45 protein-coding genes (2 of these 45 only partly in view) are annotated in these 57,671 nt (G+C 68.3%); 11 read left to right on the forward strand and 34 right to left on the reverse strand.

Features of this window, described 5'->3' with window-relative positions:
- The 5 genes from A3AG_RS0130270 to A3AG_RS0130290 all read right to left on the reverse strand — a co-directional run.
- Positions 1-318, reverse strand: partial view of an acyl-CoA dehydrogenase family protein gene (locus A3AG_RS0130270; protein ID WP_026164578.1) — the 5' end (the start) only. Its footprint begins 870 nt before the window's first position; only the first 318 of its 1,188 coding nucleotides appear in the window; it begins with the start codon at positions 316-318; the stop codon falls past the left edge of the window.
- Between the two features lie 139 nt (positions 319-457).
- Positions 458-1,237, reverse strand: coding sequence for an enoyl-CoA hydratase/isomerase family protein (locus tag A3AG_RS0130275; protein ID WP_018009017.1), 780 nt, complete (start codon positions 1,235-1,237; stop codon positions 458-460).
- Positions 1,238-1,259: 22 nt separating this feature from the next.
- Positions 1,260-2,243, reverse strand: coding sequence for a Bug family tripartite tricarboxylate transporter substrate binding protein (locus A3AG_RS0130280; protein ID WP_018009018.1), 984 nt, complete (start codon positions 2,241-2,243; stop codon positions 1,260-1,262).
- Positions 2,244-2,293: 50 nt separating this feature from the next.
- On the reverse strand, positions 2,294-4,012 hold the full coding sequence (locus A3AG_RS0130285; RefSeq protein ID WP_018009019.1) for a long-chain fatty acid--CoA ligase: 1,719 nt from the start codon (positions 4,010-4,012) through the stop codon (positions 2,294-2,296).
- 62 nt (positions 4,013-4,074) lie between these two features.
- The gene (locus A3AG_RS0130290; RefSeq protein WP_026164579.1) at positions 4,075-5,103 is read right to left on the reverse strand and encodes a Bug family tripartite tricarboxylate transporter substrate binding protein; all 1,029 of its coding nucleotides are present in this window, start codon (positions 5,101-5,103) and stop codon (positions 4,075-4,077) included.
- 314 nt (positions 5,104-5,417) lie between these two features.
- On the opposite strand from A3AG_RS0130290, the gene A3AG_RS0130295 reads away from it, so the two are divergent.
- Complete coding sequence (locus tag A3AG_RS0130295; protein ID WP_018009021.1) at positions 5,418-6,590, forward strand: AraC family transcriptional regulator; 1,173 nt, start codon at positions 5,418-5,420, stop codon at positions 6,588-6,590.
- A 22-nt stretch (positions 6,591-6,612) separates the two neighbouring features.
- On the opposite strand, the gene A3AG_RS0130300 is transcribed toward A3AG_RS0130295, so the two are convergent.
- From A3AG_RS0130300 to A3AG_RS0130310, 3 genes are all read right to left on the reverse strand, one after another.
- On the reverse strand, positions 6,613-6,819 hold the full coding sequence (locus A3AG_RS0130300) for a DUF6494 family protein (protein ID WP_018009022.1): 207 nt from the start codon (positions 6,817-6,819) through the stop codon (positions 6,613-6,615).
- 114 nt (positions 6,820-6,933) lie between these two features.
- Positions 6,934-8,178, reverse strand: a complete 1,245-nt coding sequence (locus tag A3AG_RS0130305; protein ID WP_018009023.1) for a CaiB/BaiF CoA transferase family protein — start codon at positions 8,176-8,178, stop codon at positions 6,934-6,936.
- Complete coding sequence (locus A3AG_RS0130310; protein WP_018009024.1) at positions 8,178-9,092, reverse strand: SDR family NAD(P)-dependent oxidoreductase; 915 nt, start codon at positions 9,090-9,092, stop codon at positions 8,178-8,180. Before A3AG_RS0130310 ends, A3AG_RS0130305 begins: the two co-directional genes overlap by 1 nt.
- A gap of 202 nt (positions 9,093-9,294) precedes the next feature.
- Here A3AG_RS0130310 and A3AG_RS0130315 point away from each other — a divergent pair, with 202 nt between their 5' ends.
- Positions 9,295-10,197, forward strand: coding sequence for a LysR substrate-binding domain-containing protein (locus A3AG_RS0130315; RefSeq protein WP_012355383.1), 903 nt, complete (start codon positions 9,295-9,297; stop codon positions 10,195-10,197).
- A 14-nt stretch (positions 10,198-10,211) separates the two neighbouring features.
- Here A3AG_RS0130315 and A3AG_RS0130320 read toward each other — a convergent pair whose 3' ends face one another.
- Positions 10,212-10,718 carry a DUF2628 domain-containing protein gene (locus A3AG_RS0130320; RefSeq protein ID WP_018009025.1) on the reverse strand — a complete coding sequence of 169 codons (507 nt, stop codon included), beginning with the start codon at positions 10,716-10,718 and terminating at the stop codon, positions 10,212-10,214.
- A gap of 195 nt (positions 10,719-10,913) precedes the next feature.
- Positions 10,914-11,381, reverse strand: a complete 468-nt coding sequence (locus tag A3AG_RS0130325) for an MgtC/SapB family protein (RefSeq protein WP_018009026.1) — start codon at positions 11,379-11,381, stop codon at positions 10,914-10,916.
- Between the two features lie 530 nt (positions 11,382-11,911).
- Here A3AG_RS0130325 and A3AG_RS0130330 point away from each other — a divergent pair.
- From A3AG_RS0130330 to A3AG_RS0130350, 5 genes are all read left to right on the forward strand, one after another.
- The gene (locus tag A3AG_RS0130330) at positions 11,912-13,081 is read left to right on the forward strand and encodes an acyl-CoA dehydrogenase family protein (protein ID WP_018009027.1); all 1,170 of its coding nucleotides are present in this window, start codon (positions 11,912-11,914) and stop codon (positions 13,079-13,081) included.
- Between the two features lie 9 nt (positions 13,082-13,090).
- The gene (locus A3AG_RS0130335; RefSeq protein ID WP_018009028.1) at positions 13,091-14,287 is read left to right on the forward strand and encodes a CaiB/BaiF CoA transferase family protein; all 1,197 of its coding nucleotides are present in this window, start codon (positions 13,091-13,093) and stop codon (positions 14,285-14,287) included.
- Positions 14,288-14,358: 71 nt separating this feature from the next.
- Entirely contained in the window at positions 14,359-15,741 is a 1,383-nt protein-coding gene (locus A3AG_RS0130340; RefSeq protein WP_018009029.1) for an MmgE/PrpD family protein, read from the forward strand.
- Between the two features lie 8 nt (positions 15,742-15,749).
- Positions 15,750-16,574 (forward strand): HpcH/HpaI aldolase/citrate lyase family protein, encoded by an 825-nt coding sequence (locus tag A3AG_RS0130345; RefSeq protein ID WP_018009030.1) that lies wholly within the window; start codon positions 15,750-15,752, stop codon positions 16,572-16,574.
- A gap of 42 nt (positions 16,575-16,616) precedes the next feature.
- A complete protein-coding gene (locus A3AG_RS0130350; RefSeq protein ID WP_018009031.1) occupies positions 16,617-17,483 on the forward strand; it encodes an HTD2 family dehydratase in 867 nt (288 codons plus the stop codon).
- Between the two features lie 31 nt (positions 17,484-17,514).
- Here A3AG_RS0130350 and A3AG_RS0130355 read toward each other — a convergent pair whose 3' ends face one another.
- The 7 genes from A3AG_RS0130355 to A3AG_RS0130380 form a co-directional block, all read right to left on the reverse strand.
- Positions 17,515-19,218 (reverse strand): ShlB/FhaC/HecB family hemolysin secretion/activation protein, encoded by a 1,704-nt coding sequence (locus tag A3AG_RS0130355; RefSeq protein WP_081610787.1) that lies wholly within the window; start codon positions 19,216-19,218, stop codon positions 17,515-17,517.
- Positions 19,219-19,329: 111 nt separating this feature from the next.
- The gene (locus A3AG_RS33670; protein WP_081610788.1) at positions 19,330-19,653 is read right to left on the reverse strand and encodes a colicin immunity protein; all 324 of its coding nucleotides are present in this window, start codon (positions 19,651-19,653) and stop codon (positions 19,330-19,332) included.
- 6 nt (positions 19,654-19,659) lie between these two features.
- Complete coding sequence (locus A3AG_RS34645; RefSeq protein WP_240619997.1) at positions 19,660-22,590, reverse strand: hemagglutinin repeat-containing protein; 2,931 nt, start codon at positions 22,588-22,590, stop codon at positions 19,660-19,662.
- Positions 22,517-28,678, reverse strand: coding sequence for a two-partner secretion domain-containing protein (locus A3AG_RS34905; protein WP_026164581.1), 6,162 nt, complete (start codon positions 28,676-28,678; stop codon positions 22,517-22,519). Before A3AG_RS34905 ends, A3AG_RS34645 begins: the two co-directional genes overlap by 74 nt.
- A gap of 85 nt (positions 28,679-28,763) precedes the next feature.
- Positions 28,764-29,354 (reverse strand): hypothetical protein, encoded by a 591-nt coding sequence (locus A3AG_RS0130370; protein WP_018009034.1) that lies wholly within the window; start codon positions 29,352-29,354, stop codon positions 28,764-28,766.
- Positions 29,355-29,753: 399 nt separating this feature from the next.
- Complete coding sequence (locus A3AG_RS0130375; RefSeq protein WP_018009035.1) at positions 29,754-30,725, reverse strand: Bug family tripartite tricarboxylate transporter substrate binding protein; 972 nt, start codon at positions 30,723-30,725, stop codon at positions 29,754-29,756.
- A gap of 52 nt (positions 30,726-30,777) precedes the next feature.
- The gene (locus A3AG_RS0130380) at positions 30,778-32,298 is read right to left on the reverse strand and encodes a class I adenylate-forming enzyme family protein (RefSeq protein ID WP_018009036.1); all 1,521 of its coding nucleotides are present in this window, start codon (positions 32,296-32,298) and stop codon (positions 30,778-30,780) included.
- A gap of 357 nt (positions 32,299-32,655) precedes the next feature.
- Here A3AG_RS0130380 and A3AG_RS0130385 point away from each other — a divergent pair, with 357 nt between their 5' ends.
- From A3AG_RS0130385 to A3AG_RS0130400, 4 genes are all read left to right on the forward strand, one after another.
- Positions 32,656-33,849, forward strand: coding sequence for an acyl-CoA dehydrogenase family protein (locus A3AG_RS0130385; protein ID WP_018009037.1), 1,194 nt, complete (start codon positions 32,656-32,658; stop codon positions 33,847-33,849).
- Positions 33,850-33,862: 13 nt separating this feature from the next.
- Positions 33,863-34,990, forward strand: a complete 1,128-nt coding sequence (locus A3AG_RS0130390; RefSeq protein ID WP_018009038.1) for an acyl-CoA dehydrogenase family protein — start codon at positions 33,863-33,865, stop codon at positions 34,988-34,990.
- A 182-nt stretch (positions 34,991-35,172) separates the two neighbouring features.
- A complete protein-coding gene (locus tag A3AG_RS0130395; RefSeq protein WP_018009039.1) occupies positions 35,173-36,552 on the forward strand; it encodes a DUF1329 domain-containing protein in 1,380 nt (459 codons plus the stop codon).
- A gap of 130 nt (positions 36,553-36,682) precedes the next feature.
- On the forward strand, positions 36,683-37,063 hold the full coding sequence (locus A3AG_RS0130400) for a radical SAM protein (protein WP_240619993.1): 381 nt from the start codon (positions 36,683-36,685) through the stop codon (positions 37,061-37,063).
- A gap of 38 nt (positions 37,064-37,101) precedes the next feature.
- On the opposite strand, the gene A3AG_RS0130405 is transcribed toward A3AG_RS0130400, so the two are convergent.
- From A3AG_RS0130405 to A3AG_RS0130485, 17 genes are all read right to left on the reverse strand, one after another.
- A complete protein-coding gene (locus A3AG_RS0130405) occupies positions 37,102-39,390 on the reverse strand; it encodes an arylsulfatase (RefSeq protein WP_018009041.1) in 2,289 nt (762 codons plus the stop codon).
- 127 nt (positions 39,391-39,517) lie between these two features.
- A complete protein-coding gene (locus A3AG_RS0130410) occupies positions 39,518-40,309 on the reverse strand; it encodes an SDR family oxidoreductase (RefSeq protein ID WP_026164582.1) in 792 nt (263 codons plus the stop codon).
- A 2-nt stretch (positions 40,310-40,311) separates the two neighbouring features.
- Positions 40,312-41,388 (reverse strand): 3-ketosteroid-9-alpha-monooxygenase, oxygenase component, encoded by a 1,077-nt coding sequence (locus A3AG_RS0130415; RefSeq protein ID WP_018009043.1) that lies wholly within the window; start codon positions 41,386-41,388, stop codon positions 40,312-40,314.
- Positions 41,389-41,463: 75 nt separating this feature from the next.
- Positions 41,464-42,705, reverse strand: a complete 1,242-nt coding sequence (locus tag A3AG_RS0130420) for an NADH:flavin oxidoreductase (protein WP_018009044.1) — start codon at positions 42,703-42,705, stop codon at positions 41,464-41,466.
- 22 nt (positions 42,706-42,727) lie between these two features.
- The gene (locus tag A3AG_RS0130425) at positions 42,728-45,181 is read right to left on the reverse strand and encodes an efflux RND transporter permease subunit (RefSeq protein ID WP_018009045.1); all 2,454 of its coding nucleotides are present in this window, start codon (positions 45,179-45,181) and stop codon (positions 42,728-42,730) included.
- A 28-nt stretch (positions 45,182-45,209) separates the two neighbouring features.
- Positions 45,210-46,172 carry a WD40/YVTN/BNR-like repeat-containing protein gene (locus tag A3AG_RS0130430; protein WP_018009046.1) on the reverse strand — a complete coding sequence of 321 codons (963 nt, stop codon included), beginning with the start codon at positions 46,170-46,172 and terminating at the stop codon, positions 45,210-45,212.
- Positions 46,173-46,354: 182 nt separating this feature from the next.
- The gene (locus A3AG_RS0130435; RefSeq protein ID WP_018009047.1) at positions 46,355-47,560 is read right to left on the reverse strand and encodes an acetyl-CoA C-acyltransferase; all 1,206 of its coding nucleotides are present in this window, start codon (positions 47,558-47,560) and stop codon (positions 46,355-46,357) included.
- 15 nt (positions 47,561-47,575) lie between these two features.
- Complete coding sequence (locus A3AG_RS0130440) at positions 47,576-48,031, reverse strand: MaoC family dehydratase (protein ID WP_018009048.1); 456 nt, start codon at positions 48,029-48,031, stop codon at positions 47,576-47,578.
- Positions 48,032-48,287: 256 nt separating this feature from the next.
- Positions 48,288-49,091 carry an SDR family oxidoreductase gene (locus A3AG_RS0130445; protein WP_018009049.1) on the reverse strand — a complete coding sequence of 268 codons (804 nt, stop codon included), beginning with the start codon at positions 49,089-49,091 and terminating at the stop codon, positions 48,288-48,290.
- Positions 49,088-50,299, reverse strand: a complete 1,212-nt coding sequence (locus A3AG_RS0130450) for an acyl-CoA dehydrogenase family protein (protein ID WP_018009050.1) — start codon at positions 50,297-50,299, stop codon at positions 49,088-49,090. Before A3AG_RS0130450 ends, A3AG_RS0130445 begins: the two co-directional genes overlap by 4 nt.
- Entirely contained in the window at positions 50,296-51,456 is a 1,161-nt protein-coding gene (locus tag A3AG_RS0130455) for an acyl-CoA dehydrogenase family protein (RefSeq protein ID WP_018009051.1), read from the reverse strand. The genes A3AG_RS0130450 and A3AG_RS0130455 overlap by 4 nt, the downstream gene beginning before the upstream one ends.
- Positions 51,457-51,467: 11 nt before the next feature.
- Complete coding sequence (locus A3AG_RS0130460; RefSeq protein ID WP_018009052.1) at positions 51,468-52,343, reverse strand: SDR family oxidoreductase; 876 nt, start codon at positions 52,341-52,343, stop codon at positions 51,468-51,470.
- A 10-nt stretch (positions 52,344-52,353) separates the two neighbouring features.
- Positions 52,354-53,505 (reverse strand): acetyl-CoA C-acetyltransferase, encoded by a 1,152-nt coding sequence (locus tag A3AG_RS0130465; RefSeq protein ID WP_026164583.1) that lies wholly within the window; start codon positions 53,503-53,505, stop codon positions 52,354-52,356.
- Positions 53,506-53,534: 29 nt separating this feature from the next.
- The gene (locus A3AG_RS0130470; RefSeq protein ID WP_018009054.1) at positions 53,535-54,608 is read right to left on the reverse strand and encodes an acyl-CoA dehydrogenase family protein; all 1,074 of its coding nucleotides are present in this window, start codon (positions 54,606-54,608) and stop codon (positions 53,535-53,537) included.
- A gap of 19 nt (positions 54,609-54,627) precedes the next feature.
- The gene (locus tag A3AG_RS0130475; protein ID WP_018009055.1) at positions 54,628-55,794 is read right to left on the reverse strand and encodes an acyl-CoA dehydrogenase family protein; all 1,167 of its coding nucleotides are present in this window, start codon (positions 55,792-55,794) and stop codon (positions 54,628-54,630) included.
- Positions 55,784-56,578, reverse strand: a complete 795-nt coding sequence (locus A3AG_RS0130480; protein ID WP_018009056.1) for an enoyl-CoA hydratase family protein — start codon at positions 56,576-56,578, stop codon at positions 55,784-55,786. The genes A3AG_RS0130475 and A3AG_RS0130480 overlap by 11 nt, the downstream gene beginning before the upstream one ends.
- Positions 56,579-56,787: 209 nt before the next feature.
- Positions 56,788-57,671: the 3' portion of an NAD(P)H-dependent flavin oxidoreductase gene (locus tag A3AG_RS0130485; RefSeq protein ID WP_081610791.1), read on the reverse strand. 196 nt of this gene lie beyond the right edge of the window; 884 of the gene's 1,080 nt are visible here — the last part of the coding sequence; its start codon lies beyond the right edge, outside the window; the stop codon is at positions 56,788-56,790.

Below are 57,671 nucleotides of genomic sequence, written 5' to 3' on the forward strand. Positions count from 1 at the left end.
CACGATGCCGCTGTGGACGTTGTTGCCCAGGCTGGTGCAGACCGCGCGCGACATCTCCTGGGTGATGATGGCCTCGTGGGCGAAGGTGCCGCCGCCGCCGCCGTATTCCTCGGGGATGCTGGCGCACAGCAGCCCGATCTGGCCGGCGCGGCGCCACATGTCGCGGTCGATGTAGCCCTGCTCGGCCCAGCGCGGCTCGTTGGGGGCGAGTTCGCGCTCGACGAAGCGGCGCACGGTGTCCTGGAACATTTCCAGCTCTTCGTTCATCCAGGGGGTCTGGCGTGCGGCGGGCGCCGCGTTCTGGTCTTGGGATCCCATAAGTCGTACCGGTATCAGGGTAAACGTGAACAATGAAGCGGCAGGCCCCGGTCGACGCCGGATTTCCTGCCTATATAAATAGGGGCGCAAGCCAGGGGGGTAACCGGCGCGGCGGGACATCAAGCCCGGCCTGCCCCCTTCAGTCCGGCCAGCGGTAGCGCAGCGGCTGCTTGGCCATGAAGCGGTCGGCGGCCTCGCGGCGGTAGCCGGTGGAGAAGGCGATGCCCTGCGCGTCCGCCTCCATCGCCAGCATGGTGTTCAGGTCCTGGCCCAGCGACGCATTGAGCGCCTGCTTGGTCAGGCTGACCGCCACCGGCGAGGCCTCGGTGAACGCCTGCGCGAGCTCACGGGCGCGCGCCTGCAGGCCGTCGGCCGGCACGATTTCCATGACGATGCCAAGGTCTTGCGCCGCCTGCGCATCGAGCTCGCGCATCGAGAACATCAGCGCCTTGGCGCGTTGCAGCCCGATCATGCGCGGCAGCGTGTAGAACGCGCCACAGTCCGGCACCAGCCCCATGCGCAGGAATGGCAGCCCGAAGCGCGCGCGCGGCGTCGCCAGGATGATGTCGGCCGTCAGCGCCAGGCTGAAGCCCGCGCCATAGGCGGCGCCGTCGACCGCGGCGATGACCGGCACGTCGAGCCGGATCAGGTCTTCCAGCCAGCCGTGCAGCTTGCGCAGGCGCCGGCGGCCCTGCTCGGCGCTGATCTCGACCTGCATCGAGCTGATGTCGCCGCCCGACGAGAAATCGGTGCCGGCCGCGGTCAGGATCAGCGCGCGCACGCTGTCGTCGTCCCGTATCCGGCGAATCACTTCGCCGATTTCCTCGCGCATCGGCAGCGACAGCGCGTTCTTGCGCGCCGGGGCGTCCAGCGTCAGCGTCGCAATGCCGTCCTCAAGGGTAAAACGGATGGTTTCCATGGCCTGGGCTCCCGCGGCGGTGTCAGTCGAGCTGGATGTTGGCGTCGCGCACGATCCTGGCCCACTTGGGCGTATCGCCGGCGACCACGGCAGCCAGTTCCTGCGGCGTCGAGCCGACCGGCTGCAAGCCCATGCCGGCCAGCTTTGCCGTCACTTCGGGCAACCGCACGATGCGCGCGGTTTCCGCGGCCAGCCTTGCCGTCACGTCCCTGGGCGCGTTGCCGGGCAGGAACAGCCCGAACCAGCCATTGGGCTCGAACCCGGCCAGGCCCAGCTCGGAGAAGGTCGGCACATTGGGCAGCGCCTTGTAGCGCTGGGTCCCGGTGATGCCCAGGATCCTGAACTTGTTGCTGGTGAGGTAGGGGTTGGCCGAGGTCACGTCGACGAAGGCGCTGTCCACCTGGCCGCCGAGCAGGTCGCTCATCAGCGGCGCCGCGCCCTTGTACGGGATATGCGCGATCTCGATGCCGGCCTGCTGGCGCAGCAGTTCGCCGTGCAGGTGCGACGAGGTGCCGTTGCCGTACGAGCCGTAACTGAGCTTGCCGGCCTTGGCCAGCGCCAGGAATTCGCGCATGGTGCTGGCCGGCACCCGGTTGGGCACCACGAACAGGTCGGACGACTTGGCGATCAGCGACACCGGGGTGAAGTCCCTGGCGACGTCGTACGGGGTGCGCTTGTACAGCGCGGGCGACTGGATCAGCGCGGTGATCGCCAGCAGCAGGGTGTAGCCGTCGGCCGGCGCCTTGGCGACCGTGTCGTTGCCCAGCATGCCGCTGGCGCCGGGCTTGTTTTCCACCACCACCGGCTGTCCCAGGCTGTCCGCCAGGCGCTGGCCGATCAGCCGCCCCACGGTATCGGCGCCGCCGCCGGCCGGGTATGGCACGATCAGGCGGATCGGCCTGGCGGGGTACGGCTGCTGGGCGAAAGCCCGGCCCGCGCCGCCAAGGATAGCCGCGCCGGCCAGGGTGCCGGCCTGCGCCAGCCAGTTGCGTCTGCTCTGCTGCATGGTGTCTCTCTCTTTGCTGCTTTGGTTGCTGCGCCGGGTAGGCATCACCGCTACCCTCGGGCGCCCGGTTGGTCCGCCTGCATCTCGCGCTCCTGCAACGCGCGCCACAGGATCTTGCCGGTGGCCGACTTGGGCAGCGCCTCGACCACATCGACGATGCGCGGCACCTTGTACGCCGCCATGTGCTCGCGGCACCAGGCCATGATGCGTTCGGGTTCGGCCTCGGCGGTGCCGCGCGCGTCGGGGCGCAGCGCCACCACCGCCTTGACGGTTTCGCCGCGGCGCTCGTCGCGCGCCGCGATCACGCAGGCCTCGTGGATGGCCGGGTGGCCGTACAGCATGTTCTCCACCTCGGCCGGCCAGACCTTGTAGCCGGACGCATTGATCATGCGCTTGAGGCGGTCGCGCATGAAGAAGTAGCCCTCCTCGTCCATGAAGCCCAGGTCGCCGGTGCGCAGGAAGCGCTTGCCGTCGAGTTCGATGAAGGTGGCGGCGTTGGCGTCTTCGTTGTGCCAGTAGCCCTGCATCACCTGGCCACCGTGGACCACGATCTCGCCGGTCTCGCCGTGCGGCAGTTCGCGCAGCGTCTCGGGGTCGACCACGCGCGCGTCGACGCCGAAGGTGGCGATGCCCAGGCATTCGCGTTTGGGCTGGTTGCGCGGATTCGACAGGATGAAAGCTGCGGTCTCGGTCATGCCGTAGGCCTCGACATAGGGCAGGCCGAAGCGCTGCTGCAGCATGTTGGCCACCGCTTCCGGCATGGCCGCACCGCCGCCGCCGACGTACGCCAGGCTGGACAGATCGCGCGCATCGATGCCGGGCTGGGAGAAGAAGTCCACCATCATCGCCGGCGGCGCGCCCCACACCGAGACGCGGTAGCGCTCGATCAGGTCCGCGGCCAGCGCCCGGTCCCAGCGCGGCATCAGCACCACCGTCGCGCCCAGGTAGAGCGGCGAGTTCATGCAGTTCTGCATGCCCAGCAGGTGGAACATCGGCGCCACCGCCAGCACCACCGATTCGGGCGAGCCCCCGCGCCAGATCACCGAGCCGGCGGCCGCCGTCATCAGCGTGCCGTGGGTATGCATGCACCCCTTGGGATTGCCGGTGGTGCCCGAGGTATAGGCCAGCATGCACAGCGTGTCGTGGCCGGCGCGGTGCGGCAGCGGCCGGTGTCCGGCGCGGCTGGCGCGGTCCCATGCCACCGGCATCGCGCCCGAGGGCGCAGGCAGCGACGCGGGCGGCGCTTCGCGCAGCCAGGCCGGCACCGGCAGGCCACCGTGGTCGCGCAGCATGCCCGCGTAGTCGTGCAGGATCACGTGACGCAGCGCCGGACCATGCAGCGGCGCCATGCGCGGGTACAGCTCGCTGCCGGCGAAGGCGGCGACCGCGCCACTGTCCTGCACCACGTGGGCCAGCTCGGCTTCGAGCCACATCGGGTTGGCGGGCACCACCACGCCCTCGGCGCGCAGGATGGCGTAGTAGGCGATGATGAACTGCGGGCAGTTCTGGCTGAACAGCACCACCCGGTCCCCGGGCCGGATGCCGCAGGCCTGCTGCAGGTAGCCGGCCATCCGTTCGATCTCTTCACGCAGCTCGCCATACGAGATCGCGGTGCCGAAGTACTGGATCGCGGTCTTGTCCGGGTAGCGCTGCGCCGCGACCTCGACGTTGTAGAACAGGCTGGTGCGCGGCGTATGCAGCGTCGCCGGCAGGCCCGGCGGCCAGGCGGGAGAACGGAACGGCTGGGTGGTGCGTGTGGCAGGCTTCATTGCAGCGATGGTGGTCAGATGCAGGTCAGATGCGGGTCGGAAACGGCGCGAACGGAGCGGGCTCAGTCCAGGCGGATATTGCGCGTGCGGATCACCTTGCCCCAGCGCACGTAGTCGGCCTGGATGGTCTGGGCGAACGCGTCCGGCGTGCTGCCGGTCAGGATCACGCCAAGCTCGTTCATGCGCTTGCGCACGTCAGGCTGGGCCAGCACGCGGTTGACGTCGGCGGAGAACTTATCGACGATCGGCCGCGGCGTGGCGGCCGGCAGCAACAGGCCGAACCAGCCCATGGCGTCCATGCCGTCGATGCCGGCCTCGCGGAAAGTGGGCACATCCGGCAGTTGCGGCGCGCGCGCGGGCCCGGTCACCGCCAGCGCGCGCAGGCGGCCGGTGGCGACATGGGGCTTGGCCCCCATCACCGAGATCACCGCGGCCGGCACCTGCCCGCCGAGCAGGTCGTTCAGCTCCGGCGCCTCGCCCTTGTACGAGACATGGAGCATGTCGATCTTGGCGGCGTCGTTGAAGACTTCGCCGTACAGGTGGCCGCTGGAACCCGCGCCGAACGAGCCATAGGAGAACTGCCTGGGCCTGGCGCGCACCAGCGCGATGAAGTCCTTCAGGTTGGTGGCCGGCACGGCATTGGCATTGATCGCGAACACCAGGTTGGTGGTGCCGAGCTCGGACACCGCGGCGAAGTCCTTCACCGGGTCGTACGGCGCGCGCGCATACAGGCTTGGCGCCTGCACCAGCGGCGTGATCGTCAGCAGCGCGGTATGGCCGTCGGCCTCTGCGCGGGCGACCACTTCGGCGCCCAGCATGCCGCTGGCGCCGGGGCGGTTCTCGACCACCACCGGCCGCTTCCACTGCTTGCCCAGGCCCTCGGCCAGCGCGCGCGCCAGCACGTCGGTGGCGCCGCCGGCGGGGAACGGCACCACCATGCGCACGGTGCGCGCCGGGAATTCCTGGGCGTGGGCCATGCCCGCGCCCAGCGTGCCGGCGGCCATGCCGGAGCACGCCAGCAATGCCGCACCCAGGCGGCCGAGGGTACGGCGACGCCAACTGCGCTCCCCACTGCGACGATCTGCCTGCATGCGCTGTCTCCTTTGGTTTTTTGTAGGCGGGCACGGGCTTTTGCCGCGTTGCAGGATCCGCCGGGGCCGGTGTGCCGGCCTTGTAGAGGTACTTGCCGGAGAGTGCGCGATGCTGCGGTGCGTGGACAATGACCAGACGCGCCAAAATGATTGGCCGAATCGCTCAGGCGGAAGGCAGGCTTTGGCAAATCCCGATTGTGCGGCGCCGCGCGGGCTTGCTAAGGTGGCGCCATGTCGTGGCCAGAGGTCCGCGACAGCGGGAAGGCGCCCGGAAAAATCGCCGGCACCGGCGCGTCGCCGTGACGAGGAGACCCATGCAAACAGCCGTTCTGCCATCGCTGCGCCCGCCGCTGCCGGGCAAGCCGCACATTTCCGGCCACGCGCTGCCGGGGGCGCGCCTGCGCGACGCCGGCAGCCCGGCGGCACCGGGCGCGCCGGTGGAACCGCCCGCGCCGGCGCGCCACACCATCGCCATCCCGCATGTGACGCATATCCTGCAGGGGGCGCGGCGGCTCGGCTACGACGTCGATGCGCTGCTGCGCCGCGCGGATATCTCGCCGGCGCTGCTGGCCTCGCCCAGCGCGCGCGTGACGCAGGGCCAGTATGCGGCGCTGATCCGCACGCTGCGCCGGGTCATGCGCGATGAACTGTGGGGCCTGCTGGACCGGCCCGTCACGCCCGGCGTGTTCGCGCAGGTATGCCGCGGCCTGGTCCATTGCGCCACGCTCGAGGACGCCATCCGCACCGGGCTGCGGCTGTACCGGCAGCATATCGACGCCTTCGCGCCGCGCCTGCATGTGGGCGCCGATGGCACGACCGCGGCGGTGGTGCTGCATCCGCGCGCGCCCGCGTCGGCCTGCCGCAGCTTTGCCGAATCGACCTTCGTGTTCCACGCTTATGCGCTGGTCAGCTGGCTGGTCGCCGGGCAGATCCCGCTCGCGCGCGTCGACCTGAGCGCAGCCGCGTCGCAGGGCCGCACCGATACCGAGCGCGTGTTCAAGGCCAGGGTCAGCTACGGCCAGCCCGTCACCGCGCTGCACTTCGACGCCGCGTCGCTGCGCCTGCCGGTGATGCAGGACGCCGCCAGCCTGCGCGACTTCCTGCGCGAGACCCCGCGCAACCTGCTGATCCGCTACCGCGACAACAGCTGCCTGGCGGAACGCATCCGGCAGCACCTGCGCTCGCACCTGGACGACGAACTGCCGTCGCTGGAGCAGATGGCGCAGCTGCTGCGGCTCACGCCGCAGACCCTGCGCCGCCGCCTGCGCGACGAAGGCCGCGGCTACCAGAGCATCAAGGACAGCCTGCGGCGCGACGTGGCCATCGGCATGATGGAGCGCCCCGGCATGACGCTGCAGGACGTGGCGCTGCGGCTCGGCTTTTCCGAGCCCAGCACCTTCCACCGCGCCTTCAAGAAATGGACCGGCGTGGCGCCGGGCGAATACCGGATGCGCGGCATGCGCAAGCAAGGCGTGCCGGCGGCCTAGCCGGCGCGGCGCAGCCGCCGGCTTACTCGAGCCGGATCTCGCCGTCGAAGCGCGCCTGCAGCTTCACCGCCGCCAGCTCCAGCGTCACCGAAACCGGCAGGTGTTCGTTGCCCGTCAGCGTGCCGTCGGCCACGGCCCGGGCGATGGCCTGCTCGATCTCGCGCTGGGAATTCACGCCGACCACCTTCAGGAACTTGCGGATGCTGAGGTTGAAGGTCTCTTCGTTCATGGCTGTCTCCGGGAAGGATGCGGCATGCCGCCGCTATCCGGACAGCCTACGCCAGTGACGCCATCCCTGCAGCGCCGGGCGGGCCCGCGCGATTGAGGCGCGGCCGGCACGGGCTCAGACCACGCCCTGCTCGCGCAGCCGGGCGATGCGCTCGGCCGACAGGCCCAGCACCGTTTGCAGCACCTGCTCGGTATGCTGGCCCAGCCGCGGCGGCGGCGCGTCGTATTGCACCGGAGTGGCCGACAGCCGCAGCGGGCTCTTGACGGTCGGGCACAGGCTGCCGTCGTCACGCACCAGGTCGACCTGCAGCTCGCGATGCCGCACCTGCGGATCTTCCAGCACCTGGCCGTAATCGTTGATCGGCCCGCACGGGATACTCTGCGCTTCCAGCGCCTGCACCCAGTGCGCGGTCGGCCGCGTGCGCATGTGCGCTTCGAGCAGGGGCACCAGCGTGTCGCGATGGATGATGCGGCCGGGGCCGGTGGCAAAGCGCTCGTCGGCGGCCAGGTCGGGCCGCTCGACGCCGCGGCAATACGCCTGCCACTGCCCGTCGTTGCCCGCCGCGACGATCATGTAGCCGTCGGCGGTGGCGAACACATGGTAGGGCACCATGTTGGCGTGCGCGTTGCCGTAGCGCGGCATGGCCTGGCCGGTCACGCGCTGCGCGATGATGGGGGTGGCGCCGACCGCCACCACCGCATCGAGCAGCGCCATGTCGATATGCTGGCCCTCGCCGGTGCGTTCGGCATGGCGCAGCGCGGCCAGTACCGCAACCGTGGCGTACATGCCGGTGAGCATGTCGACCACCGCCACGCCTACCTTCTGCGGCCCGCCGCCGGGCAGGTCGTCGCGCTCGCCGGTGACACTCATCAGGCCGCCCAGGCCCTGGAAGATAAAGTCGTAGCCGGGCTTGTGCGCGCTCGGCCCGGTCTGGCCATAGCCCGTGATCGAACAGTAGACCAGCGCCGGGTTGACCGCCTTCAGGCTGTCGTAGTCCAGCCCGTAGCGCTTCAGGTCGCCGACCTTGTAGTTCTCCAGCACGATCTGCGACTTCGCGGCCAGCTCGCGCACGATCTGCTGCCCTTGCGGGCTGGCGATATCGAGCGTGACCGACTGCTTGCCGCGGTTGGCGCCGGCAAAGTAGGTGGCATCGCGCGACGGCTGTCCGTCCGCGCCGGGCAGCCACGGCGGCCCCCACGAACGGGTATCGTCGCCGGCGCCGGGGCGCTCCACCTTGATCACCTCGGCGCCGAGGTCCGCCAGGTTCTGCGCGCACCACGGGCCGGCCAGGATGCGCGACAGGTCCAGCACGCGCACGCCGGCAAGCGCGCCACGCACCGGGGCTTGGCCGCCCGTCATCAGATCGGGTCCCAGCTGATCACGTCGGGCGAGCGCTCCAGCTTGAAGAAGCTGCTGCGCATCGCCGGCATGGCGATCTCGCCCACCGATTCCGGCGTCCAACCCTCGCTCATATGGACCGAGCGCACCGGACGCGGCTGGCTCATCAGGATGATCTCGTTGGCGCGCACCGCGAAGATCTGGCCGTTGACCTCGCTCGCCGCCGGGCTGGCCAGGTAGACCGCGACCGGACCGATCTTGCCGGCTTCCATCTTCTGCAGCTTGGCCACGCGTGCCTTTTCTTCCGGCGTTTCCGCGGGGATCGAGCTGGTCATGCGGCTCCACGCGAACGGCGCGATGCAGTTCGAGCGCACGTTGAAACGCTGCATGTCCAGCGCGATCGACTTCGACAGCGCGGCGATGCCCAGCTTGGCCGCCGAATAGTTGGCCTGGCCCAGGTTGCCGATCAGGCCCGAGGTGGAGGTCATGTGCACGTAGGCGCCGCTCTCCTGGTCCTTGAAGTAGTTGGCCGCGGCGCGGCTGACGAAGAAGGTGCCGTTCAGGTGCACCTCGATCACCGAGCGCCATTCTTCCTCGTTCATCTTGAAGAACATGCGGTCGCGCAGGTTGCCGGCGTTGTTGACCACGGCATCGATGCGGCCGAAGTTGTCGAGCGCGCATTGCACGATGGCGTTGGCGCCGGCCCAGGTCGACACGCTGTCGGTGCTGGCCACGGCCTCGCCGCCGGCGGCGCGGATTTCCTCGACCACGCGCTGCGCGGGGCCGGCATCGCCGCCCTCGCCGGTCATCGACACGCCCAGGTCATTGACCACCACCCTGGCACCGGCGGCCGCCATGGCCAGCGCGATGCCGCGCCCGATCCCACCCCCGGCGCCCGTCACCAGCGCAACCTTGCCTGCCATCAAACCGCTCATTGCATGTCTCCTCTGAACTCGTACCCTGAATACTTTTTGTGCGGTCACCGACCGCAAACCCGGTGAAACAGCCTCGCGCAGCCGGCAGCGCCCGCCGCTGCGGTCAATCCGGATGTCCATGCCGCAGCGGATACGATAAATTGACGCCCGGCCCTTTGGAATTCACGAATCACAAAACTGGCCTTTGGCCTGACAGAAGCCCATGCATTACGACCTGACCGACCTCCGCCTCTTCCTGAATGTCGGCGAGACGGAGAACCTGACCCGTGCCGCCGAGCGCAGCTTTCTGTCGCTGCCCGCCGCCAGCACGCGCATCAAGCAGCTGGAAGAGGCGTTCCAGACACAATTGCTGATCCGTCAGGTCAAGGGCGTGCGGCTCACGCCGGCGGGCGACGCGCTGCTGCGGCACGCGCGCGAGGTCTTCCGCGAACTGGAATGCCTGCACGCCGACCTGCGGCCGTATGCCAAGGGCGTGAAGGGGCGCGTGCGGCTGCTGGCCAACACCACCGCGACCAACTCGTTCCTCGCCACCGGCGTGTCGCGCTTCCTCAGCGAGAACCCGGACGTCGACATCGAGCTGGAAGAGCACCTGTCGCAGGAGATCGTGTCGGCGATCAGCGCCGGCGCGGCGGACCTCGGCATCGTCGCCGGCGAGGTCGCCACGCAGGACCTGGATGCGATGCACCTGTGCAGCGACGCGCTGATCGTGATCGCACCGGTCAACCATCCGCTGCCAACCTTCAAGCGGCTGCATTTCGCCGACCTGCTCGATACCTGCCGCTTTGTCGGCCTGAACCAGTTCAGCGCGATCCAGTCGTTCCTCGACCGCATTGCCGCCGGCATGGGCAAGCGCATCAGCCTGCGGATCCAGGTGGGCAGCTTCGATGCGGTCTGCCGCATGGTCGAGGCCGGCGCCGGCATCGCCATCGTGCCCAACAGCTGCGCGCGCCGCTATGCCAGCCGCAAGGTACTGCGCTTTATCCCGCTGGAAGACGAATGGGCGCGGCGCGAGCTGCGCCTGGTGCGCCGCCCTGGCCGGGAGCTACCGCAGTTCGCCGAAACCCTGATCCAGTACCTGGTCGACGCCGCGCGCGAGCCCGTGTAGCGGGCCGCGCGGCTTCAGCCCGCGCCCGGCGCGCCGCCCTGCACCATCAGCGCCGCCAGCGGACGCAGCGACACCACCATCACCAGCAACAGCAGCCCCATGGCGAATACGCCCGGCCAGCTGGTGCGGCCGCGGCGCTCGAGCGAGTCGTTCACCAGTTCGGGCGAATAGTGGTACTCGCGCACATGGCGGATGGTGGCCTCGGCGTGCCAGCGGTACAGTTCATTGCCATACAGCCCCAGCAGCAGCGCCATCGCGTACAGCAGCGGCCGGCCCGCCATCGGCAGTTGCAGGCCGAACCATGCGTGCAGCAACGGCTCGGTGCCGACGATCAGCGCATAGACGCCCACCTGCCAGTACATGCGCCGGTACGCCATCCAGAACGGACCCAGCAGGCATGCCGCCCAGTTCCACGAGATGCCGCCGTGGGTCTCGGCCACCGACCAGCGCTCGCCGTAGTATGGAAATCGCGGCCCCACGAATGCGGCCAGCGCCGCGTCGTCACGAATCGATGCCTGCATGCCAACCTCCCCTCTGCTGCGTCGGCAGCGCCCGGGCTTCCGGGCGCTGCCTGTGCCACAGCATAGGGCGCGCGGGGTCCCGCATGTGTGCGCCGGCGCGCATTCCACGCGCATTGGTCGCGGCAAAACCAAGGGAAAAGCGAGGATCGGCGCGCAAGGGCACAGACCGGCGCACCGGTCCGTGGCCCGGCGATGCTACTTCCAGCGTTGCAGGATCTGCAGGATCACCAGCGTGAACACCGTGGCGATCACCGCCGTGGTGTCGCGCCCCAGCCCGGCCGCGACGCCGATGGCCGCCACCATCCAGATGCTGGCCGCGGTGGTCAGGCCCTTGATATGGGCCTCGTCGTTCTGCTTGAGGATGGCGCCCGCGCCGAGGAAGCCGATGCCGGCGATCAGCCCCTGCAGCACCCGGCTCATGTCGGCCAGCGGCACGCCCGCCTGCAGCGGCACCAGCACGAACAGCGCCGAGCCCAGCGCCACCAGCATGTGGGTGCGCAGCCCCGCCGCCTTGCCCGAGGATTCGCGCTCATAGCCGATCAGGCCGCCGAGCAGCACCGCCATGCACAGCCGCACCAGGATGCGGGTCGCCTCGGCCGCGTCCGGCACATCGGCAAATTCCGCGCGAAAGGTGCGGAAGATCTCGGTCCAGACAGACTCCATCGCCTACCTCCGGGGACTGGGTGCAGGCGTGAGCGTAGCACGGCACACCTGCCCCCCGGCAAGACTTGTGCGCCACATCCAGGGGCCCTTCAGCGTGTGCGGCGGCGTCCTACACGGCAAGCGGAAGCTTCCCGACAGTCCCGCCGGCGCGGCGTTCCTATATTGGAATCACCAACCACAGTCCTCCGATGGAGTTGCACCATGCCCTATATCCTCGCCTGGCTACTTGGTGTTCCGGCCTTTGTCCTGATCCTGATCTGGCTCTTCGTCCACTGATCGGCAGGCGGTGCCACGGCACCGGCCCCACCCCTCCACCGGCGCCCCGCGCGCCACGCCTGCACGCCCGGTTCGCCGGGCGTCCTGCATGGTGATGCGGCATGGTGGGCGGCCTTGCCGGCGCTGTCGCATCGCCCCGCTGCGGCGCCTGCTGCCCACCTAAGCCGCCCCTAAGCCGCTCTTTCGCAAATCCGAATTTCGGCGTGCAGGGGGCTCGGGAATAATGGCCTCCAGTTCCCATCGACCCGGCGACCATGCACGCAGACCAGGACCCCGACCAGCCGTACCCCGAGATCCGCGAGGCGGTGCGCAGCCTGTGCGCGGGCTTCGATTCGGCGTACTGGCAACGGGTGGAAGAACAGGAAGCCTTTCCCGAGAGCTTTGTGCAGGCGCTGACGCAGGCCGGCTGGCTGTCGGCGCTGATTCCGGAAGCCTATGGCGGCTCGGGGCTGTCGTTGACCGCGGCGTCGGTCATCATGGAAGAGATCAACCGCAGCGGCGGCAACTCCGGCGCCTGCCACGGGCAGATGTACGTGATGGGCTGCCTGCTGCGCCATGGTTCCGACGCGCAGAAGCAGCGCTGGCTGCCGGCCATCGCCTCGGGCGAGCTGCGCATGCAGTCGATGGCCGTGACCGAGCCCAGCACCGGCACCGACACCACCAAGCTCAAGACCACCGCGGTACGCCACGGCGACAAGTACCTCGTCAACGGCCAGAAGGTCTGGATCTCGCGCGTGCAGCACTCTGACCTGATGCTGCTGCTGGCGCGCACCACGCCGCTGGACCAGGTCAGGCGCAAGTCGGACGGCCTGTCGGTATTCGTGGTCGACCTGCGCGACGCCATCGGCAAGGGCCTGACGGTCAAGCCGATCCGCAACATGGTCAACCACGAGACCAACGAGCTGTTCTTCGACAACCTGGAAGTCCCCGCCGACAACCTGATCGGCGAGGAAGGCAAGGGCCTCAAGTACATCCTCGACGGCCTCAACGCCGAGCGCATCCTGATCGCCGCCGAATGCATCGGCGACGGCTACTGGTTCGTCGAGCGCGCCAGCAACTACGCGCGCGACCGCATCGTGTTCGACCGCCCGATCGGCCAGAACCAGGCCGTGCAGTTTCCGATCGCGCGCGCCTACGTCAACGTCGAGGCGGCCAGCCTGATGCGCTACAAGGCGGCGCGGCTGTTCGACGCCGGCCGGCCGTGCGGCAAGGAAGCCAATATCGCCAAGCTGCTGGCCGCCGATGCCTCGTGGGAAGCCGCCAACGTCTGCCTGCAGACGCACGGCGGCTTCGGCTTCGCCGCCGAATACGACATCGAGCGCAAGTTCCGCGAGACCCGCCTGTACCAGGTGGCGCCGATCTCCACCAACCTGATCCTGTCCTACGTGGCCGAGCACGTGCTCGAGTTGCCGCGTTCGTTCTGAGAACCCTACATGTCCCACTCTCCCCAAGGCATCCGCCCGCTCGACGGCATCCGCGTGGTCTCGCTCGAGCACGCCGTGGCCGCGCCCTTCGCCACGCGCCAGCTGGCCGACCTGGGCGCGCGCGTGATCAAGGTCGAGCGTCCCGGCGTGGGCGACTTCGCGCGCGGCTATGACCAGTCCGTGCACGGCCAGGCCTCTTACTTCGTCTGGCTCAACCGGGGCAAGGAAAGCCTGGCCCTGGATTTGAAGGACCATGAAGCGCAGGCCATCCTGCACCGCCTGCTGGCCGCTGCCGACGTGCTGGTGCAGAACCTCGCCCCGGGCGCCGCCGCCCGCATGGGCCTGGATTTCGACACCCTGCATGGCCAGTACGAGAAGCTGATCGTCTGCGACATCTCCGGCTACGGCGACTCGGGCCCCTATCGCGACAAGAAGGCCTATGACCTGCTGATCCAGGCCGCCGCCGGGCTTGTGGGCCTGACCGGCGGCCCGAACGAGCCGTCGCGCGCCGGGGTGTCGATCGCCGACATCGCGGCCGGCATGTACGCGTACAGCGGCATCCTGTCGGCGCTGCTGCAGCGCGGCCGCACCGGCAAGGGCCTGCGCGTGCAGGTGACCATGTTCGAGGCGATGGCCGAGTGGATGAACCAGGTGCTGTACTTCGGCCACTACGGCGGCACGCCGCCGGCACGCTTCGGCGCCTCGCATCCGACCATCGCCCCGTATGGCGTGCATCGCACCAGCAATGGCAGCGTGATCTTCAGCGTGCAGAACGAGCGCGAGTTCGCCAATTTCTGCGAGATCGTGCTGGGCGACCGCGCGCTGGCGCAGGACGAGCGCTATTCCAGCAATACCGCGCGCGTGCGCAACCGACCCGAACTGACCGCGCTGATCGAGGCACGCTTTGCCTCGCTGACGGTGGCGCAGGCCGAGGCGCTGCTGGACCAGGCGCAGATCGCCAATGCGCCGATGAACGACATCGAGGAGGTGTGGAACCATCCGCAGCTGCAGGCGCGCCAGCGCTGGCGCGAAGTCAACACGCCCAACGGCCCGATCGGCGCGCTGCTGCCGCCCGCCAACCTGTCGGGCGTCGAGCCCGTCATGGGTGACGTGCCGGCGCTGGGCGCGCACAGCCGCAGCATCCTGGCCGAGCTGGGCTACGGCGAGACCGATATCGACGCCCTGGCCGACAAGCGCACCATCTGAGCCAACACCGGCGCCCGGCCAGCCGGGCGTCCTTCTCTTTCCGCAAGCCCTGTTCAATCTCCGGAGCCGGCATGAGCCAAGCCGCAGACACCACTTACCCGACCCGCCAGCTTTGCGAATTCCTGGCCAACCTCAAGCTTGCCGACGTGCCCGCGCCCGTAGTCGAGCGCAACAAGGACCTGTTCCTGGACTGGATCGCCTCGGCCATCGCCGGCAAGGACGCCCCGGCCGTGCGCAAGCTGCAGGAATTCGCCGCGGCCATGGGCCCCTCCGACGGCGCCGCCGAAGTGCTGGTCGACCGCCGCCGCACCTCGCCCTACTTCGCCGCGCTGATCAACGGCGCCTCCTCGCACGTGGTCGAGCAGGACGACGTGCACAACGGCTCGGTGCTGCATCCGGCGGCGGTGGTGTTCCCCGCCGTGGTCGCCGCCGCGCAGGCCGAGGGCAAGACCGGTGCCGAGGTGCTGCTGGCGTCGATCGCCGGCTATGAAGCCGGCATCCGCATCGGCGAATTCATGGGCCGCTCGCACTACCGCGTGTTCCACACCACCGGCACCGTCGGCACGCTGGCCGCCGCCGCGGCGGTGGCCAGGCTGTTCGGCCTCGATGCCGAAGGCATCAACCAGGCGCTGGGCTCGGCCGGTACCCAGGCCGCCGGCCTGTGGGAATTCCTGCGCGACGCCGCCGACTCCAAGCAGCTGCACACCGCCAAGGCCGCGGCCGACGGCCTGCAGTCGGCGTGGCTGGCGCGCGCCGGCTTTACCGGCGCGAAGCAGATCCTCGAGGGCGCGCAGGGCATGGCCGCCGGCATGTCGAGCGATGCCAACCCCGCCTGCCTGACCGATGGCCTGGGCACGCGCTGGGCCACGGCGGAGACGTCGTTCAAGTTCTTCGCCTCGTGCCGCCACACCCACCCGGCCGCCGATGCGCTGAAGGCGCTGATGCAGCGCGAAGGCGTTGCCGCGGACCAGATCGCCAGCGTCACCACCCACGTGCACCAGGGTGCCATCGACGTGCTCGGCCCCGTGGTCAATCCCGCCACCATCCACCAGGCCAAGTTCTCGATGGGCACGGTGCTGGGACTGGTGGCGGTGCATGGCCACGCCGGCCTGGGCGAGTTCGAGCAGCATGCGCTGCAAGACCCAGCGGTGGCCGCGTTCCGCGGCAAGGTCGAGATGGAGCTGGACGCCGAGGTCAACGCCGCCTACCCGCGCCAGTGGATCGGCCGCGTGACGGCAAAGACCACCGACGGCCGCACCCTGGCCGCGCGCGTCGACGTGCCCCAGGGCGACCCGGACAACACGCTGTCGCGCCCGGAACTGGAAGCCAAGGCGCTGCAGCTGGGCGCGTTCCGCCAGGGCGCGAGCGAAGCCGAGATGCGCGCCATCATCCAGCGCGTGTGGACACTCGAGCAGGCCCCGGACGTCAACGACTGGCTCCCCGCCGCGCGCTGAGGATCGCCATGTCCACCGCCGTTACCTACCTGTTCGTGCCGGGCGACCGGCCCGAGCGCTTCGACAAGGCCGCCGCCGCCGGCCCCGATGTGATGATCCTCGACCTCGAGGACGCGGTCCATCCGGACGCCAAGCCCGCCGCGCGCGAAGCCATCGCCGCATGGCTGGCCGGCGGGCCCGGCGCCAGCGCCTTCGTGCGCATCAACGACAGCGCCTCGCCCGCCTTTGCCGCCGACCTGGCCTGGCTGCGCGCATTGCCCCCGGGCACCGCGCTGGCCGGGCTGCTGGTGCCCAAGGCCGAGGATGCCGCCGCGCTCGACACCATCGCCCAGGCCCTGCAAGCGATCAACCCGCGGGGCGAGCTGGTCGCCATCATCGAGACCGCGCTCGGCCTGCACCAGGTCGATGCCGTGGCGTCGGCCAGCGGCGTGGCGCGTTTGGCCTTCGGCTCGCTCGACTATGCCGTCGACCTGGGCTGCAGCCATACCCGCGACGCCCTCGCCTTCGCGCGCGCGCGCATCGTGCTGGCCTCGCGCGTGGCGGGGCTGCCGCCGCCGGTCGACGGCGTCACCACCGCGCTCAAGGACGAAGCCGTGCTCGCCAGCGACGTCGCCTACGCGCGCGAACTAGGCTTTGCCGGCAAGCTCTGTATCCATCCGGCACAGCTGGGCGCGGTCCGCGCCGGCTTTCTGCCCAGCCCCGAGCAGCTCGACTGGGCCCGGCGCGTGCTCGACGCCACCGCCAGCGGCAGCCACGCGGTGCAGGTCGATGGCAAGATGGTCGACCGCCCCGTGATCGAGCAAGCCCGCCGGCTGCTGGCACTGGCGCAATAGTGCGCCATCCGACTCCCCTCATGCATCTGAAGGCCACCTGCCATGACTGACGCCACTTCTGAACTCGAACGCCTGCGCGGCTGGATCGGCCGCAGCGAATCGCGCACCGAAACGCTGTCGCCGGAACCGGTCGCCGGCCTGGCCGCCACCTTCGACCTCGACCCCGAAGCCGTCGCCGCGGGCCCGCTGCCACCGCTGTGGCACTGGCTCTACTTCCTGCCGCGCGCGCCGCAACGCGAACTCGGCCGCGACGGCCACCCCACCCTCGGCGGCTTCATGCCCCCGGTGCCGCTGCCGCGCCGCATGTGGGCCGGCAGCGAAGTCAGCTTCGACCATCCGCTGCATATCGGCGACACCGTCACGCGCACCTCCACCATCCGCGACGTCCAGTACAAGACCGGCCGCACCGGCGAACTGTGGTTCGTCGCCGTCGACCACGAACTGACCGTCAACGGCAACACCGCCGTCAACGAGCGCCACGACATCGTCTACCGCGCCATGCCCGACCCGACCAGGCCGCAACCGCCACGCCCGCGGCTGGAACAGATCGCGCAATGGCAGCGCACGCTGCAGGCCGACCCGGTGATGCTGTTCCGCTATTCCGCGCTGACCTTCAACGGCCACCGCATCCACTATGATCGCCAGTACACGCGCGACGTCGAAGGCTATCCCGGCCTGGTGGTACACGGCCCGATGCAGGCGATGCTGATGCTGGACCTGGTCGCGCGCGAGCAACCCATGGCGCGCGTGCGCCGCTTCGGCTTCCGCGGGCTGGCGCCGTTGTTCGATCAGGACACCATCACTGTCGGTGGCGCGGCTGATCCGGCGCAGCCGGGGCGGCTGGTGCTGTGGACGGGGGATGATGCCGGCGGGCAGGCGATGCAGGGGTGGGCGGAGGTGGAGGGGTAAAGGCAGGGGCTGCGAGCGATCAGCGCCGCCGTCAGTACTGGTAGACGAACTGGAATCCGCCTGACACGCTGGCGGTGTGAAAGGCCGCCGGCTTATACACCGGCATGCCCGCGAACAGATCGTAGGACAGCCGGCCAAAGCCAGGGCCGAAGCCGCCGCGCACCCCGATCACCGCACCGGCCAGGCTCGTACCGGCAAGGCCTGCCGTCGACGGCCCAAAAACGCTGCCATAGTCGAGCCCGGCGTACAGCGCCTGGCCGGTTGCGCCAAGCGGTAGCTGCATTTCATTGCGCCAATAGAAGCCGCTGTCGCCGGCCAGCAGCCGCTCCCCGTCAAAACCACGCACGGTATAGCGGCTGCCGATGGTCATCGCGTCCAGGGAATAAAGCCGGTCATTGGTGTACTGCCCGTGGAAGGTCGTGACATAGCGAAGCGGAAACTCAGCCACCTTGAAAGGCACCGACAGGTTGGCATCCGCGACGACCATCCTGAATCGCCAGGTCGGCCCGCCGATCGCGGCAAGGGTGTCATCCTGCGACCCGAATCCACCAATGCCCTGGCGGTACGCGAGCGTGCCGTCGAACTGTGCCGCGCCGAAATAGTGGCGGTCGGTAAAACCAGCCTCCAGCACAGTGTTGTTGCGCCGCTGCCGGGTAATCTCCGTGTCCTCGATAAAGCTGCGGCCGAAGCGGCGCGACAGCCGTAATTGCAGTCCCAACACATCGTTCTGGCTGCGCCGGATCACGCGGTGAAGCCTGAGGTCGACCGTCCGCGAATCGCCGCTGGACACGAACGTCTGGTTGACGCCGGCGATCTGCTGGAAATAGGTGTTGGAATAGGCCGACAGCGTGCCGGTCCAGTAGCCCCACGGCACCGAATAGAAGCCGTTCCAGCCGTGCGTGCCACGGCTCTTGTCGCTGAACTCCAGGTCCTGGCTGTAGCCGACGTTGAACAGGTCATTGAGGCCCAGCGGGTTGCCGACGGCCAGGCTCAGGTTGCCCTGGGGCTTGCCGGTCGACCGCGTACCCGAGTTATCGACCGAGGCGACGAAGGTCCACGGCTTGGTGCGCTTGACGGTGATGACCACGTCGCTGACGCCGGGTGTTGGAGTCGGCACGATTTGCATGTCGGCATCCTGACTGGCCACGCGCTTCAGCTGCTCCAGCCCTTGCTCGAGGTCGCGCAGGTTGAGCAGATCTCCTGAACGCGCCGGGAACGCGGACTTCCAGGTGCCGCGCGTTTCGGGATCGGCAAAGCGAAGTTCGCCGATGACGCCGGGGATCAATGCCAGGCGCAGCGTGCCGGTGCTCAGATCCTGAGGGGGAACCAGCACGCGGGTGGTGACATAACCGCGGCTCAGAATAGCCTGCGAAATTCCCTTGGTCAGGAGGTCCACGCCTTGCTTGCCGACGCAGGCGCCCTGGTAGTGGTCGAGCCATGCGAGGGCGAACGCAAATGGGTCCTGCGGCAGGGCTGAGGCGCCTTGCACTCGGGCTGCCTCCGGGAGATCGGTCGGCACTTCCAGCGTGAAGCGGTCAATGCGGAAGCACGGCGTTTCCGGAGGCAGGGTTGGGTATTCCGTCGGCGCAGAATCTTCCGCGCGGATGCCAGGCGCTTGTACCGCTTGGGCGCGCTCGCGCGCTTCGTGTTGCTGGCGGGCGCGTTGCTCCTGCTCAGCGGCCGTTGTCGCAGCAGATTGACCTGGGCTATTGGGCACTACTTGAGCGAGTGCCATAGGGGCGGCAACAATTGACAAAACCCCAAGTGCCGGGAACACTGTTTAGGCAGATTCTTCTTGTTCATTCAATGTCAACCACATTGCGAGATAGCACTACTGCGCAGCAATCTATGCAGGTTGTGTTGTCAGCACGAAGACATCATGCTCTGATCGCTCCGTGCTTATGAACGCTGAGGCCTCTCGATTATTTTGTTCCAAGGCCTCTAGGGTTACTGGTGGATCAACGCCGTCCCAAATACAATCCACTCGCGCTTCGAACCCGGGGTGGTGCCAAACCCCGCCTTCAACCCTCGTGACGACGAGCCCATAATCTGCCGCAGTTGTGCAGACAGTAATTGCGGCATCCGCCGACAACTTCATGAGCACGCTGCCGCCGAGCATGAAGAACGCGTCGGCGGAATCGTAGCGTTGCAGAGGATCAATGTTTTTCATAAAGTCTCACTTCCACTTAATCCGGCTATCGGGAATCCAGCCTGGGTCATTCTTACCACTCACCTGAACAACCTCACCAGTCCTGTCATTAACCACAACATATCCGTTCTTTGAACCATAAACGGAAGCGGTGTCACTTCGTGGCACTCCGTCTGGCGCTTTTGCACCCGATCGATTATCGGTAGTGCTTCCTACGGGGCCCGCTGCAATCACATCCTTGATGTCGCTTACAGTCCATCCTCTGTCATTGATCTGACTGCCAATCTTACTGTCGATAGATATGTTTTGGTTCCTGTTGGAACTCTGATCCTTGCCGTTGTAGATGGCATTTAGACCTTGAACAATCTGCAGCGGAATAGAAATCGGATCTAGAACAGCATTGGCCATGCGGTCCACAATGCTGCTTTCTGGCTGTACCAATGGCATAGCCTTTTGACCTGACTGATCCGGGGTTCCGGTTAGGATCGCCTCGCCATTGGCTTGCGATTTGCCGGGTATCTGAAACGGCTTCTGCGCCTGCCCAGGTGACCAAATCGGCGGCGGGCTGGGCATCGGCCCGGCTCCAAGCTGGTTGTTCTCGATCTCGAAAGTCGCCCCGTTCATTGCCGTAGCCAGGTTTGCTCCGGCTGCACCGGCGGCCCCCGCCACCAGGCTCTGGATAGCGTTCTCTCGCACCTGCTTTTGCTGCGCCGTCATGCCCTCGGTCGACCCGAGCAGCGAGCCCAGCACTGAAGCGCTTGCCGCGCCCATGGCGCCTGCGCCACAGGACTGAGCGGCCGCTGCGGCACCAGCACATCCGACGATGGCGTGCAGTGCCGCGCGTGCGGTCTCGCTATCCAGACCGTCAGCGATCTGCTTGACCTGGTTGGCGGCCAAGCCTTGCACATACCCCACCGTTGCGCTCTGAACGAACTGCATGGTGGAACCAGTCACGTTGCCGCTTGCGGCGGCCGTCAGCGCCGTCATCACCTGCCGATAGGTGCCACCCTGCCCCCACTTCGCCTTGTCGTCGGCCTGCTGCTGCAGGGCGGCACGCTGCTCGGGCGTCGCGTTCGGATCCTTTGCCACGGCGTCGGCTGCCTGCTTGGCCGCATCCGCCTCGTTGGCGCGGTTGTTCAGAAAAACACCTGCTTCGCGCTGCAGCGCGCCCACGATCTCAAATCCGGCCTTGATCTTCTTCTCGTCGAAGATCGGACTCAGCGAATTTTCCGTGTTGGTCGTGTCGCGGTTCAGCCCGGCAACGGTATCCGCAGCGCTTTGGCCCGTCAGCTCCTGCTGCTTGGCATTGTTGCGGATCGTGATGGTGCCGGCGCTTATCCCGCTCTGCGTCGTGCTGCTGGCGCTGCCGGAGGCACCAGCTACCATAGGCGGGGCGACGGAGAAGCCCTGGCCGGCGCCACCGGTGGTCGGCAACTCGGTGCCCGGCACGGCGCCGGAACCGGCGGTCGAGGCCTCGCCGCCCTGGTTCACGCCAACGCCGGACTTGCCGCTGTTGTCACCTGCCGAGAAGCCTCCACCTATGCCGATGCTGCTGGCACTGTAATGGGCACGGTTTTGAATGTCGCTGACGGTCAGCGTATCGGTCGCAAAGCTGTTCCTGTCCGCCACGCCACCCGCGATCACGCCGCCCTTGAGGTCAGTGTTGCCGCTGACATCCACCTGGTAGCCGCCGCTGCCGGCGCGGATGGCGGATTGCTCTCCCACACTCGCGAAGTCGCTGTTGATCTTCTGCTGGCTGACGCTGGCGCTACCCGAGACACCGTATCCTACGGTCACACTGCCACTGGCTGACTGATCCTTGCTGTCGTACCTGCTGGTGTCCTGCAGGCTCTCGACGTTGAGGTTGCCGCCCACATTGGCAATGACCTGGTTGCCGGACGCGACCGCGCCGCGCAGGTTGGTATCGCCGCCGGAATCGATCACCAACGCATTGCCGGCCGTGGCGTGGCTGTTGGTCCAGGTCACGTCGTTGCCATCGGCCTTGCCGCGCGCTGCCGAAGCGTTGGCCGTCACACCAAAAGCGGCGCCATTGGACCCATAGCTCACGGCAATGCCGACGCCACCGGATGCGCTCTGGTTGCTGCTGTGCTGCTCGGCTGTGTTCGCGGCGGCCAGCAGGTTCACCTGGTTCTCGGCCTTGAGCACCAGGTTGTTGCCCGCCTGGATATCGCTGCCGACCACGTTGATGTTGCTGTGTTCGCCGGCTCCCTCGGCGCGGATGCGCACATTGCCGCCGGCGTTGATCTGGCTGCCGACCGCCGTGGTGCTGCTTTGCGTCTGCGTGCTGTCGCTCTTTGAGGCACCGACGGTGATGCTGATGTTCACGCCGCCAGCGGCCTGCGGATCCTTGCTCACCGCGTCGTAGGTATTCCTGGCCGCCAGACCCGTCGCGGCACCGGCCAGTGCCTTCATGCGCGGGTCATCGATCTGGCTCTGCGCACGCGCCATTTGCCCGGCGGTTTGCGCCGCGGCGAGCACGGGGTTGGAGACTGCGATGGTCAGGCCGCTTTGGCGGAAGTGCGTTTCCTGATCGAATCGCCCCGTATCCGTCGCCGCGTTGATATCCACGGTTTTGGCGCGGATTTCCACGTCGCCCTTTAGCGTAGTCACCGCGCTGCCCGTTTGCCTGTAGCTTTCGCCCGCACTCAGGCTCACATTACCCTGCAAGCTACCCACCACTGAGCCGGTGTGCGACGTCGTCCGCGCGGTCTGGCTTTCGTTGAACTGCTGCTTGCCGAAGGTGACGCCGGCGCCGCCGTTCGACAGCATCCCCGACTTGCGCGTTTCCTGCGAGGCGCTGCTTGTTGCCGTACTTTCCGCAGCGCCGATCACGAGGTTGCGGTTCGCACGCAGGGCCACGTCGTCAGTGGCGACCACATTGCTGCCGGCAACCGTCATATCCCGGCCGGCATGGCCTGCAACCGCGTTGGCCGACACGGTGGAGCCGACTGCGATGATCTGCTGTTCGCTGCTGGCCTTGGTGGTCTGCTCCTTCGACAGGAAACCGGACTTGTTCGTCTGGGACCAGCTCTGCGCCGCGTGTGTTTCGTTGACCGTGCCCACGGTTACGTCCTGTGCGGCAATGAGACTGGCTGTACCGCCGCCGCTGCCGCCATCGCCGGTCGTGACGGCCGAGCCCAGCACCGCGAGACTGCCCGTGCCCGATGGTGCGGCTACCGCATCCGGCGACATCCCGACGCCGTTCTCGATCAGCACGGCCGCCGCCAGTGGCGCCTGGCCCGCGGCCAGCGTCGCGTTGCTGCCGGCCCACGGTGCTGCCGCGCACCGCCTCGTCATAGGAGGACTTGGTGTATTGCGCATTCTTGCCGCCCAGCGAGCCCTCGCTGTGCGTGTTGGCATCCAGTGATGCCGTGACCGTCGCATTGCGGCCCGCGATCAGTGAGGCATTCTTGCCCGCGTCGAGGGTCGAGCCGGTCAGGGTCGCGTCGCGGCCAGCCACCGCCACCACATTGCCACCGGCGGCTACGGTGCTGCCTACACCCACGGTGGTCTGGTCGTGGTAATAACTCTGGCCGCCGCGCGAGCCGGAATCCATGGTGGTGCCTACGGCCGTTGTGCCAAGGTTCAGGTCACGGCCGGCAGCCAGCAGCGCACTGCCGCCGGCATCAACCACGCCACCGGACATGGCAATATCGCGCCCGGCCAGCACGCCGACGTTGTTCTCACCCGAGATCGATGCCACGGCACCGACGCCGGTGGCACTGGCGCTGTGCACACCCATCGTGACCTGACTGTTGATGGTCTGCGTCTCGTTGATCACGTCTCGGCCAGCGGACACCACCGTATCGGTGCCGCTGATGCGTCCGCCGAGGTTGCGCACATCCTGCGCAGCCTTCACAACCGTGGTGCCGGTCGCGCTGATCTGGCCCCGGTTGACGATATTGTTGCCCACCACCTGCGTGGCCAGGTCGCCCACGATCCGGCCGCTGTTGGCCACGTCTCCGCTGGCATCGAGGCTGACCTTGCTGCCCGTCACCAGGGCGCCGGTGTTGGTCAGATCCACCGCATGGCTATGGGCCACGTACAGCTTGGGCACCAGCACCGACTGGCGTGTGCCATCGGGCAGCGTCACTTCCTGGCTGACCAGCCACACCATGTCGGTGGTGAGCTGGGCCATCTGACTCTCGGACAGGCCGATGCCGGGGGCCAGGTTGAACGCCTTGGCGTAGGCCGCGCCGCTGGTCATCAGCGCCTGGTATTGCGACATCTGGTCGCTGTAGCCCGCCAGATAGGTACGCCCGGTCAGCTGCGTCACCTGGTCACGGATCAGCTTCTGCTCGTAGAAGCCGTCGCCCAGGCGCTTTTGCAACAGCATGGGGTCCAAGCCGAGCTGGCCCAGCATGTAGTCGCTGGAAATGAACTTGCTGTACTGCGTGAAGCGCGCGTCTGTGGCAATCAGGTACGTGGCGCCGGGCGCTGTCTGGTATTGATACAGGCCGTTCGTTGGCAGCGTCAGGTTGGGGATGCCGCCGCTGGCGGTACCTAACGTCTGCAGAGGCTTGCCAGGGCCTCCGGCCGTGCCGGTGACCTGCGCGCCTGTGGCACTGCCGCCCGTTACGCCACTGCCTGTAACGGTCTCACCCAGCCGGTTGACGGTCGTGACCTGGATGTCCTGGGCTGTCGTCTGCACCGTCTGATTGGCCGATGCGATGGCTGGCAGCGCCATCACCGTGGTCGATGCCTGCGGCGTGGTCGGATAGGGCACCACCTGCGTATCGCTGTTGCCGCCGGATTTCTGATGCCAGTAGAAGGTCGAGGTTTCCGTCGTGCTGACCGACTGCTGCAGGACAGTGCCCGCGTCCTGCACCGTGCCGCCCACCGCGGAGCGCACCAGGTCTGCGCCGGCCACCATGATCGACGACTGATTCAGGATTGTGCCGCCATTGCCATTGATGCGGATCGCGCCACCGGCCTGGATCTTGGCCGGATCGCTGGCGCTCACCAGCCGATCCGTCGTGGCACTGGTCGTGACCGTGCGCGAGATTTCGCTGTAATCGTGGCTGTCCGTGCCGAGATCGAAGCGAATCCGCACGTCGTCCGGGCGGATATGCCTCGCCGGGTCCCAGTCGGGCCAGAACGTGATCGTATAGGTGCTGCCGTTGTCCGTGATGGACTGGTAATACTGCGTGGGATTGCCGGTGAGGTTGCGCGTGAAGACCGTCGGAGGCGGGCAATCCGTACAGATCACCCGGGAAGTCGCATCGTAATATTCCTCGACCGGTGGCTGCGTGAAGGTAAAACTCTGCGCCGCGGCATCGAGATTGGTGACGTTCGACTTGTCCACCGTCAGGCTGACCGGCTGCATCAGGGCGTAGGTGCGACTGGCGCTGACCGAGGCGTTTTCGCCGCTCCACCGCCAGGTCGGGAACGTCACGCTTTCATGGAAGTTCAGGTCGCTGCCGCTCATGCCCGCGTTCCACATGACCAGTGTCTGCGCGGCGCTGGTGACGGGCGTGCCCGCCTCGGTCTCGATTCTGGCGCGCGTGTTGCTGACCTGTGTGGCGGCGATGTCGATATCGCCCTCGGCCTCGATGGTGGCCGAGCGGTTGACAAGCGTTCCGACCTGGTTGACCAGCAGCCCAGTGGCCGGGTCACGCGTGCCGTCCCGGGCAATCTGCAGGTTGCCCGCGCTGTAGAGCGTCGCACCGTCCAGGTTCTGCACCGAATGGCTGGCGTAGAGAGTGAGACTTTCTGCCGCCGCGATCAATGCCGCCGCACCGGTGTTGGCGATATCGCTGCCTTGCACGGTCACATGGTTGCCAATGATGGTGCCGGCGTTGTTGGTGGTCGCGGTGTTGATCTGTACTGCATCGCCTTCGATGCGGCCAGCGTTGTCCAGCCGATTGGTGGCGTTGACCGTGGTGGTGGTGCTGGCCATGTCGGCGCCCGCGGCGTTGACCACATCGGTGCCTTGGACCGTCAGATCGCCCACCGCAGCAAGCGTGCCGGTGTTGGTCAGGGTGCCGGTGGCGGCAACGCGCATGTTGCCATCGGCGTGCAGCCGGTTCGCGGCATCGTTGACATAGTCGCCGGCAACATCGAGCGCCAGGTCGTGCCCGGCAGTCATCTCGCCGCTGCCCGACACCGCGCCCTTGACGGCGATGTCCTGGTTGGCCTTGATCGTGCCCCCGGCATTGTTCAGGTTGGCGACATCGATGAAAGCGTCTGTCGCGCTCTCGATCTGGCCCCCCTCATTGACCAAAGTCGCATCGGCCTGTTCCAGCACCAGACCCTTGCCGCCGTAGAGCTGGCCACCGGAGTTGTCGACGATGCGCGTCGTGTTGAGCGCGAGCGCACCGCTGGCAATCACGCTGCCTTTGGCGATGTTGACCAGATCCTGCGCATTGACTGTCACGTCGCCATTGCCGCCCAGTGTACCGCCGGTATTGATCAGCGCATGGGTTGCCGACACCGCCGTGACGCCGTCGCCGGCGTTGGTCAGCTGACCGAGGGTGTTGTCCAGGCTCTCGGCGGAAATATCAAGCAGACCGTGCGCGCCGTTGGCGGCCAGTGTGCCGTTGGCATTGGCGAGCTTTCCGGCGGCGATGGCGGAGAGATTGCCATTGGTCTGAACCGAGCCGCCCGTGTTGTCGATTTGTCCGCCACTGCCAAGCGCCAGGCCGTCCTTGCCATAAAGCTTGCCGTAGCGGTTGAGCAGGTCGCCGGTGGTGGCAATGGTGGCCTTGTCCTGCGCCGAAATGCTGCCGCCGGCGTTGTCCAGCGTGGCCGCCGTAGCTTGCAGCGCTCCGTTGGTTTCGATCGTGCCAGTGGCGTTGGAGAATTCCCTTTCGCTCGTCGCCGTCAACAATCCGGCGCCGGCGTGCTGCATCTTGCCCGCCGAATTGACAATGGTCCGGCCGGATACGGCCAGGTCGCCGCCATTGGCGGCAATCGTGCCTTGTGTGTTGTCGAGCGTGCCGCCGGCGTGCACGGTAGCATCGGTCGCGCCATATTGCTTGATGATGCCGCCGCGGTTGAGCAGGTCGCCCCTTGTAGCAATGGCAAGGTTGTCGGCTTCGACATGGCCCCCGGCGTTGTCGAGGGCGGAGGCGTCCAGGTTCAGCGTGGCGGCCGACAGCGTGCCAAGGCGATTGGTCGCCGCCCCGGCGATCCTGGCTGACAGCGTGCCGCCCGCCGTCACCTTGCCGTTGTCGTTATCGAACGCCTGCGTGTCGAACGTCGCATCGTCCAGCGCGTTGATCTGGCCGTGGTTGGTCAGCGCGCCAGCATCGATCACCACGCTGCCGTTGCCACCGATCAGGCCACCTTCGGTACCGGTGGCAGTCGTGCCGGCGGCGTTGACGAGCGCCCCGGTGGTAGTCAGCGAAAGGCCGTCCCCGTTGAGTGACACGATGCGGCCCGCCGTGTTATCGAGCGCGCCGGCATGCGCCGAGAGCGCACCGTTGGACTGGATCGTTCCCTGCGTATTGTTGAACGCGCCGGCCACGTTCAGCGTGGCGGCCTGCTGCGCCACGATCTGGCCGCCCTGGTTCGACATACTGTCCGCTTGCAGGACCAGGCCTCCCTGGCTCGAAAGCTGGCCCCCGTCATTGACGAGCGCACCGTTCGCCGTGGCATTGAGCGCTCCGTCTGCCCGGATATTGGCACCGGTCAGGTCCAGCTTGCCGGCGCCCGCCTGGAGATTCAGGTTGCCGCCCGCCGAGGTTTGGCTGCCAGCCAGGTTGGCGCCCGTGCCCTGCAGCGTCGCATTGCCGCTGGCCAGATTGCGGCCGGTGGCGGTGAGTGCGCCGTTGGTGGCAACTACGGTAAGGTCGGCCGGCGCGGCCGTCGAGCCATCGGCGTTCACGCCCGCAGCCAGCGTCCCCGTCGAGGCCACGCTGCCAGCGTAGGCGTTGAGCCATTGCTGTCCGGCAAGCGTGCCCGTATTGGCCAGGACGCCATCGGTGTTGATCGACACGCCTTGCTTGCCGTAGGTGGTGCCGCTGTTGTCGATGCCGTCGCGCGCGTAGACCACCAGGTTGCCAGAGGCATTGGTTTGCCCGGCCAGCACCAGCTTGCCTTGGGCGGTCAGCGTCAGCTCGCCTGCCTGCGCGGCGGCAATGCCACGCAATGACACCCCCACGCCATTCTCGGTCGATGCCAGCATGATCTTGCTGGCATACATGCCGCCGAGCTGCGCCACATCGATGCCCAAGGCCGGTGCGGCTCCCGAGCCTACAATCGACGTGGCGCGCAGCGTCGCGCGATCCACCTGATTGGCACCGGCGATGACGTTCATCTGGTTGGCATAGAGGGCCGCGTTTGCCTGCACCGCACGCGCGATCAGATCCACCTGATCGACATTGGCGACGTTTATGCCTTCGCCCTGAATGGCGATCTGCCCGCTGGTTACGCGGAATGCATCGAGGCTGCCGCTGCCGCCGAACATCGGAATGCCAGTGGTCAGCGTGGCCCGGCTGGTATTGATGAAGCCCAGGCCATTGACCACCAGTCCATTCGGGTTGGCGATGACCACTTCCGACCTCGGGCCGGCCACCTCGACATGGCCCTGCAACTGGCTGGGAGATGTGCCGGTGACCTGATTGACGATGATGCGTGCCGATCCGCCTGGCAGCAGATTGGGATTGCCGTTGACGTATCCGGCCTGCTGGGTGGAGACCGGCGTCGGGGCGTTGTTCAGGATGACACCGGGGCGTGGCACATCGAACTGCGTATAGGCGTTCGTCGAAACGCCAGCCGCGGACGGCCGCGTAATGTTGACTTGCTGCAAGCCGTTGGCGGTTTGCACGACCGTCGGACGGTTGGCGCCCGAGTTTGGATCGGCGACGACCTGGGCCTGCGCACATGGCAGGCCTGCCGCGATCCAGGCAGCGAGCCCCAATGCCGCGACCGCAAAGCGCGCAACGCCGATGGCCTTCGCGCCCCCGGCAGCGGAGCACGCCCCAAACTGACGGCCCTTGCCACATCCCATGGCACATTCCCGCACGGCAACCAGCATGCCCCGCGCGGCGCTGAAGACAAGGCGATAGAGATTGCGATTCATACCGGGATGCGAAACGCTGACGGCCGATGCAAGACCACCAGGCTGCGTTCACGCGCGGCCTGGTACCTACCTGAAAACGGGGGAATCAGTGCGGCAGCCGAACGACGTACACGCCGGCGGCTGGAGCCGATGCAGTCACGTTCACATTGGTGCCATTGACGGTGCCATTGCTGCCTGGCGCAGCGGTATAGGTGACACCATTGGCAGTGCCCAGAGCCACTTCGATGGCCGGCGCGGCAGCGAGCACAGTCGGGGTGATGAAAGTCAGGCTGATCTGCGGATTGAGGAGGCTGGCATAGCCACCGTCCGCCTTGACCTCATAGACGTAGTCGGCAACGACGCCGGCGGGGACAAGGTCCGGCTTGCCGAGGCAGATCGTGACATTGGCGAGGCCCGTGGCAGGCGTCTTGACGGTCAGCTTGGCAATGCCGTCGTCCGTCACGATGGACATGTTGGCGTTCGGCACCGAGCTGTTGGACAGCGTGAGCTTCCTGTAGCCATCGGGGCAGGAGAATGCGGCCGGCGCGGGCGTGGGGGTTGGGCTGGAGGCCCCGCCATTTGCGCCAGACTGGTCCTGCGCGGAAGTGCCGCCATTGCCATCATCGCCCCCGCCGCCGCAAGCGGCAAGCAGTGCGACACTGGACACCAGACTTACGTACATCGCCAGCTTTTTCATTGCTCAAGTCCTCTCCGGATGGGTTAATCGTTCTCCTGACGGCATCCACACATGTGATTACCGGCGGTGAACCAGTTAACCGTTTTCCAGACTAATGCGTCTATCAGACTTGCCTTAAAAATTCCAAAACAATGAAAACGTTGGCTCCAGGCGATGGATCGGGATAATTGCCGCCCAGATCTGCGTGCGTTACTCAGAACACGCAGAATATTTTCGATTCGACAACGGCGAATTTCATCCGGAAATTTCTGATTCACAAAAACCAATTTCGAATGGGGAAAGGCCAGTGACTTGCGAAAGTGAGAACATCCGACCAACACAACGCCCCCTCGATTTCCGCCGTCCCAAAAAATAAAAAGGCCGGCTGAAAGCCGGCCTCTCCGCAGTATCCATTAACCCTCAATCCGCCTGGATATTCGCCTTCTTAACCACCCCACCCCACAACGCCAGCTCCCGCTGAATCCGGTCCCCCAGCGCCTTTGGCGTGCTGATGTTGACGTCATAACCACCGGCACTCATCCGCTGCCGGAAGGCGGAATCCTCTCCCACCGCCTTCTGCGCCTTGACCAGCTTGTCCACCACATCGGCCGGCAGCTTCTGCGGCCCGACCAGCGCATACCAGCCGGTCAGGTCATAGTCCTTCTGGCCCGACTCGATCATGGTCGGCACGTTAGGCAAGGCCGGGTTGCGGGCCTTCGACGTGACCGCCAGCGCGCGCACCTTGCCGCCGTTGATATGGCCGATGGCGGTGCCGGTGATGTCGAACATGAACGTGACCTTGCCGCTCATCACGTCGGCCATCGCCGGCGCGTTGCCCTTGTACGGCACGTGCAGCATCTTCACGTTGTTCATCTGCGCCAGCAGTTCCGCGGACAGATGATTGGATGCCCCCACGCCGGCGGAGCCGAACGAGACGCCTTCCGGGTGCTTGCGCGCGTAGTCGACCAGTTCGCTGACGTTCTTGGCCGGGAAGTCCTTGTTCACCAGCAGCACGTTGGTGTAGTCGGTGATCAGGCCGATGTAGGTGAAGTCCTTGACCGGATTGAAGTTGACCGAGTGCTGGATCAGCGGCGTCATGGTCATGGTGGGGCTGGCGACGAAATACAGCGTGTAGCCGTCCGGCGCGGCCTTGGCGGTCATGTCGGCGGCGATCGCGCCGCTGGCGCCGGCGCGGTTGTCGACCACCACCGGTTGCCTGAGCACGCGGCCAAGCTGCTCGGCGTAGATGCGCGCGGCGGTATCCACCGGGCCGCCGGGGGCGTAGCCGACCAGCAGCTTGACCGGGCGCGACGGGTAGGCGTCCACGGCCCACGCCGCGCCCTGCAGCAGCAGCGTGGCGGTCAGCGCCGCCAGCGTCTTCCATGTTTTCATTTGTGTTCTCCTCCAGGATGGCTTATTGCCCGGGGCTGCGTGCCCCGGGGGCTTAGTCGAGCATGGCGCGCAGCGGCTGCTTGAGCAGCTTGCCGCTCGCCGTGGTCGGAATCACGTCAACGGTGCGGACTTCGGCGGGGCGCTTGTACGGCGCCAGGCTGTCACGCAGGTAGGCGTCCAGCGCCTTGCGGTCGAGCTCGGCGCCTTCTTGCAGTTCGATGAAGGCCACGACCTCTTCGTTGCCGTCGCTCGTGCTACGCCCCACCACCGCGGACTGGCGCACGCCGGCAAAGGCGTTGATCACCGACTCCACTTCGATCGGATACACGTTGAAGCCGGAACGGATGATCAGGTCCTTGGAGCGGCCGGAAATGAACAGCGCGCCATCGGCGTCGAGATAGCCGAGGTCGCCGGTATTGAGCCAGCCCCCCGGCAGCAGCGCCTCGGCGGTCTGTTCGGGGTTGCGGTAGTAGCCGACCATCACGCCCGGGCCACGCACGCGGATCTGCCCGCGTTCGCCTGCGGGCAGCGGCTCGCCTTCGGCGTCGGTGATGGCAATCTCCACGCCTTCGACGATATAGCCGGCCGAGCAATCGGCGCGCGGCGCGTCCATGCGCGTGATGAAGAGCGAGCCAGCGTATTCGGTGATGCCGTAGCCGTGGTGCAGCGGCTGGCCGAACAGCGTTTCGACGTCGCGCTTGAGCGTGGGATCGAGCGGCGCGCCGCCGGTATAGAGGTAGCGCAGGCGCGGATAGGCGCCCGGCTTCGCGCCCAGCGCGGGCGCTACCGCCATGATGCGCGTGAACATGGTCGGCACGCCCTGCAGGATGGTGACGCCGGGCTCGGCCAGCGCCGCGAACACTTCATTGGCGTCGAAGCGCGGCCGCAGGAACAGGCTGGCGCCGGCGTACAGCGTGGCCATCAACACCGTGGCAATGCCGAAGATATGCGACATCGGCAGCGCGCCGTAGGCCACGTCGGCCGGGCCCATGTCGCGCGAGGTGGCGGAGATGCGCGCAAACTGGGTCAGCCCGGCGTGCGGCACCATCACGCCCTTGGGCGCGCCGGTGGTGCCGGAGGTATAGATCAGGGTGGCGACGCGCCGGGCCAGTTCGGCAGGCTCGCGCTGGGGTGCACTGTCCGCACGCGCCACGCGCATGCCTTCGTCATACACCGCGCAGCCGCTGGCCTGCGCGCCAAGCCGCTCACCGTGCGCCGCGGCCACGTCGGAAACATGGCCCGTGAACAGCACCAGCGCCGGCTGCGCGTGGTCGCGGATATTGTCGATCTCGCGCGCGGACAGGCGCGCATTGACGTTGATCGGCCAGGCGTGCAGCAGGCTGCAGGCGAACAGCGTCACCACCATCTCGTTGCAGTTCTCGCCCACGACCATTACGCGGTCGCCCTCGCCCACGTCCTGTTGCGCCAGCCAGTCGCGGGCAGCTTCGATGCGCCGCCACAGCTCGCCATAGCTGACGACAGTGCCGTTCTCGTACAGGCATGGTGCCTGCGGGGTCTGCGCGGCCCAGTGGGCGGGGATCTCGTGGATGAATCGGGGGCGGAAGGAAGACATGGTGCTGGGGGATCTCTCGAATGCGAGCTGAGTCGGATATGCGGCGGAATGCACCCGGCCACATCAAAACTGGCCGCATCAGTTTGCGGCAAGGCCCGCGCCGCAGCCATTTGGAATTCACTAAGGTCGTGTTCGTCCACGCGAGGGTCCTTACGCCGGCGCCCACGGCAAGCGTTGCCGGGTGCGGCTGGTTCCACCTGCGCGAAGGACGCCTTCCGGATTGATAAAGCAACGAATCGCGGCCCGCCAATACAATCGGCCGGCACAGCAAAGGCTTGCGCCATGGCGCGCTGCACAACCGGCAACCCCGGTTTGCGTGCCACAACGCGGAGCCCGCGTACCACAGGGGACATTCAGATGGATTTGCGTTTCACCGCCGAGGAACAGGCCTTCCGCGAGGAAGTCCGCGCTTTCGTGCAAGCCAAATTGCCGGAAGACATCCGCAACAAGGTGCTCAACCACCAGCGCGTGGAGAAGGACGACTACGTCCGCTGGCACCGCATCCTGCAGGCGCAGGGCTGGGGCGCCCCGACCTGGCCGAAGCAGTGGGGCGGCACCGGCTGGACCGCGCTGCAGCGCCTGATCTTCGAGATCGAAACCTTGCGCGCCGGCGCGCCGCGCCTGCTGCCGTTCGGCCTGACCATGATCGGCCCGGTGCTGATGAAGTACGCCAGCCCCGAGATGCAGCAGCGCTTCCTGCCGCGCATCCCGGGCGTGGAAGACTTCTGGTGCCAGGGCTACTCCGAGCCGGGCTCCGGCTCCGACCTGGCCTCGCTGAAGACCCGCGCGGTGCGCAAGGGCGACAAGTACATCGTCAACGGCCAGAAGACCTGGACCACGATGGCTCACTTCGCCGACTGGATCTTCTGCCTGGTGCGCACCGATCCCGACGCCAAGGCGCAGGAAGGCATCTCGATGCTGCTGATCGACATGAAGTCGCCCGGCGTGACGGTGCGCCCGATCACCACGCTCGACGGCGGCCATGACGTCAACGAGACCTGGTTCGAGGACGTCGAAGTGCCGGTCGAGAACCTGGTCGGCGAAGAGAACCGCGCCTGGACCTACGCCAAGTACCTGCTCGGCCATGAGCGCACCGGCATCGCCGGCATCGGCCATTGCCACCGCGAGCTGCGCCAGCTCAAGCACTACGCCGCGCAGGCCACCGACGGCGCCGGCCGCCCGCTGATCGAGGACGTGCGCATGCGCGACAAGATCGCGCGCGTCGAGATGGACATCATGGCGCTGGAGATGCTGCTGCTGCGCGTGGCCACGCAGGCCGCCGGCACACCCGGGCCGGAAGCGTCGATCGTCAAGATCCGCGGCTCGGAGGTGCAGCAGGACCTGGCCATGCTGATGATGGAAGTAGCCGGCCCCAATGCGTGGCCGTATTCGCCCGACTGGCTCGAGCCCGGCGCGACGCAACCGGTGTCCGGTCCGGAGTGGGCCGCGCCGGCCGCCTCCACCTACTACGACATGCGCAAGACCTCGATCTACGGCGGCGCGACCGAAGTGCAGAAGAACATCATCTCCAAGATGATCCTGGGTTTCTGAAGGGATAGCTGACATGGACTTTACCTACAGCGAAGAGCAGCAGATGCTGGCGGACAGCCTGCGCCGCTTCATCGATACCGAATACTCCTTCGAGGCCCGCCGCAAGCGCGCGCGCCAGGGTGAAAGCCTGGACCGCGGCGTGTGGAACAAGCTGGCCGAAATGGGCGTGCTGGGCCTGACCGTGCCGGCCGACTTCGGCGGCTTCGGCGAAGGCCCCGCCAGCCAGCTGGTGGTGCAGCGCGAGCTGGGCCGCGGCCTGGTGCTGGAGCCGGTCACGCCCAGCGGCGTGATGGCCGCCGCCGTGCTGTCCGCCCACGGCAGCGACGCGCAGAAGCAGGAGTGGCTGCCCGCGATCGCCTCGGGCGAGCGCATCGTCACGCTGGCCTACCTGGAGCCGACCACGCGCTACCGCCCGGAATCGGCCCGCGCCAGCGCCGAGCGCAGCGGTGACGGCTACGTGCTCAGCGGTACCAAGAGCGTGGTCTGGCACGGAGCCGCCGCCGACGCCTGCCTGCTGACCGCGCGCATTTCGGGCAGCAACGAGATCGCGCTGTTCCTGGTGCCGCGCGACAGCAAAGGCCTGGTGGTGACCGCCTACCCGACCATCGACGGCCTGCGCGCCGCCGACCTGTCGCTGCAGAACGTTTCCGTGCCCGCCAGCGCGCTGGTGGGCCAGCCCGCTGACGGCCTGGCGGCGCTCGGCGTCGGCCTGGAGCACGGCATCGCCGCGCTATGCGCCGAGGGCGCGGGCGCGATGGAAAGGCTGATCCAGATCACCGGCGAATACCTGGGCACGCGCCAGCAGTTCGGCAAGCCGCTGGCCAGCTTCCAGGCGCTGCAGCACCGCATGGCCGACATGCTGGTGCAGAAGGAACTGGCGCTGTCGATGGCCTACGTCGCCGCGCAGGCGCTGGACGAAACCGACCCGGCCGCGCGCCGGCGCATGCTCTCGGCCGCCAAGGTGACGGTGGCCCGCGCCGGCCGCTTCGTCGGCCAGCAGGCGGTGCAGCTGCACGGCGGCATGGGCATGACCGACGAGCTGTCGGTGGGCGACTACTTCAAGCGCCTGACCATGCTGGACCAGCTGCTGGGGGACAGCGACTACCACCTGCAGCGTTTTGGCGAAGTGATGGAGGCTTGATTCGTAGCCCTGCAAGCTGTCAGAAGGCCGGAGGCCGGGCATTTGCCCGGCCTTTTTGTTGCCGGCCCTCCGCCTAGGGGAAATCCACTAGTCCGTTCCAACGATTCCCGGCCGCGGCGCCGTCACTACCCTGTGTCCACAGGCACGGACGTCGCCGGCCATTCCCAAGGAGCGAGACTGCAATGACATCCACTACACATCGACTGCTGCGCGGCGGCCTGCTGGTGACCAGCATGGCACTGGCCGCGGCATCGTGGGCAAAGGTCACCCCGGAAGAACTCAAGCAGCTTGACGGCAACCTCACGCCGATGGGCGCCGAGCGCGCCGCCAGCAAGGACGGCGATGTGCCGGCCTGGAGCGGCAAGTGGCTGGGTACGCCGCCCCAGGTCAAATACCAACGTGGCGAGCGCTATGCGGACCCTTACGGCGACGAAAAGCCGCTGTTCGTCATCACCGCGCAGAACATGGCGCAGTATGCCGAGCGGCTGACTGAAGGCCAGAAGGCGATGTTCAAGAAGTACCCCGACACCTTCAAGATGCCGGTGTATCCCAGCCATCGCGATTTCCGCTACGAAGACGCGGTCTACAAGGACATCCGCACCTACGCCACCACCGTCAGCATGACCCCGGACGCGAACGGCCTGAAGGACGCGGGACCGCAGGTGCCCTATCCGATCCCGAAGACCGCGATGGAGCTGCTGTGGAACCAACGCTTCTCGTCGGCCATCGGCGCGGAGAAGGCGCAGTATGACCAGGCCGTGGTCTATCCCAACGGCTCGATCGCCTGGGGCCGGGTCTCGTACAACATCTTCTCGCCGCGCAACCACGGCAAGTTCGACCCTGAAAACAAGCTCAACGACCGCTCCTTCTTCCGCACCGCCACCGACCTGCCGTTGCGCGACCGCGGCCAGGTGATCGTGGGCTATGCGGTGTGGGACCAGGAAGGCTCGGACACCAACCGCACCTGGATCTACAACCCGGGCACGCGGCGCGTGCGCCAGGCGCCGGAATTCGGCTTCGACCAGCCGCAAGGCCCCGGCGGCTTCCGCACCGTGGATGACGACCGCCTCTTCAACGGCTCCGGCGAGCGCTACAACTGGAAAATCGTCGGCAAGAAGGAAATCTATGTCCCGTACCACAACTACAAGCTGCTGAGCGCTTCGGTCAAGTACAAGGACCTGCTGACCAACGGCCACGCCAACCCGGACGTGATGCGCTACGAGCTGCACCGCGTATGGATCCTGGAGGCCACGCTTAAGTCCGGCTTCCGCCACCAGTATGCGAAGCGCGTGCTGTTCCTGGACGAAGACACCTGGCAGGCCCTGGCCGCCGACAACTACGACGGCCGCGGCCAGCTGTGGCGCACCAACCTGCAGGCTTCCGTGTATGCCTACGATGCGCGCCGCTACTACCCGACCACCACGTTCTACCATGACCTGATCTCGGGCGCGTACCTGGCCGACCGCCTGACCAACGAAGGGCCGATGCCGAAGCTGAACAACAGCCCGGAGTTCAGCGAGGCCTTCTTCTCGCCGGACGCGGCGCGCGGATCGGGTACCTGACCGGATCGTGATGCCGGGCCGGGCGCGACTTCGCCCGGCCTGGCCTGCTTCCTGCGCTGTCCCCTCCGCAATCCAGTTCGCCACAGGCCGCGCTTCACCGTCACGGCTGGCGCCGGCGTGGCCAAGCGCCATGACCACCTCCCCTGCCCCCTCGCCTTCCACCTCGCCTCCCCACTCGAACCAGTCCGGGCCGTTCCATGCGATGGCCAAGCCCAGCGGATCCGACTGCAACCTGGACTGCGCCTATTGCTTCTATCTGGAAAAAGCCGCGCTGTATCAACTGGGCCCGCGCGAACGCAAGCGCCGCATGCCGGACGATGTGCTGGCCGCCTATGTGCGTAACTACATCGCATCGCATCCGCCGGGCGCCGAAGTCGTCTTCACCTGGCAGGGCGGCGAGCCCACGCTGCTGGGCCTGGACTTCTACCGTCGGGCGATCCACCTGCAGCAGCAGTGGCGCGCAGGCCGGTCCATCCGCAACAGCGTTCTCCGCGCGCCGGCCACGCCGTAGCGCAGGGCTCGCACAGGGGCCGCTAGTGTCCGCAGCCGCTAGCGCAGGTCGATCGAGACCTGTTCGATCCGCCCGCCGCTGAAGGCATAGCCCGGCAGCGCGTCAGCGGGATAATCGCCCGCGGCCGAGCCATGGTCGATGCCGACATCGAAGGTCTCGTCGATGGTGTAGAAGCCGGGCGGGCTCGCCGGCAAGCGGTCCGTGCCCGCGGACTTGCCGTCGACCAGCAGCTGCACGTCCGCGCCCCTGGCATAGCCGCCGCCGTCATAGCTGAAATCGAAGCGCAGCTGGTGGCGCCCTGCCGTCAGCGGCGCCGGCCCGCGCAGCGTCACGGTCTTGAGGTTGAACAGGCGGTAGCTGAACACCGGAACGCCGGCGTCATCCAGGTAGAGCGACCATCCCGCGCTGTGGCCGCCGAGCGTTGCGATCACGCCGCGCGCCCGCTCGCCGGCATCGATGGCGGCCGACACGCTCCAGGAGCGATTATAGGTCCTGGGCAAGGCCGACTCGGGCACGCCGACCACGCCTTGCCTGAACGTCATGCTGGTGCGGCCCGCTGACAACGACGGCAGCGCCCCGGCCTGGTTCAGCGACATGTTGCGCAGCGGCAGCACCTGGTTGCGCTGCGCCTCGCTCTGGAACAATGCCTGCATCCGCGCCAGCCGCGCCGGCTCGCGCTGGGCCAGGTCATGGGCCTGCGAGAAATCGGTGTTCAGGTCATAGAGTTCCCATCGGTCGTCCTCGAACTTCTTCTGGCCATAGTCGATCACGGTCCACGGTCGTCGGCTATGGAAGGCCGATGCCATCCAGCCATCCTGGTAGAGGGCGCGATGGCCAAATACCTCGAAGTACTGCGTGGTATGGCGCGTCGCCGCGCTGGCATCGGCGAAGCTGTAGAGCAGGCTCACGCCATCCATCGGCTTCTGCGCGATGCCGTTGACCACCGCGGGCGCCGGGAGTCTTGCTGCTTCCAGGATGGTGGGCACGATGTCGTTGACATGGCCGAACTGGCTGCGCAGCCCGCCGCGCGCGGCGGCATGCCTGGGCCAGGTCACCACCATCGGATTGCGGGTGCCGCCCAGGTGAGACGCCACCGCCTTGGTCCATTTGAACGGCGTATCCAGCGCCCAGGCCCAGCCGGCGGGATAGTGCGGATAGGTGCCGGGCCCGCCCAGCGCGTCGAGCTGCGCCAGCCGGGTGGCATCGCTTTCGGGCAGCCCCTGCACCGGCGCAAAGTAGCTGGCGCTGCCGAGCAGGCCGCCTTCGGCGCTGGCACCGTTGTCGCCGACGATGTAGAAGAACATCGTGTTGTCGAACTGCCCGTTCGCCTTCAGCGCCTCGACCAGCCTGCCCACCTGCGCGTCGGCATGCGCCAGGAAGCCGGCATAGACCTCCATCAGCCGCGACGCGACCCGCTTCTGGTCCGGTGTCAGCGTGTCCCACGCCGGCAGGTCCGGCATGCGCGCGGTCAGCTGCGTATTGGCCGGAATCACGCCGAGTGCCTTCTGCCGCGCGAAGATCTCTTCGCGCAGCCGGTCCCAGCCCTGGTCGAACTTGCCGCGGTATGCCTCGATCCATGCCTTCGGTGCCTGCAGCGGCGCGTGCGCGGCACCCGGGGCGAAGTACAGGAACACCGGCTTGTCCGGCGTGACCGCGTGCTGCACGCGCAGCCAGTCAATCGCCTTGTCGGCAAGGTCCGCGGTGAGGTGGTAGTCGCGCCCGGGCGGGCGCATCACCGGCGTGGTGCCGTCATAGAGCGAAGGCTCGTACTGGTCGGTTTCGCCGCCATGGAAGCCATAGAAGCGCTCGAACCCTTCGCCGGTCGGCCAGCGGTCGAACGGGCCGCTTGGCGACAGCTCCCAGTCCGGGGTCTGGTGCCATTTGCCGAACGCCGCGGTGTTGTAGCCGCTCTGGCGCAGCACCTCCGCGATGGTGGCAGTGTCCTTGGTGTGGAAGCTGCTGTACCCCGGGCGCTCGTCGGCAACGTTCGCCACCGCGCCAATGCCGGTCGCATGCGCATTGCGCCCGGTCAGCAGTGCCGAGCGGGTAGGCGAGCAGATCGCCGTGGTATGGAAGTTGTTGTAGCGCAGGCCTTCGCGCGCCAGCGATTCCAGCACCGGCGTCTGCACCGGGCCACCGAAAGTCGAGGCCGCACCGAAGCCGACGTCGTCGAGCAGCACGATCACCACGTTGGGCGCGCCCGCCGGCGCCTTGACCTGGTAGGCCGGCGGCGCTGCCGCGCCGGCGACAGCCGGGCCCTGCTGCGCCAGCGTGGGCGTGGCGCAGAGGGCCAGGCAGGAGGCAATGAACTGACGGGAAAGCGGCATAAGCACCTGAGATATCCGTTTGGCCGACGCGGCCGCGCATTCTTGGGGCACAGCGCACAGCATTGCTGCCGAGGCTGCGCGGCTGGCATCGTCTGCTGGGATGAAGCGGGAAAATGCCACGGCCCGGTCAGAACCTCAGCGGCCGCTGCGCGGCATCCAGCCCGCCGTCGATGAACAACACACTGCCGTGCAGGTAAGCCGCCTGCGGGCCGCACAGGAAGGCGATCAGCTCAGCCACTTCTTCCGGCCGGGCGCGGCGGCCCAGCGGCGCCACGAAATCGCGGATGGCATCGCCGTAGCGCGGGTCGGCCAGCCCCGCCTGCAGCAGCGGCGTTTCCACCGCGCCCGGCGCGACCACGTTGAGGCGCACTCCGGCCCGTCCCCACGCTGCCGCGCGTTGCCGCGCGGCGGCCGTCACCGCATGCTTGGAGCTGGCGTAGGCGATGTATCCGGCCTGGTCGCGCGTGGCTTCGGCCTGCGCGGCAGCGGCCAGCATGGCCAGCACGCCGGCCTCGTCACCGGCGAGGTAAGCATCGCGCAGCGGGCTGCCGTCCCATGACTGCAGCGTCGCCGAGTTGGAAGACACCACCACGGCGCACGGCTGCGTGCCCTCGCGCAGCGCGTCGAACCAGCCATCCAGCAACGCCACCACGCCGAAGTAGTTGACCGACGCCACCAGCGTGGCAGGATCGACATGCGGGCCCAGGCCGGCGCAGCAGACCAGCTGGTCGATGCGGCCGCCGGACTGCGACAGCACGGCATCGATCGCCGCGGCGCGGCCCTGCGTGGTGGACAGATCGGCCTGCACGTCGGCATCGCGCAGGTCGACGCCGATCACGCGGCAGCCGTCGGCCAGCATGCGCCGGCGCACCGCCGCGCCCATGCCGGAAGCGGCGCCGGTAATGACCACGGTTCTCATGGTCAGTCCTCGAACACGTGGCGCAGCACCGGCGGCTCGATGTTGCCCGGATTCATCTCGACCACCCGCCGTGCCACGCTGGACGGCCGCACCTGCTCCACGTCGGTATAGAACTGCTGGTACCAGTCGCGCATCTGGTACATCGGCCCGTCGCCTTCGCACAGCAGCGGGTTGTCGATGCGGATCTTGTTGTCCCAGATCGCCACGTCCTCGTAGAACGCGGCGCGGGCCTGGTCGACATAGGCTTGCGCCATGGCGCGGTTCTGTTCGTCGGACAGCCCGGGCACCTTCTTCACCAGCACGCCGTAGCGCAGCACGAAGCTGTTCAGATCGATCGGCACATGGCAGTTCAGCAGCACCGAGTGGATCTCCTGGTCGCCCATGCGGCCGCTCATGTCGGTGATGTGGTAGGCCGGGCCGAAGTACGTGGACAGCGCCGTCAGCCGCGAGTCGCCGGAGAGCCGGGCACTGCGGCCGATCATCAGCTGCGTGGCCTTGTGGTTCTCGAACAGGTTGGCGAAGTAGTCCACCGGCGCGCCATGGACCACGCCGAAATGCGCCATGTCGGAGATATTGTCGACCAGCTCGCGGCAGTTGGTCTGGATCACCATCTCGTCCATGGCCCAGTCGGACCACGCGTCCGAGAAGCAGGCGTCGATGCGCGGGATCGCGACTTCCGGCGGTGCCGGGCGGCCTTCGGGATCGTGCCAGATGAACAGCAGGCGGTTCTGCTCGCAGGTTTCCCAGGCGCCGATGCGCGCCTTGGGCGGGACCCGCTTGCAATAGGGGATGGACTTGCAGGCGCCGTCGCCGCCCCACTGCCAACCGTGGAACGGGCACACCAGGTTGTCGCCCTGCACGGTGCCGGTGCTGAGGTCGGCGCCCATGTGCGGACAGTGGCCGTCGATCACGCGAATCGCGCCGGACGAGTCGGCAAATGCCGCCAGGCGCCTGCCGAAGATGTCCAGCGTGTGCGGCTTGCCGTCGCGGTAGCTGTCGGCCAGGCCCAGGCAATGCCAGCCGCGCGCGTAGCGGGCCTCGGGCGGGCGCGATTCGATCTTGTAGCCTTGAACGCTCATGGCGTCTGTCTCCTTGAAATCCCGTGGGACCTTCAAGATAGGGGCGTCCGGCCGGGCCCTCATCGTCCCATCGGACTACTGCAGCGCAACCATGCGGGTCAGAGCCGGGTCGTTGCCGGGGCCGTGCACGCAGCTGACCCCGGCGGGATCGTAGATGCGCGCGACGCAACCGTTGCAGCTGTCGCAGGCCGAACGCCGCAACGCGCCGGTGCGCCAGCCGGAGACCAGCGCGGGGTCGTGGATGAGCGCGCGCGCCAGGGCGACGGCGTCGAAGCCTTCCCCCATCAGCTGCGCCACGTTATCGAGCGCCTTGACCCCGCCGATATAGGCCAGCGGCATCCGCACCGCCTGGCGCACCACGCGCGAGGCTTCGAGGAAATACAGTTCGCGGAAGGCCAGGTCGCGCGGCGTGCGCTTCTCGAGCATGGTGATGCCCAGGCGCGCCAGCGCGGTCGGTGCGGCGGACTTCATCTGCGCGGTCGGCATCGGGCTGCCGAACAGCGCCCACGGGCTTTCCACGTTGCGTCCGCCGCTGAGCGTCAGCAGGTCCGCGCCCTCGGCTTCCAGCAGGCGCGCGCTCAGCGCCGAGTCGGCGGGCTGGTTGCCGCCCGGCACGCCGTCGCTGACGCTGAGCTTGCAGCACACCGCGAGGTCGGCGCCGACCGCGTCCTTCACCCGGCGCAGCACCGCGGCCGGAAAGCGGGTCCGGTTTTCCACGCTGCCGCCGAAGGCATCGCGCCGCCGGTTGCTCAGCGGCGACAGGAACTGGTTGAGCAGGTAGCCGTGCCCCATGTGGATTTCCACGGCGTCGAAGCCGGCGTCGCGCGCCAGCCGCGCCGCCACGGCAAACTGCGCGGCCACGCGCTCCATGTCCGGCAAGCGCATGGCGCGCTGGAAATACACGCCGTGCATCATGCCGAAGGCATTGAGGCCCGACGAGGCACTGCCCGGCGCGCGGCTGCCGCCGTGACGCATGGTGGTGAACGAGCCCGCGTGGGTGATCTGCAGGCAGGCCGCCGCGCCTTCGCGATGGACCGCGTCGGTCAGCACGCGCAGGTGCGGCACCTGCTCCTCGCGCAGGCTGAGCTGGTGCGCGAAGGTCAGCCCGTCGTCGGCAACCGCCGCGTAGGCCACCGTGGTCATGCCCACCCCGCCCGCGGCCAGGGCGCGATGGTGCTCGACCAGCGCCCGGGTCGGCAGGCCTTGCGGCGTCATGCCTTCATTCGCGCCGGCCTTGATAAAGCGGTTGCGCAGCGTCAGCGGGCCGAGGCGCAGCGGGGTGAACGCCGGCGCGGCGGAGTCCTGGATCGCGGGCATGCAGTTTCTCCGGTAGCGATGTTCAAGCCGTATCGGACTTCAGGCCAGGCGTGACCGGCCCCGACTCGCCGCCGATGGCGGCCCCGGCCGGCCTGGTGGCATGTCCCCTGGCGCGGGCGCGCTCTTCCTGCTCGACGCCCAGCCACGCCGCCAGCGCCGGCAGCAGCGACACCGCGCCGAACAGGTTCACCAGGAACATGAACGCCAGCAGGATGCCCATGTCGGCCTGGAACTTGAGCGCGGCAAAGGCCCACGTGCCCACGCCGATGCACATCGTCAGCGCCGTGAACAGCGCCGCAGAGCCGCGCTGGCGCATGGCCTCGGCGAAGGCCTGCGGCAGCGCCTGCCCTTCCTCGCGGATCTGGTGCTGGATGCGCTCGTACAGGTAGATGCCGTAGTCCACGCCGACGCCCACGCCCAGCGTGATCACCGGCAGCGTCGACACCTTCAGGCCGATGCCCAGCCGCGCCATCAGCGCATTGCACAGCACCGACACCAGCGTCAGCGGCACGATGATGCACAGCACCGCGCGCCATGAGCGGAACGTCAGCAGGCACAGCAGCGTGATCGCGCCGAAGATCGCCAGCAGCATCGCCACCTCGGCCTCTTCCACTGCCTCGTTGGTCGCCGCCATCACGCCGATATTGCCGCCCGCCAGGCGGAAGGCCACGTTCGGGGTCTTGTCGCTGGCATTGAAGCGGCGGATCTCGCGGATGATGTGGGCGATGGTCGCGCCTTCGTGGTTGGCGGTGTAGATCAGCACCTGGATCGCCTGGCAGTTCGGCGTGTTCATGCCGTTGTCGGGGTCGAAGGCCTTGGCGCCCTGGCTCAGGCCGGCGCTGTTGCGCGGCAGCGCCTCCCAGCGCGGGTTGCCCTCGTTGTAGGCGCCGATCACCACCTTGGCCAGCGACGACACGCTGACCACCGACTGCACCCCGGACACGCCGCGCATATGCATCTCGAAGCGCTCCACCGCGCTCATCACCGGGTAGTGCAAGCAGCCGTCATCGAAACCGGTGGGCTCGACCACCACGGTCAGCGCGTCCGAGCCGATGTTGTATTGGCTGACGATACTGGCGCTGTCGCGGTTATAGCGCGAATCCGCGCGCAGCTCCGGCGCGCCGGTGCCGACATCGCCGATCTTCAGGTCGCGCGACTCGATCGCGCCACAGGCCAGCAGCGCCAGCGCCGCGACAAACACGCCCAGCGCCGGCGCCGGCCGCGCCAGCGCGCCGAACTTGTGCCACAGGCTGCCCTGTCCCGTTGCGTGCGCTGCGCGTGTTGCCCGCGCCAGCGCCGACGGCTCCAGCCGCGTGTACGACAGCAGGATCGGCAGGAACACCTTGTTGGTCACGATCATCAGCAGCACGCCCAGGCAGGCGGTGATGCCAAGCTCGCGCACGATATCGATCTCGATGCGCATGATCACCATGAAGCCCAGCGCATTGGTCAGCAGCGCCACGGTGCCGGGGATGAACAGCTTGCGGAAGGCCGCGCTCGCGCTGTCTAACGGGTTATGCCCCTGCGCCACTTCCTGCTTCCAGGCATTGGTCATCTGCACCGCATGCGAGACCCCGATCGAGAAGATCAGGAACGGCACCAGGATCGACATCGGGTCGATGCCGTAGCCCAGCAGCGGCAGCAGCCCCAGCAGCCAGGCCACCGGCAGCAGCGCCACCACCAGCGCCAGCGCGGTGATGCGCAGCGAGCGCGTGTACAGCCACAGCAGCAGCGCGGTGACGGCAAAGGCCAGCGCGAAGAAGCCCATCACGCCGGCGATGCCGTCCTCGACATCGCCCACCAGCTTGGCGAAGCCGACGATATTGACTTCGACATCGGTGCCGCCGAACTGCGCGCGGATCTTCTCGAGCTGGCGCGCCACCGAGCCGTAGTCGATGGTCTTGCCGGTGGCCGGGTCGGTCTCGCGCAGCTCCGCGCGGATCAGCGCCGACTTCAGGTCATTGCTGACCAGCCGGCCGATCTGGCCGGAACGGGCCACGTTGCGCCGCACCTTGTCGAGCTCGTCCGGTGCGCCGGAAAAGCGCCCCGGCACCACCACGTCGCCGCGGAAGCCGGCTTCGGTGACCTCGGTGTAGCGCACGTTGGGGGTGAACAGCGAGAACACGCGCGAGCGGTCCACGCCGGGGATGAAGAACACTTCATCGGTGGCGTGGCGCAGCTTGTCCATGAAGGCGGCGTTGTAGATGTCGCCATCGCCCTTCCAGCGCAGGCTCACCAGCACGGTGTTGGCACCGGAGAAAGTGCTCGCATACTTGGTAAACACCTGCATGTAGGGGTGCTGCAGCGGGATCATCTTGTTGAAGCCGGGATCGAGCCGCAGGCGCGTGGCGGAGAAGCCCAGCGCCACGGTCACGGCCAGGCACAGCAACAGCAGCAGGCGGCGCCGGCGCATCAGCACGCCGGCGCAGGCATCGACGAAGCGGCCCAGGCGGCCGGAGGATTGGGGGCGGGTCATGTCGGTTCTCGCGTCCGGTCGGTCGGGTTCAGGGATTGGCGGCGAGCGTGGCGCTGGCCAGGCCGCCGTTGCCGCCGAGCGCCAGCGTGTCCTTGCCGGTGGCGGCCAGCGCCGCCAGGGTCTGCGGGCTGCCCGCCGGCAGCGCGGCGAAGCGGCGCCCGCCGTCGGCGGACATCACCAGCACGCCGCCCTGCCCGGCCAGCACGATGCGGCCGTCGGCAAGCTCGGCGCCGCCGAAGAACGAGGTCCTGAGGCCGGTCTCCGCCGCGCGCCAGGTGGTGCCGAAGTCTTCGCTGCGCAGGGCATTGCCGCGCATGCCGAAGGCCAGCCAGGCGCCGTCGCGCAGCGGCAGCACACCATACAGCGAGCCTTCGTAAGGAGTCTTGACCGGCTCCCACTGGCTGCCGCCATCGGTGGAGCGCAGCACCAGCCCGGCCTCGCCGACCAGCATCAGCCGCCCCTGCCCGTCGCTGGCGATGGCGTTGAGGTGGCGGTCCTGCATGGCCTTGCCGCCAGCGTCTTGCCAGTGCCGGCCCTGGTCGCGCGACACCAGGAAACGGCCGAAGCTGCCCACCGCGAACCACGGCCCGCTGGCCTGCGCCAGCGCGCCGAGCAGCGGATCCGACGATTCCGGATCGAACCCGACCTGCTGCCAGTGCGCGCCGCCGTCTTCGGTGCGCAGGATCTGGCCGCTGTGGCCGACCGCGATGCCGCGCCGGCTGTCGGCAAAGGCAACCTGCGTCAGCGTGGCGCCTTGCGGTCTGTCCACCGCTGCCGGGCGCCAGCTGCGTCCCAGGTCATCGCTAAACAGGATCTTGCCGCGCTCGCCCACGGCCACCAGGCGCTCGCCGGCGCGGGCGATGCCGTTGACCTGCAGGCCATCGGGGCGCAGCGCGGTGGCCGGGAACGGCGGCAGCGGACGCGGCGCGAAGGCCCACACCGCGGTGGCCAGCACGGCCAGCGACATGGCGATGCCGATCAGTCGTTTCATGATGTCTCCTCCGTGTTGGAGTGATGTTGTTTGTTTGCTGCCCTCTCCCACTTGCGGGAGAGGGGTGGGGGTGGGGGCCGGCGCTCGCAATGCCGACACGCCCAACTTCGTGGAAGCTCTGGCCCTCACCCCCNCCCCCTCTCCCACTGGCGTGGGAGAGGGGAAAAAGCCGGCAGCTTCGTTTATGGCAATACGTCGAACAACGCCGCCGCCCCCATGCCGCCCCCAATACACATCGTCACCACGGCCTGCTGCACGCCGCGCCGCCGGCCTTCGATCAGCGCGTGCGCGGTCATGCGCGCGCCCGACATGCCGAACGGATGGCCGATCGAAATCGCGCCGCCGTTGACGTTCAGCCGCGCATCGGGAATGCCCAGCTTCTGCTGGCAGTACAGCACCTGGCATGCAAAGGCCTCGTTCAGCTCCCACAGGCCCACGTCGGCCACTGTCATGCCATGGCGCGCCAGCAGCTTCGGCACCGCGAACACGGGGCCGATGCCCATCTCGTCCGGGGCGCAGCCCGTCAGCGCCATGCCGCGGTAGCGCCCGAGCGGTCGCAGCCCGCGGCGGCGTGCCTCGTCGGCGCTCATCAGCAGCACCGCGGCGGCGCCGTCGGACAGCTGCGAGGCATTGCCGGCGGTGATGTGCTCGCCCACGGCCACGGCCTGGCCGCCGCTCCAGACGGGCTTGAGCGCCTCCAGGCTGGCAGCGGTGGTGTCGGGCCGGTTGCATTCGTCCTGCGCCAGCCGCACGGTCTCGTGACCGGTCGGCGTGCCGGCCTTGTCGAACAGCGCGCGTCGCGTTTCCAGCGGCACGATCTCCTCATCGAAGGCGCCGCGCCGTTGTGCTTCGGCAGTGCGCTGCTGGCTGCGCCAGGCGTAGGCGTCCTGCTCGGCGCGGCTGATGCCGTAGCGGCGTGCCACCACCTCGGCGGTCTCGATCATCGCCATGTAGGCCGCCGGCTGGCGCGCCAGCACCGCTTCGGACTGGGCGCGATAGCTGTTCTTGTGCTTGTTTTGCGTCAGCGAGATCGACTCGGCGCCGCCGGCGACGATGATGTCGGCCTCGCCGCACTGAATCGCGCGCGCACCGGCCGCAATCGTCATCAGGCCGGAGCCGCACATGCGGTCCATGGTCATGCCCGGCACGCTGTCGGGCAGGCCCGCCGCCACCGCGCTCAGGCGGCCCAGGTTGTAGCCCTGGGTGCCCTGCTGCGCGGCCGCGCCGATCAGCACATCGTCGACGTCGGCCGGGTCCACGCCGGCGCGCTCCACCACCGCACGCACCACGTGGCCGCCCAGCACCGGGGCTTCGGTATCGTTGAAGGCGCCGCGGAAGGCCTTGCCGATGGGGGTGCGCGCGACGGCGACGATGACTGCGTCTTTCATGCTGTGGATTCCTGTTCAGAAGTAGTAGCGGCTGATGGTCTCAGCCACGCAGGCGGGCTTGGGCTCGCCTTCGATCTCGACGGTCATGCGCACCACCGACTGCACGCCGCCCTCCAGGGTCTCGGCCCGCACCACCTCGCCCACGCCGCGCACGCGCGCGCCGACGCGCACCGGCGCCGGGAAGCGCACCTTGTCGCAGCCGTAGTTGACGCCGAATTTCATGCCCTCGACGGCGACCAGTTCCGGCAGGAACTGGTTGACCAGCGCCAGCGTCAGGTAGCCGTGGGCGATGCAGGCGCCGTAGGGGCCCTGCGCGGCGCGTTCGGGGTCGACGTGCAGCCACTGGTGGTCGCCGGTGGCACGGGCGAACTGGTCGACCTGTTGCTGGGTGATGCGGGTCCAGGCGCTGGCGCCCAGGTGTTGGCCGACGGCGGCGTGGATGTCTTCGGCGGAACGGAAGATTCTTGGCATGTTTGGTTCCAGCATTGATTCGAGTACCAACTGTGCTTCCCGGTCAGAAGGATGGCAGGCTCCGGCGACGATCGTAGCCAGCGCCCTTCGCGAAGGCTCCCCTCTCCCACAACGTGGGAGAGGGGTGGGGGTGAGGGCCGGAGCATCAACGAAGTGACGCGCGTCCCTATGGCCAACGCCCGCCCTCACCCCCCCTCTCCCGCAAGCGGGAGAGGGGAGCAAACCCTCAGCGGGTCGACCGCATCCCAGCCGTCCCTCAAGCCCGCTGACTGCTCACCGGCAACACCTCCCCGGTCATATACGACGCATAGTCACTAGCCAGAAACACCATCACATTGGCCACCTCCCACACCTCCGCCGCGCGCCCGAACGCCTCGCGCTCGCTCAGCTGCCGCAGCAGGTCCGCCGGTGCCGACTTCTTCAGGAAGTCGTGCAGCGCGATGCTCGGCGCCACCGCGTTGATGCGCACGCCATACTCGGCGGCCTCCATCGCGCTGCAGCGCGTCAGCGCCATCACCCCGGCCTTGGCCGCGGCGTAGTGCGACTGCTCCTTCTGCGCCCGCCAGCCCAGCACCGAGGCGTTGTTGACGATCGCGCCGCGGCGGCGCGCCTGCATGTGCGGCAGCATCGCGCGCGTCATGCGGAAGGTGCCGGTGAGAGAAATATCGATGACGCGCGACCACTCGGCATCGTCCATATCAACTAGGCGGCGCGAGCCGCCCAGGCCGGCGTTGTTGATCAGCACGTCGGTGCCGCCGAGTGCTTCTTCCGCGGCGGCCACGAGTGCGCGCACCTGCGTTTCGTCGGACACATCGCACAGATGGCCATGGATGGCCTGCAGCCCGGTCTCGGCGCGCAGGCGTTGGACCGCCTCGTCCAGGCGCATGGGATGGATGTCGGAGATCATCAGCGCGCGGCAGCCCTCTTCCGCGCAGCGGCGCGCGGCGGCGAAGCCGATGCCGGCGCCCGCGGCGGCGGTGATCAGCACGCTCCTGCCGGCGAGCAGTTGGTGACCCGGCACATAGGCCGGGGCGCTGGGGGTTTCTGCGTGAAGGGTCATGACTTTCCTCGGGCCTCGCGCGGCATGCCCAGCCCGCGTTCGGCGATGATGTTGAGCTGGATTTCGTTGGTGCCGGCGTAGATGGTGTCGGCGCGCGAAAACAGCGCCATCTGCTGCAGCCGGGTGCGGCGCACATCGCCCGTCTCGGCCCGGTCCAGCACGTTGGCCAGCGGGCCCAGCACGTCCAGCGCCAGTTGCCCCAGGTCGCGGTGCCAGTTGGACCAGTAGTACTTGTAGATCAGCGCCTCGCGCTGCAGCGCGGTGCCGCCGTCCTCGCTTGCCCTGGCCGCGCCGGCCAGCATGCGCAGCGCATTGGCGCGCATCACGCGCAGGCCGGCCCAGGCGCGCGCGATGCGCTGGCGCACCAGCGCATCGCGGCTGCTGCCGTTGTCGCGCGCGGCCTGCGCCACCCATTCCAGCTCATGCGTGAACTGCATCTGCTGGCCCAGGGTGGAGATGCCGCGCTCGAAGCCGAGCAGCGCCATGGCGATGCGCCAGCCGTCGCCGGGCTCGCCCAGCACGTCGGCGGCCGCGGCGCGCGCGCCGTCGAAGAACACCTCGTTGAACTCGGCGCCACCGCCCATCTGCCGGATCGGGCGGATCTCGATGCCGGGCTGGTCCAGCGGCAGCATCAGGAAGACCAGCCCCTTGCTGCCGCGCGAGCCGGGCTCGCAGCGCGCCAGCACGAAGATCCAGTCGGATTCATGCGCGAGCGAGGTCCAGACCTTCTGCCCGCTGACCAGCCAGTCGCCGCTGGCGGCATCGCGCACTGCGCGCGTGCGCACATTGGCCAGGTCCGAGCCCGCGCCGGGCTCCGAATAGCCCTGGCACCAGAACGCGGTGCCGTTGCGGATGCCGGGCAGCAGCCGCGCCTTCTGGTCCTCGGTGCCGAAGGCGATCAGCGTCGGGCCGATCAGGCCCTCGCCGATATGCCCCATGCGGCCCGGGCCGCCGGCGCGCGCGTATTCCTCATGGAAGATCACCTGCTGCATCACCGGCAGTTCGCGCCCGCCATGCGCGCGCGGCCAGCCCAGCCCGGTCCAGCCCCCCTCCGCCAGGCGCCGTTCCCACGCCTTGCGCAACTCGGGATAGGCCTCTTCGTCGCCAGGGCCGCCACGGTGTTTCAGGCATTCGAATTCGCCGGCCAGGTTTTCGGCCAGCCACCGCGCCACCTCGGCGCGGAATGCCGACTCGTCATTCGCTTTCATGCTGTCCTCCATGCCTGCGGGCCGTTGGCGGCGATGTAGGCAAGCGCGGCGCCGGCCCCGCCCAGCCAGTGGCTGGCGGCCTGCGCGCGCTTGAAATAGAGCTGGGGGTCGTATTCCCAGGTGAAGCCAACCCCGCCATGCAGCTGGATGGCTTCCTGCGCGCAGAAGCGCAGCGCGTCGTCGGCGGCAACGGCGGCGGCGCAAACCTCGAGCCGCGCGTCGGCGACGGCCGCTGTCTCCCACGCCTGCGCCGCGCCATACACCGCCGAGCGCGCCGCCTCGACCAGCACCATCATCTGCGCGCAGCGGTGCTTGACCGCCTGGAACGAGCTGATGGCGCGGCCGAACTGGATGCGCTCCGCGGCATAGGCAACGGTCAGGTCCAGGCATTGCTGCGCGGCGCCGAGCTGTTCGGCAGCCAGCATCAGCTTGCCGTGCCACCACGCCTGCGCCAGGCCCTGGACGGCGGCGTCGCCGCGCGCCAGGCAGGCGCTGGCGGCAACGGCCACGCCGTCGAACCGCAACGACGCCAGCGGCCGCGTGCGGTCGAGCGTGTCCAGCGGCGCAATGGCGAAGCGCGCGTCCTGCGCCAGCGCAACGGGCTCCAGCAGGAACAGCGCCGGCGCGCCATCTTCGAGCCGCGCCGGCACCAGCAGCCAGTCGGCCCCGGCGGCATCGGCCACCTGGGCGGCGCTGCCGCGCAGCGCGAAACCGTCCGCCCCTGCCTGCGCGGTGACCGGGACACCGTCGTAATGCCAGCCGCCATCGTCCGGCAGCACCGCCGCGGCGCGGCACTCGCCCGTGGCCAGCCGCTCCAGCCACGGTCCACTGTGGCCGACGCTGCCCTGCAGCCACGGCGCCACCACGCAAGCGGTCGACCAGAACGGCACGCACGCCAGGCGCTGGCCCAGTTGCTCCTGCAGCAGCACCAGCCCGGGCGCCCCCAGGCCAGCGCCGCCGACGGCTTCGGGCAGCGCGATGCCGCACCAGCCGAGTTCGCTCGCGATCGCGTGCCACAGCGCGTCGTCGTGAGCCGGCCCGGCCTCGGTCACGCGCCGCACCGCTGCCGAATCGCTGTGCGCGGCGAGGTAGTCGCGCGCGCTGTCGCGGACCATCTGGTGTTCGACCCCGAATTCGACGGAACTGGAGAAATCCATGGCCGTCGCGCTCAGCTGCCGTACACCGCCTGGGGCGGCTGCGCCTGCGCCAGCAGCCCCGCCACCGCCGCCCCCACTTCGGCCGGTTGCCAGCGTGCGCCCTTGTCGGCCTTCGGCCCGGTGCGCCAGCCGTCTGCCACCGACACCATGCCGCCGGCCGCCTCGAACATGCGACCGTTGACCTGCGCGGACTCCGCGCTGCCCAGCCACACCACCAGCGGCGCAACGTTGGCCGGGTCGTAGTAATCGAAGCCGCTTTCCGGCGCCTTCATCATGTCGGCGAACACGTCTTCGGTCATGCCGGTGCGAGCGGCCGGCGCCAGCGCGTTGGCGGTGATGCCGTAGCGGCCCAGCTCCGCGGCCTGCACCAGCGTGAGCGCGGCGATGCCGGCCTTGGCGGCGGCGTAGTTGGACTGCCCCACCGAGCCCTGCAGGCCCGCGCCGGAGCTGGTATTGATAATGCGCGCGTCGACCGTGCGGCCGGCCTTGGCGGCATCGCGCCAGCGCCGCGCCAGCAGGTTGGCCAAGCAGAAGTGGCCGCGCAGATGCACGCGCATGACGTCGTCCCAGTCCGCCTCGGTGAGGCTGACGAACATGCGGTCGCGGCAGATGCCGGCGTTGTTGACCAGCACGTGGACCTCGCCATAGGCCTCGACCGCGGCCTCGACGATGCGCTGCGCGGTGGCCAGCTGCGTGATGTCGTCATCGCAGGCGAGCGCACTGCCGCCGGCGGCGCGGATCTCCGCGCAGACCGCTTCGGCCGCGTCGCGCCGGATGTCGTTGACGACCACGTTGGCGCCCTCGGCGCCGAAGGCCAACGCATAGGCGCGGCCCAGCCCGCCACCGGCGCCGGTGATGATGACGGTGCGTCCGTCGCAGATACCCATGATGGCCTCCTTACAGTCGTTCGATGATGGTGACGTTGGCCAGCCCGCCGCCCTCGCACATGGTCTGCAGGCCATAGCGGCCGCCGGTGCGTTCGAGTTCGTGCAGCAGCGTGGTCATCAGGCGCGCGCCGGTGGCGCCGAGCGGGTGGCCCAGTGCGATCGCGCCGCCATTGGGGTTGGTGCGCTCGGGTGCGTAGCCGGTCTCGGCCAGCCACGCCATCGCCACCGAGGCGAAGGCTTCGTTGATCTCGACCACGTCGATATCGGCCAGGCGCAGCCCGCTGCGCTCCAGAGCGCGCTTCGTCGCCGGAATCGGCGCGGTCAGCATCCACAACGGGTCGTCGCCCAGCACGCTCATATGGGCGATGCGCGCGCGCGGCGTCAGGCCGTAGCGCCTGAGCGCGTCCTCCGAAACGATCAGCAGTGCGGCGGCGGCATCGGCGGTCTGGCTGGACACGGCAGCGGTCAGCGAGCTGCCCGGCATCAGCGGCTCCAGCGAAGCCATCTTGGCCAGCGTGGTATCGGGACGCGGGGTTTCATCCCGGGTCACGCCTTCGCACGGCACGATCTCACGCGCGAAGCGGCCGCCCTCGATCGCCGCGGCCGCGCGCTGGTGGCTTTCCAGCGCATAGGCTTCCATGGCCTCGCGCGACAGCTTCCAGTGCTCGGCAATGCGCTGCGCCGCGTGGAACTGCGACACCGGCGCAGCGCCGAAGCGCGCCTGCCAGCCCTTGCTGCCCGAGAACGGGTCGGTAAAGCCGAGCGCCTGCCCCGCCAGCATCGCCGACGAGATTGGGATCTGCGTCATGGTCTGCACGCCGCCGGCGATCACCACGTCCTGCGTGCCGCTCATCACCGCCTGCGCGGCAAAGTGCACGGCTTGCTGCGACGAGCCGCACTGGCGGTCCACCGTCACGCCCGGCACGGTCAGCGGCAGCCCGGCCGCCAGCCACGCGCTGCGCGCGATATTGCCGGCCAGCGGACCGATGGTGTCGACGCAGCCGAACACCACGTCGTCATAGTCCTCGGCCGGGATGCCGTTGCGGCGCACCAGCTCGGCAAGCACGAAGCCGCCCAGGTCGGCGCCGTGCAGGTGCGACAGTCCGCCCTTGCGGCGCCCGGTGGGGGTGCGCAGGGCATCAACGATATAGGCGTGTTTCATGGTCATTGGTCTCCTTGGGATCGGGCCATTCAGGCAAAGGTGGCGCCGGCGCCGAGCGCGTGCTCGCCGTCCAGGATGTGCGCGCCCAGGCGTGCCTTGTGGAAGGCGCGGTCGCCCCAGCTTCCGGCCAGGGCCCAGGCGCGCTTGGTGAAGATCTGCAGGTCCAGCTCCCAGGTGTAGCCCATCGCGCCATGCACCTGGATCGCCTGGCGTGCCGCGCTCCACGCGCAACGCGCGGCGGCGACGCGGGCGTGCGACACATGCAGGCCGGCATGCGGCAGGCCGTGCGCCAGCGCGGCGGCGGCGCGCAGCAGCACCGGCTTGGCGAACTCCAGCTGGATCGCCACGTCGGCCAGCAGGTGCTTGACTGCCTGGTATGCACCGATGGCCTTGCCGAACTGCTTGCGCTGCGCGCTGTAGTCGATCGCCAGGTCGAGCATGCGCTGGGTCAGGCCCAGCTGCTGCGCGGCCACGCCCAGCGCGCCGCGGTTCAGCGCCGCGTCCCACAGGCCGGCACCAGCTGCGGCCGGCAACAGTTCGGTTTCGGCGCTCGGCGTCCAAGCCAGCTCGAACAGCCGGCGCGACGGATCGAGGCCCGTGCGCGCGGTCAGCGTGGCCTGGTCCGGCCGCAGCAGGTGCACGGCACCTTCATGCGCGCACAGGATGGCGTCGGCGACATGGGCGTCCGCCACCAGACTGTCCTGCGGGTGCGCCACCGCCACGCGCGCCTCGCCGGCGGCGATGCGTTGCAGCAGCGCAGTGCAACGCGCGCGCGTTGCGTCGTCGGGCGCGGCGTCGAGTGCGTCGCGCAGCAGGCCAGCCGCCACCAGCGCGGTGTCGAGCAGCGGCTCAGGCAGCGCGAAATAGCCGCATGCCTGCGCCAGCGGCGCCCATTCGAGCTCGCCGAGCCCGAGCCCGCCCTGCTCCGCCGGCACCATCACGGCGGTCATGCCCTGGTCGGACAGCTGCCGCCACAACGCATCTGAGCGGCCCGTCTCGGTGAGCCACAGCTCGCGCGTCAGTTCCGGCGTCATCTCGGTCATCAGGAAGCGCCGGATCGCCTCGGCAAACTGCTCCTGCTCTTCGGTCAATGCGAAATCCATATGTTTCCCCCGGGTGCCGTCATGCGCGCGGCATGCCGAGCAGGCGCTCGGCGACGATGTTGCGCTGGATCTCGTTTGTGCCGGCGTAGATCGGCCCGGCCTGCGCGAACAGGAAACCATCCAGCCAGTGGCCGAGCGAACCCGGCGGCTGGCCGGCCGGCGCGACTTCGGCGGCCTGCCCCAGGATCGCCAGCGCGGTATCGTGCATATGGATGTCCAGCTCGGACCAGAACACCTTGTTGGTGCTCGACTCCGCGCCGATATGGCCGCCCTTTACCAGCCGGCTCGCGGTGGCGTAGGTCGACAGCGTGTAGGCCTCGGCATCCATCCACGCGCGCAGCACCGCTTCGCGCAGCGACGGGTCGCGGTCCGCGGCCTCGCGGTTGGCCTGGTAGAGACGCACCAGCGCGCGCGCGGTTTCCTGGAAGCGGGCGGGCGAGCGCAGCATCAGCCCGCGCTCGAAGCCCGCGGTGGCCATCGCCACCTGCCAGCCGGCGCCCTCGGCCGCCAGCCGGTTCTCCATCGGCACGCGCACGTCATCGAAGAAGATCTCGGCAAAACCGGTCTGGCCGTTGAGCTGGCGGATCGGCCGCACGGTGATGCCGGGCGTGTCGAGCGGCACCAGCACGAAGGTCAGCCCATGGTGGCGCGTCGACGCCGGATCGGTGCGGAACAGGCCGAACAGCCAGTCGGCCCAGACCGCGCGCGTCGACCAGATCTTCTGGCCGTTGATCACGTAGTCGTCGCCGTCGCGGATCGCACTGCAGCGGATCGCGGCCATGTCGGAGCCGGCGTTCGGCTCGGACCAGCCCTGCGCCCAGATATGCTCGCCCGCGGCCATGCGCGGCAGGAAGCGCGCCTTCTGCGCCTCGGTGCCGAATTCCATCAGCGTCGGCCCAAGCAGGAAGATGCCGTTCTGGTTGACGCGCATCGGCGCGCCGGCGCGCCAGTACTCTTCCTCGAAGATCAGCCATTCGATCAGGTCGCAGCCGCGCCCGCCCAGTTCGGACGGCCAGGTGACCATGCTCCAGCGGCCCTGGTTGAGCGTGGCTTCCCAGGCGCGGTGCTGGGCAAAGCCCTCTTCGGTGTCGAAGCTCGCCAGCGGCGTGCGCGGCACGTGCGCGGCCATCCAGTCGCGCACCTCGTCGCGGAAGGCGCGCTGGGCGTCGGTGTATTCAAGCTGCATCGCGGGCTCCCTGCTCCACTGCGGCGAAGGAAGCCTCGCGGCCTTCGACAAAGGCGGCGCGCGCCTCGCCGGAATCGGCGCTCATGTACGCCTGCAGCGTGAAGCCCTGCTCCCAGCGGTACTTGTCCTCGAGATTGCCGTCTTCCACGCCGTTGAGCGCTTCCTTGGCCAGCTGCAGCATGGCCGGGCTCTTGGCCGCGATCTGGCGCGCCAGCGCCATGGCGGCGTCGCGCAGTCCGGCGCGCGGCACCACGCGTTCCACCGCGCCCAGGCGATAGGCCTCGGCGGCGTCGATCATCTCGCCGGTAAAATACATCGCCCGCACCTTCTGCACGCCGAACATGCGCTGCAGGTGCGCGCCGCCACCCATGGCGCCGCGGTCGATCTCGGGCACGCCAAAGCGCGCGCACGCCGACGCGACGATGATGTCGGCCGCGCCGCAGATGCCGATGCCGCCGCCCAGCACAAAGCCGTGCACGGCGACGATGACCGGTTTGGGATTGCGGTGCACGGCGCGGAAGGTGGCGTAGTTGCCGGCATTGACGCCGACGATGCGTTCGGGATGCGCCGATAGCTCCTTGATGTCGACGCCGGCGCAGAAGCCGCGGCCTTCGCCGCGCAGCACGATCACGCGTACCGCGGGATCGGCGCCGAGGCGGTCGATGGCCGCGGCCAGCGCATGCCAGCCGGCGTTGTCGAGCGCGTTGACGGGCGGGTGGTCGATCACCAGCTCGGCGATGCCGTCGGCGGTGTCGATGCGGAAGGGTTGGTCGTTCGTGTTCATGGTGGCTTTGCCTGTCATGTAGGTTTGTGCGTTGGGCGGCTTTGATGGGTCCTCGCATTGGAAGCGCCTGCCCTCACCCACTGCCCCTCTCCCGCAGGCGGGAGAGGGGAGCACACCGGCGGCGCCTGCAACGCCTGCAGTCCTGACCGCTCGGGTCGGGTGCTCCCTCTCCCGCTTGCGGGAGAGGGCCGGGGTGAGGGCCGGGACCATCAACGAAGTACAGCTTGCCGTGATGCCAGCGCCTGAAGCTGAGCTCGCGCCTGCACCACCATCCCCGCCACGATCTGCTCGCACGACTCGATCGCGCCGATCGCCGCGGCCGCCTGCCCGCTGGGCAGCACGCCCTCATCCGGGCACCCCTCCACCATCGCGCGCTGGATCAGCACCGGCGCGTTGGCGGCCATCAGCGTCTGCGCGGCGCTGTAGTCCTGCTCCCGCATCGCGCGCCAGGCGGTCGCCAGCAGCTGCGTGCTGCGCATGCCGGTGCGCGCCTGCCATTTGCGCGCGGCGCACAACGCCAGCCAGGTGCGGCGCAGCGGGCCGGCCTTTTCCAGCCCGACCAGGAAATCGTTGTCGATCATCCGCTGCGGCAGCCCGTCGATTGCCAGCGATACGCGGATCTGGCCCGGGTCGCGTACCTTGACGTAGCGCTCCAGCGTCTGCGCCGGCACCGGCGACTCGGCCGACATCAGGAAGCGCGTGCCCATGGCCACGCCGGCGGCGCCGTAGGCCAGCGCCGCGGCCAGCCCGCGGCCGTCGAAGAAGCCGCCCGCCGCTACCACCGGCACGTTGACGCTGTCCAGCACCTGCGGCAGCAGCAGCGTGGTCGGCGTGCCGCCGGTATGGCCGCCGCCCTCGCCGCCCTGCACCGTGACCACGTCCGCGCCCATTTCAACGGCCTTGGCCGCGTGCCTGGCGGCGCCCACCGTCGGCATGCAGATGATGCCTGCCGCCTTGAGCCGGCCGACCATCTTCGCGTCCGGGCCGCGCCCGTAGCTGACCGCGCGCAGCCGGTGGCGGATCGCCATCTCGATGACCTCGTGCGCGTTGGGCTGGAACATGTGGAAGTTGATGCCGAAGGGCCGGTCGCTGA

It is taken from the genome of Cupriavidus neocaledonicus (genome assembly GCF_000372525.1).
Taxonomy (GTDB): domain Bacteria; phylum Pseudomonadota; class Gammaproteobacteria; order Burkholderiales; family Burkholderiaceae; genus Cupriavidus; species Cupriavidus neocaledonicus.

Bases quoted from the DNA above. Each gene is read 5' to 3' on its own strand.
- A3AG_RS0130400 (WP_240619993.1), top strand. From the start codon at position 36,683: ATGACCACCTCCCCTGCCCCCTCGCCTTCCACCTCGCCTCCCCACTCG.
- A3AG_RS0130415 (WP_018009043.1), bottom strand. From the start codon at position 41,388: ATGAGCGTTCAAGGCTACAAGATCGAATCGCGCCCGCCCGAGGCCCGC.
- A3AG_RS0130325 (WP_018009026.1), bottom strand. From the start codon at position 11,381: ATGGAGTCTGTCTGGACCGAGATCTTCCGCACCTTTCGCGCGGAATTT.
- A3AG_RS0130420 (WP_018009044.1), bottom strand. From the start codon at position 42,705: ATGCCCGCGATCCAGGACTCCGCCGCGCCGGCGTTCACCCCGCTGCGC.
- A3AG_RS0130465 (WP_026164583.1), bottom strand. From the start codon at position 53,505: ATGAAACACGCCTATATCGTTGATGCCCTGCGCACCCCCACCGGGCGC.
- A3AG_RS0130425 (WP_018009045.1), bottom strand. From the start codon at position 45,181: ATGACCCGCCCCCAATCCTCCGGCCGCCTGGGCCGCTTCGTCGATGCC.
- A3AG_RS0130445 (WP_018009049.1), bottom strand. From the start codon at position 49,091: ATGACCCTTCACGCAGAAACCCCCAGCGCCCCGGCCTATGTGCCGGGT.
- A3AG_RS0130300 (WP_018009022.1), bottom strand. From the start codon at position 6,819: ATGAACGAAGAGACCTTCAACCTCAGCATCCGCAAGTTCCTGAAGGTG.
- A3AG_RS0130395 (WP_018009039.1), top strand. From the start codon at position 35,173: ATGACATCCACTACACATCGACTGCTGCGCGGCGGCCTGCTGGTGACC.
- A3AG_RS0130405 (WP_018009041.1), bottom strand. From the start codon at position 39,390: ATGCCGCTTTCCCGTCAGTTCATTGCCTCCTGCCTGGCCCTCTGCGCC.
- A3AG_RS0130370 (WP_018009034.1), bottom strand. From the start codon at position 29,354: ATGAAAAAGCTGGCGATGTACGTAAGTCTGGTGTCCAGTGTCGCACTG.
- A3AG_RS0130280 (WP_018009018.1), bottom strand. From the start codon at position 2,243: ATGCAGCAGAGCAGACGCAACTGGCTGGCGCAGGCCGGCACCCTGGCC.
- A3AG_RS0130335 (WP_018009028.1), top strand. From the start codon at position 13,091: ATGTCCCACTCTCCCCAAGGCATCCGCCCGCTCGACGGCATCCGCGTG.
- A3AG_RS0130330 (WP_018009027.1), top strand. From the start codon at position 11,912: ATGCACGCAGACCAGGACCCCGACCAGCCGTACCCCGAGATCCGCGAG.
- A3AG_RS0130435 (WP_018009047.1), bottom strand. From the start codon at position 47,560: ATGAAAGACGCAGTCATCGTCGCCGTCGCGCGCACCCCCATCGGCAAG.
- A3AG_RS0130455 (WP_018009051.1), bottom strand. From the start codon at position 51,456: ATGGATTTCTCCAGTTCCGTCGAATTCGGGGTCGAACACCAGATGGTC.
- A3AG_RS0130355 (WP_081610787.1), bottom strand. From the start codon at position 19,218: ATGGCACTCGCTCAAGTAGTGCCCAATAGCCCAGGTCAATCTGCTGCG.
- A3AG_RS0130350 (WP_018009031.1), top strand. From the start codon at position 16,617: ATGACTGACGCCACTTCTGAACTCGAACGCCTGCGCGGCTGGATCGGC.
- A3AG_RS34905 (WP_026164581.1), bottom strand. From the start codon at position 28,678: ATGAATCGCAATCTCTATCGCCTTGTCTTCAGCGCCGCGCGGGGCATG.
- A3AG_RS0130375 (WP_018009035.1), bottom strand. From the start codon at position 30,725: ATGAAAACATGGAAGACGCTGGCGGCGCTGACCGCCACGCTGCTGCTG.
- A3AG_RS0130460 (WP_018009052.1), bottom strand. From the start codon at position 52,343: ATGGGTATCTGCGACGGACGCACCGTCATCATCACCGGCGCCGGTGGC.
- A3AG_RS0130340 (WP_018009029.1), top strand. From the start codon at position 14,359: ATGAGCCAAGCCGCAGACACCACTTACCCGACCCGCCAGCTTTGCGAA.
- A3AG_RS0130410 (WP_026164582.1), bottom strand. From the start codon at position 40,309: ATGAGAACCGTGGTCATTACCGGCGCCGCTTCCGGCATGGGCGCGGCG.
- A3AG_RS0130320 (WP_018009025.1), bottom strand. From the start codon at position 10,718: ATGCAGGCATCGATTCGTGACGACGCGGCGCTGGCCGCATTCGTGGGG.
- A3AG_RS0130310 (WP_018009024.1), bottom strand. From the start codon at position 9,092: ATGAGCGGTTTGATGGCAGGCAAGGTTGCGCTGGTGACGGGCGCCGGG.
- A3AG_RS0130450 (WP_018009050.1), bottom strand. From the start codon at position 50,299: ATGAAAGCGAATGACGAGTCGGCATTCCGCGCCGAGGTGGCGCGGTGG.
- A3AG_RS0130475 (WP_018009055.1), bottom strand. From the start codon at position 55,794: ATGCAGCTTGAATACACCGACGCCCAGCGCGCCTTCCGCGACGAGGTG.
- A3AG_RS0130295 (WP_018009021.1), top strand. From the start codon at position 5,418: ATGCAAACAGCCGTTCTGCCATCGCTGCGCCCGCCGCTGCCGGGCAAG.
- A3AG_RS0130430 (WP_018009046.1), bottom strand. From the start codon at position 46,172: ATGAAACGACTGATCGGCATCGCCATGTCGCTGGCCGTGCTGGCCACC.
- A3AG_RS0130380 (WP_018009036.1), bottom strand. From the start codon at position 32,298: ATGTCTTCCTTCCGCCCCCGATTCATCCACGAGATCCCCGCCCACTGG.
- A3AG_RS0130480 (WP_018009056.1), bottom strand. From the start codon at position 56,578: ATGAACACGAACGACCAACCCTTCCGCATCGACACCGCCGACGGCATC.
- A3AG_RS0130290 (WP_026164579.1), bottom strand. From the start codon at position 5,103: ATGCAGGCAGATCGTCGCAGTGGGGAGCGCAGTTGGCGTCGCCGTACC.
- A3AG_RS33670 (WP_081610788.1), bottom strand. From the start codon at position 19,653: ATGAAAAACATTGATCCTCTGCAACGCTACGATTCCGCCGACGCGTTC.
- A3AG_RS0130345 (WP_018009030.1), top strand. From the start codon at position 15,750: ATGTCCACCGCCGTTACCTACCTGTTCGTGCCGGGCGACCGGCCCGAG.
- A3AG_RS0130275 (WP_018009017.1), bottom strand. From the start codon at position 1,237: ATGGAAACCATCCGTTTTACCCTTGAGGACGGCATTGCGACGCTGACG.
- A3AG_RS0130470 (WP_018009054.1), bottom strand. From the start codon at position 54,608: ATGGATTTCGCATTGACCGAAGAGCAGGAGCAGTTTGCCGAGGCGATC.
- A3AG_RS0130285 (WP_018009019.1), bottom strand. From the start codon at position 4,012: ATGAAGCCTGCCACACGCACCACCCAGCCGTTCCGTTCTCCCGCCTGG.
- A3AG_RS0130440 (WP_018009048.1), bottom strand. From the start codon at position 48,031: ATGCCAAGAATCTTCCGTTCCGCCGAAGACATCCACGCCGCCGTCGGC.
- A3AG_RS0130305 (WP_018009023.1), bottom strand. From the start codon at position 8,178: ATGACGGGCGGCCAAGCCCCGGTGCGTGGCGCGCTTGCCGGCGTGCGC.
- A3AG_RS0130390 (WP_018009038.1), top strand. From the start codon at position 33,863: ATGGACTTTACCTACAGCGAAGAGCAGCAGATGCTGGCGGACAGCCTG.
- A3AG_RS0130385 (WP_018009037.1), top strand. From the start codon at position 32,656: ATGGATTTGCGTTTCACCGCCGAGGAACAGGCCTTCCGCGAGGAAGTC.
- A3AG_RS0130315 (WP_012355383.1), top strand. From the start codon at position 9,295: ATGCATTACGACCTGACCGACCTCCGCCTCTTCCTGAATGTCGGCGAG.